This is a genomic window from Kutzneria sp. 744 (assembly GCF_000568255.1).
GTDB lineage: Bacteria > Actinomycetota > Actinomycetes > Mycobacteriales > Pseudonocardiaceae > Kutzneria.
In genome coordinates this window covers 5,753,674-5,800,188 of record NZ_KK037166.1, presented here as the reverse complement: position 1 = coordinate 5,800,188, position 46,515 = coordinate 5,753,674, and the positions used below count along the sequence as shown (strand labels likewise).

Below are 46,515 nucleotides of genomic sequence, written 5' to 3'. Positions count from 1 at the left end.
AGACCTCCGACCGGGAGCGGGCTACGGTGGCCGCGCTCTCCGCCGGGGCTCCGTTCGTGTGGGCGCCGCAGCTGCCGCGGGACCCGTCCGGCGGCCGTCGCGGCGGCATCGACCTGCTGGTCCGCGTGAGCACGGGCTACGTCCCGGTGCTGGTCGTCCGGCACAAGGTCACCGACCCCGGCACGGGCGCCCGCACGTCGCCGCTGAGCGAGCCGACGCCGATGGGCATCCGCTCCGACCCGCTGCGCAAGGTCCGCCCCCAGCCGCGCGACCAGCTTCGGCTGGCCCACGCCCAGCGCATGCTCCAGGCCAGCGGCTTCGCCGCGAGCGGCCGGTCCTACGGCGGCGTGGTCGGTATGGACGCCGACGTCGTCCTCTGGCACGACCTGGACGCGCCGACCTGGCCCGGCGCCCGGACCGCGCTGTCCGAGTACGACATGCGCTTCGCCGACCGGCTGGCCGTGGCCAACACCGCGGCTACCGGCGGCGAGCCGCTGGCCCAGCCCTCCCGCATCGTCGAATGCCGCAGCTGCCCGTGGTGGCCGGTCTGCGACGTGGCGCTGAACGAGGCCCGTGACGTGAGCCTGGTCGTTCGCGGCGAGGACGCGTTCGCGCTGCGCAAGCTGGGCGTCTCCACCGTCGACGAGCTGGCGGCGATGGACCCGGCGACCAAGCTGGCGACCCCGTTGGTGGGCATGCCGCTGTCGGACGCCGTGATCCTGGCCCGCGCCTGGCTGCGGGACCTGACCGTGGTCCGCCGGGTGCGCAAGGTCCGCGTGCCGCGGGCCGATGTCGAGGTCGACATCGACATGGAGAGCTTCGGCGACGCCGGGGCGTACATGTGGGGCTGCCTGCTCACCGGCAAGGACATCGGCGAGCGGCAGGGCTACCGGCCGTTCGTCACCTGGGAGCCGCTCCCGGACGACGACGAGGCCCGGTCCTTCGGCGAGTTCTGGACGTGGCTGATGCTGGTCCGCACCAAGGCGCTGGCCCACGGCTTCACCTTCCGGGCCTACTGCTACAACGAGCTGGCCGAGAACCGCTGGCTGCTGTTCTCGGCCGAGCGCTTCGCCGGCAAGCCCGGTGTGCCCACCGTGGCCCAGGTCAACGCCTTCATCCGCGATCCCGCCTGGGTCGACGTCTTCGGCAGCGTCCGCGACCAGTTCCTGTGCGCCCACGGCAAGGGCCTGAAGATCATCGCCCCCGTCGCCGGCTTCCACTGGCGCGACCCCGAGGCCGGCGGCGAGAACTCCATGCGCTGGTACCGCGACGCCGTCGGCATGGACGGCGCCCCCGCCGAGGTCTCCCAGCGGCAGCGCCTCCTGGAGTACAACGAGGACGACGTCCACGCCACGCTGGCCCTGCGGGAGTGGATGAGCTCGCCGGCGATGGCCGAACTGCCCTTCGCCGGCGACCTCTGAGCGGGAGCTAGCGGGGGGCCATGCGCAGCGAGCCGTCCATGCGGATGACCTCGCCGTTGAGGTAGTCTTGCTCGACGATGGCCACCGCGAGCTGGGCGTACTCGTCGGGGCGGCCGAGGCGCTTGGGGAAGGGCACGCCGGCGGCGAGGCCCGCGCGGAACTCGTCGGAGACGCCGGCCAGCATGGGGGTGTCGATGATGCCGGGGGCGATGGTCATCACGCGGATGCCGGAGGAGGCCAGCTCGCGGGCGGCCGGCAGGGTCAGGCCGACGACGCCGCCCTTGGACGAGGAGTAGGCGGCCTGCCCGATCTGGCCGTCGAAGGCGGCCACGGAGGCGGTGTTGATCACGACGCCCCGCTGGTTGTCGGCCAGGGCGGGGGTCTTGGCGATGGCCTCGGCGGCCAGCCGCAGCACGTTGAACGTGCCGATCAGGTTGACCTCGATGACCTTCCGGTACGTGTCCAGGTCGTGCGGGCCGTTCTTGCCCACGATCCGGCCCGCGGTGCCCACGCCCGCGCAGTTGACGGTGATGCGCAGCGGCGCCCCGGCGGCGACCACGGTGTCCACCGCGGCCTGCACCTGCTCGGGGCTGGTGACGTCCGCCTCGACGTAGGTCACGCCGTCGACGGCCTCGGCGTTGGCGACGGCCTTGGGCAGGTCCAGGGCGAACACCCTGGCGCCACGGGCGGCCAGCGCCCGAGCGGTCGCCCCGCCCAGCCCGGAAGCCCCACCGGTCACGATCGCCGCGTTGTCAGAGATCTGCATTCGGCGAGGCTAACCTGCTGGATCGATCAGACGTCGTGTCGGTCGGCGGGCCCCTGCAACAGCCGCAGCATCGCCAACAGCGGCAGGGCCACCACCAGCGAGCCACCCACGAACAGTCCCGCGAACTGAAGAAGTTCCATGTCAAACAGGGTGCGCGACGACAGGCGGATCCCGCGTCGGCCGCAGGTGCCGTTCCGGCGTCCTACCGGGGGATGACGAGCATCACACTCAGCGACGACCCGGGGGACATATTTCGTCCAGCTGGTCCAGGTCGGAGGGGGTGAGCGTGAACTCGCCGGCGCGGGCGTTGGTCCGCACCTGCTCGGGGCTCGTCGCGCCGCAGATCACCGAGGCGACCGCCGGCTGCGCGGCCAGCCAGCCGATGGCCAGCCGCACCATCGGCGCGTCCCGCTCCTCGGCGAAGGCCCGCAGCTTCTCGATCCGGTCCCACGGCGCCTCGGCCAGCAGCCGTTCCCGACCGGACAGGCGGCTGCCGACCGGCGGCTCGCCGTCCTGCCGGTACTTGCCGGTGAGCAGGCCGTTGGCCAGCGGGAAGTACGGCAGCAGCCCGAGCCCGAACCGGCCGCAGGCCGGCACGACCTCGCGCTCGACCTCGCGCTCCAGCAGCGAGTAGTGGTTCTGCGCGGACACCGGGGCGGCGACGTGCTCGGTCTGCGCGGTCCATGAGGCGTCGGCGATCTGCCAGCCGGCGAGGTTGCAGTGGCCGACGTAGCGGATCTTGCCCTCGTGCACGAGGTCGTCCAGCACGGACAGCGTCTCGGCCAGCGGCGTGCGCGGATCCGGCCGGTGCAGCTGGTACAGGTCGATCCAGTCGGTGTTCAGCCGCCGCAGCGAGGACTCGACGGCCCGTCGCACGTAGCGGCGCGAACCGCGGGCACCGAAGTCGGGACCGTTGAGGCCCTGCATGTCCACGCCGAACTTGGTCGCGATGACGGCGTGCTCGCGGCGGCCGGAGAGCGCTTGCCCCAGCAGTTCCTCGCTGCGGCCGCGGGGCGCGCCGTAGACGTCGGCGACGTCGAAGAACGTGATCCCGTTGTCCAGCGCGGATTCCACCACGGCACGGGCGCCGGCCAGCGTCTCCGTGGATGTCCCTGGGCGGCCCAGGTTGTTGCAGCCGAGGCCGACCGCGCTGACGACAAGACCGGAATCACCCAGGCGACGTTGCTCCACGGGCGGTCACCCTAAACCTCGGGTAGCGCCACCGGGTGTTCACCACCTGTACGGCCTAAGCCAGCGGGCCCGTCAACTCGGCCTGCGAACGTCGGCTGCGGAGACTCCTGCGACCAGGTCGGGGTGGTGCGAGGTGTTCGCTCGTCGAATCGCGGTGATCGGGACCGGGTACGTCGGTCTCACCACGGGGGCCTGTCTGGCTTCGCTCGGGCACCACGTGGTGTGCGCGGACGTGGACGTGGCCAAGGTGCAGCGGCTGCGGGCCGGCAAGGTGACGATCCTCGAACCGGGGCTGGCGGAGCTGGTCGCGGAGGAGCAGGCCGGTGGGCGGCTGGAGTTCGTGGTGGGCGCGTCGGCCGCGGTCGGCGACGCCGAGGTGGTTTTCCTGTGCGTGCCGACGCCGATGGGCCAGGGCGGGGCCGCCGACCTCGCCGCCGTCGAGTCGGTGATCTCCGAGGTGCGGACCATGCTGCCGGTGGGCAGCATCGTGGTGAACAAGTCGACGGTGCCGGTGGGCACCGCGGCCCGGGTGTCCGGCCTGCTCAAGCGCAAGGACGTGCCAGTGGTGTCCAACCCGGAGTTCCTGCGTGAGGGCACGGCGGTGCACGACTTCCTCAACCCGGACCGCATCGTCGTCGGCTGCGACATCCAGGACGCGGCCGAGCGGGTCGCCGCCCTGTACGCGCGGCTGGGCGCGCCGACGGTGCTGACCGACGCGGCCAGCGCCGAGATGGTCAAGTACGCCGCCAACTGCTTCCTGGCCATGAAGCTCTCGTACGTCAACGCGATCGCCGAGCTGTGCGAACGGCTGGGCGCCGATGTCGCCGACGTGACCGAGGGCATGGGCTACGACCGCCGCATCGGCCAGTCCTTCCTGCAGCCGGGCCCGGGCTGGGGCGGCTCGTGCCTGCCCAAGGACACACAGGCGCTGCTCCAGGTCGCGGCGGCGGTCGGCTACGACTTCTCGCTGCTGCAGGCCACCATCGACACCAACACCCACCAGCGCCAGCTGATCGTGGCCAAGATCCGCGAGGCGGCCGGCGGACGGCTGCGCGGCCACCGGATCGGCCTGCTGGGCTTGGCTTTCAAGGCCGGCACCAACGATCTGCGGGACTCGCCGGCGCTGGCCGTGGCCGCCCTGCTGCGGGCCGAGGGCGCCGAGCTCACCGGCTACGACCCGGGCATCGACCACGAGGTCGACGGCATCCGGGTGGTGTCGGACGCGTACGAGGCGGCCAAGGACGCCGACACCGTGGTGGTGCTGACCGAATGGCCGGAGTTCCGTGGCCTGGACTGGTCCCGGATCGGCGATCTGGCCAGCGGCTCCGTCGTCGTCGACACGCGCAACCACCTGGACCCGGACGCGCTGCGGCGCTGCGGGCTGACCTGGTGGGGCGTCGGCCGTGGTCACCTGGACGTGGGAAATTCGCTGGCCGCCGTGATCTGATGGGGTCATGTTCACGACTCGCCCGGAGCTGACCGGCACGGTCGGCATGGTCGCCTCCACCCACTGGCTCGCCTCCACCGCCGGCATGGCGGTGCTGGAGTCCGGCGGCAACGCGTTCGACGCCGCGGTCGCCGCCGGCTTCGTGTTGCAGGTGGTGGAGCCGCATCTGGTCGGCCCGGGTGGCGACATGCCGGCGATCTTCGCGACGGCCGCGGACCCGGCGCCCCGGGTGTTGTGCGCGCAGGGCGTCGCCCCGCAGGGCGCGACGATCGAGCACTACCGGGACCAGGGCCTGGACCTGGTCCCCGGCAGCGGCCTGCTGGCGGCGGTCGTGCCGGGCTCCTGGGACGGCTGGCTGACGCTGCTGCGGGATCACGGCACCAAGTCGCTGCGGGACGTGCTGGACTACGCCATCGGCTACGCGCGCGGCGGATTCCCTTTGGTGGAGCGGATTCCGGCCACGATCGAGGGCGTGCGGCAGTTGTTCACGGAGCACTGGCCGTCCTCGGCCGAGCTGTGGATGCCCGGCGGCGAGGTGCCCAAGGCCGGCACGCTGTTCCGCAACCCGATGCTGGCCGACACCTGGGAGCGGCTGCTTCGTGAGGCGGAATCCGTTGGCGGAGACCGGGAAGCGCAGATCGAGGCGGCGCGGAGGGCCTGGTACCAGGGGTTCGTCGCCGCGGAGATCGAGGCGTTCAGCCGCAAGCCGCACCGTGACGACTCCGGCCGCGACCACGCCGGCGTGCTCACCGGGCAGGACATGGCCACCTGGTCGGCGACCTACGAGGACCCGGTGACCGTGCGGGTCGGGGACCGGACGCTGGCCAAGTGCGGGCCGTGGAGCCAGGGTCCGGCGCTGGCGCAGCAGGTGTTGATGCTGCACGAGCTGCGGGACCGGCTGGCCTACGTCGACGGTGTGCCGACCGCGGAGACCGTGCACCTGGCCATCGAGGCGGCCAAGTTGGCCTTCGCCGACCGGGAGGCCTGGTATGGCGACAGCGCCGACGTGCCGATGGACGACCTGCTGTCCGCCGAGTACACCGCCTCCCGCGTGGCGCTGATCGACGACCGCGCGTCGCTGGAGCTGCGGCCGGGCTCGCCGGGCGGGCGTGCACCGCGGCTGCCGGAGTTCATCGCCTCGGGCCGGGGCATCGGCGGCGGTGACTCGCCCATGAACGCGGCGGTCGGCGAGCCGACGGTGACCCCCGAGGGCCAGATGCGCGGCGACACCGTGCACATCGACGTGGTGGACCGCTGGGGCAACGTCATCTCGGTGACGCCGTCCGGCGGCTGGCTCCAGTCCTCGCCGACGATCCCGTCGCTCGGCTTCGCGCTCGGCAGCCGGGCCCAGATGTTCTGGCTGGAGGAGGGCCTGCCGGCCTCGCTCGTGCCCGGTCGTCGCCCGCGCACGACGCTGAGCCCCTCGCTGGCCCTGCGCGACGGCGCGCCGCTGGCCTTCGGCACGCCCGGCGGCGACCAGCAGGACCAGTGGCAGCTGTGCTTCTGGCTGGCCCACACCGTGGGCGGGCTGAACCTCCAGGCCTCGATCGACGCGCCGATGTGGCACTCGGCCGCGTTCCCGCTCTCGTTCTATCCGCGCAGCTGGCAGCCCGGCGAGCTGGTGGCGGAGTCGCGACTCGGCGCTGAGGCCTTCGAGCAGCTTCGGGCCCATGGGCACCGCGTCGTGGACGCCGGCGAGTGGGCGCTGGGGCGGCTGTCCGCGGTGTCCCGCGACCCGGCGACCGGGCTCCTGCACGGCGCGGCCAACGCCCGTGGCATGCAGGGCTACGCCGTCGGGCGCTGATCAAGGTTCCACGTGGAACGTAGATCGCATTGCCGCTTCGTGACGTACGCGCGGCGGCGGGCGATGTCGTAGCGTCGGCGGCGTGCCACACGGTCGGGCGAGGAAGGCCGCGCTGCTTCCCATACCGCTCGCGATCGGCTGCCTGCTGATCGCCGGCTTCACGTCGCGCTGGCACGAGCAGACCGTGCACTTCACGGTGCTCGGCGTGGCCTGGATGCTGTCCGGCGCGGTGCCGCTGTTCTGGCGCGACCGCTGGCCGTACACGGTGTACGCGCTCTCGACCGTGCTGGCGTTCAGCTACCTCTACTCCGACAACCAGGGCGCGCCGACGCCGATCTTCCCGGCGTTGGCCCTGTACGCGCTGGCCAAGCGGGTGGGGCCGGTCCGGTCCAGCATCGCCGGGCTGGTGTTGCTCATCGGCTTCGGGGCGGCGCAGCTCGCCACCGGCGGGGACGCCACGGACGTGCGGTACGTGGGCTTCGTGCCCGTGGCGATCTCCATCGGCACCGCGGCTCGCAACGTGCGGGCCAGCCGGCGGTCGCAGCACGAGGTGTTCGAGGAGCGGGCCCGCCGGATCGCCGAGGAGGAGCGGCTGCGCATCGCCCGCGAGGTGCACGACGTTGTCGCGCACAGCCTGGCCATGATCAACGTGCAGGCCGGGGTGGGCGCGCATGTCGCCGACCGGCGACCCGAGGAGGCCAAACAGGCGCTGCTGGCGATCAAGGAGGCGTCGCGGGCGGCGCTCGTCGACCTGCGGGCCACCCTCGGCGTGCTGCGTTCGGGCGAGGACCGCGCGCCGGCGCCGAGCCTGGCCCGTATCGACGAACTGCTCGGTTCGGCCCGGGGCGCGGGGCTGTCGGTCGAGGTCAGCGGCGATCCCGGGGAGCTGCCGGCCCCCGTCGACTCGACGGCGTACCGGATCGTGCAGGAGGCGCTCACCAACACCGTCCGGCACGCGGTGGAGGCGCGTAGCGTCAGCGTGCGGTTCTCCCGCGACGACGGAAGTCTGGTCGTCGAGGTGCAGGACGACGGTCGTCCGGTGGAAACCGAACCCGGCAACGGTGTTCGCGGCATGCGGGAACGGGCGCTGGCGCTCGGCGGCACGCTGCTGGCGCGGTCGCGGGACGAGGGGGGATTCGTGGTTCGGGCGGAGCTGCCGCTATGACGGTCCGGGTGGTGCTGGCCGACGACCAGGCGCTGGTGCGGGCCGGTTTCCGGCTGCTGCTGGAGACCGAGGACGGGTTCGAGGTGTGCGGCGAGGCCGGCGACGGCGCGCGGGCCGTCGAGCTGGCTCGGGTGCACCGGCCGGACGTGGTCGTGATGGACATCCGGATGCCCGGCGTCGACGGTCTCGTGGCGACCCGGCAGATCACCGCGGACCCTTCGCTGGCCGGCGTGAAGGTGTTGGTGCTGACCACTTTCGACGTCGACGAGTACGTGTTCGAGGCCCTGCGCTCCGGGGCGTCGGGCTTCCTGCTGAAGGACACCGAGCCGGTGGATCTGTTGCACGCCATCAGGGTCATCGCCGCCGGCGAGGCGCTGCTCGCGCCGACCGTGACCCGCCGGCTGATCTCCGAGTTCGCCAACCGGCCCGAGCACCGCCGCCCCGACCCGTCGGCCCTGCGTGAGCTGACCGACCGCGAGCGTGAGGTGTTGGCGCTGGTTGCGGGCGGGTTGTCCAACGAGGAGATCGCCGAGCACCTGGTGATCAGCCCGGCGACCTCGCGTACGCACGTCAGCCGGGTGATGACCAAACTCGGCGCGCGGGACCGGGCGCAGCTGGTCGTCCTGGCGTACGAGTCGAAGCTCGTGCGACCACGCGAGTAGTACGCCGCGGTGCCGCCTGTGAGCGGACGCCGCTACGGCTTTCCGTGGTGAGCATTGTGCGTCGTGTATGTGATCGCACTTATCGCGGAATTCCTGACTTCCTTGCTGCTCATCGTCGCGCTGGCCCTTCGCCGCTGGCGCAAGTGGACCGTGGGCACCCTGCTCGTGCTCAAGGTCGCCGTGGCGGCGGTGATGCTGGCCTACGGCTTCGAGTTCGCCCTCCGGCCGTTGCGGGACCTGGCGTTGCTGGCCGTGGCCTTTGCTTTCCCGCAACGGCAGAAGTTGCTCGTCGTCGCCGCGGCGGCCGCTTTCGTGCTGGATCTGCTGCTGCCCCAAGCGATTCCACAGTGGACCACCGTTGCGCTGTTCGCGGTGGTGGGGCTGCTGACCGTGCTGCCGGTGCGACGCTGGATCGCCCCGGTGGCGCTGGTTGTGTTGGCGGGCCTCGGTGTCGCGGTCTGGATTCCCGCCTTGGCCGCGCCGACGACCATGAACATGGGCATGACGGCGATGCCCGGCATGGCCATGCGCAGCGTCACCCAGCTGACCGGGCCGCCGACCACCGGGCCGGTCAAGAAGATCACCATCACCGCTGTTCAGAACGGCGACCGATACTCCTTCAACCCCAGCGAGATCCATCTCCGGCAGGGCGACGTGCTGGACGCGACCCTGGTCAACCGGACACCTTCGACGCCGGTGACCATCCACTGGCACGGCCTGGACGTGCCCAACGCCTACGACGGCGTCGCCGGCATCACCCAGGACGCCGTGAAACCCGGCGGCAGCTTCGAGTACAAGTTCCAGGTCAACCAGGTCGGCACCTACTGGTACCACTCGCACGAGGACACCAAGGACGAGGTGGTCCGGGGCATGTTCGGGCTGCTGGTCGTGGAGCCTCGGACCGGGCCGGTGGCCGACGTCGACCAGGCGCTGTCGATCCACACCTGGGGCGACAAGCTGTCCTTCGGCGACAACCCCGGCGTGCAGGTCCGCCCGGTCAAGGCCGGTTCCTCGGTGCGGGTGCGGGTCGTGAACACCGACTCCGAGGTGGACAGTGTGCACGTCACCGGCTCGCCGTGGCAGCTGGCCGCCGTCGACGGCAACGACCTGCACGAGCCGGGGGAGCTGACCGATCAGACGGTCCCGATCGGCGGCGGCGGGCGGGCCGACATCCACCTGACCATGCCGAACCATCCCGTCCGGGTGTCGCTGGTCGGCGAGGACTCGCCGGCGTACGTGCTCAGTCCCGACGACCGTTCCACTGTTGACGCCTCGGCGCCCGGGCCCGAGATCGACCTGATGCACTACGGCACGCCGGCGCCGGTTTCCCTTGGCACGAACTACAACCGTGACTACACGGTCGACCTGGACCAGGGCATCGGGGCGTCGGGATTCAAGTGGACGATGAACGGCGGGGTGTTCCCCGACGCCCCGATGCTGATGGTCAGCGAGGGTGACACCGTGCGGGTGACGTTCCGCAACCTCAGCCTCGGCGAGCATCCGATGCACCTGCACGGACACGAAGTGCTGGTGCTGTCCCGGGACGGTGTCGCGTCAGCGGGCAGTCCGGTGTGGCTGGACACGGTGTCGGTGCAACCCGGGGAGACGGTCACGGTGGCGTTCAAGGCCGACAATCCCGGGATCTGGATGGATCACTGCCACAACCTCGGCCACGCCAAGATCGGCATGGTGATGCACCTGGCCTACACCGACGTCACGACGCCGTTCGTGGTGGGCGACGGCAACAACCCGGAGTGAAACAGCTGCCGCTCCAGGGCGGCCTTGGGCTTCGCGCCGACGATCGTCGCGATCACCTCGCCGCCCTGGAACAGCAGCATCGTCGGCGCGGCCATCACCTGGTGGGCGCGGGCCGTGGCCTGGTTGGCGTCCAGGTCCATCTTCACGATCGTCAGTTCCGGATGCTCGTCGGCGATGCGCTCCAGCACCGGTCCCACCATGCGGCACGGGCCGCACCACGTCGCCCAGAACTCCACCAGCACCGGCTTGTCGCTGGTCAGCACCCGGTCCGCGAAGTCCGCGTCGGTGACCTCTTGCAGCATGAGTCCTCCCCTTGGTTCCGCTCGACCGCGGCGGCGACCTGCGCCCGCACCGCCTGCAGCCGGGCGATGCAGTCGTCCAGTTCGTCGAGCTTGCGGCGGTACACCGCCACCGAGGCCGGGCACACGTCGCCCGTCGGATTGCCCGCCCGCAGGCACTCCACGAACGGCCTCGTGTCCTCCAGCGCGAAGCCGATGGCCAGCAGCGAGCGGATCTCGTTCACCGCCCGCAGGTCGTCCTCGTCGTACTCGCGGTAGCCGTTGGCCGTGCGGCGGGCCGGCAGCAGGCCCTGCTCCTCGTAGTAGCGGAGCGAGCGGGTCGTGGTTCCGGCCCGGTCCGCCAGCTCGCCGATGCGCATGCTGACGACGGTAAACCTTGACGCCGATGTGAAGGCCAGCGTTCATACTCTGGACTTGATGGACACCCAGATCGCTTCTTACCTGCGCGCCGGCCGCCGCGACCCGGTCCGTGTCGGCCCTTTCACCGTCGGATTCTCCGAGACCAGCGACAATCCCTACCGCAACTACGCCGTGCCCGACGACAACGCCCGGCCCACCGCCGAGGACGTCGCCGCGCTGATCGCCGCCTTCGAGGCACGGGGCCGCACACCGCGGCTGGAGTACCTGCCCAGCGCCTGCCCGTCGGTGCAGCCCGCGTTGGAGCGGGCCGGATTCGTCGAAGAGGGCCTGCTGCCCGTGATGACCGTGCCGACCCTGATCGAGCCGCCGGCCGTGGCCGGTGTGGAGCTGGTCGCCGCCGACTCCGACGACACCATTCTGGCCATGGCCACCGCTTTGAACCTGGCCTACGACGAGCCGCCGCCCACCGAGGCGGATCTGACCAGCCACAAGGGATCCCGCGACCGCGGCGGCTACACCCTGCTGGCCCGCTCCACGGACGGAGAACCCGTCGGCGGCGGGCTCATCACCGTGCCCATCGACGGCGTCGCCGAGCTAGCCGGCATCGGCGTCGTCCCTTCGTGGCGGCGGCGGGGCATCGCCGCCCTGATCACCCACCGGCTCGTCCAGGTCGCCCACGACCTCGGCGCGCGGCACCCGTTCCTGATGGCCGCCGACGACAACGCCACCCGCGTCTACACCCGTGTCGGCTTCGAGATCACCGGGCGCGTCCTGCACATCTCCCGCTGACGGCTTTCCCGCCCCCAGCAGGGCCTCCGCGTCCAGGCCCAGGTCCTCGCGCATGGCCCGGCGCATGACCTTGTACTCCCGCTGGGCCTCCCGCCACAGCGTCCGCTCCTCCTCGCCGTGCCGGTTGACCAGCAGCTTCGTCGCCAGTGTCGACCGGCGTACCAGTGATTCCCGCAGCATCGCCCTGATCCGCTCCGGCGCGTGCACGTTCACCGCCCCCAGCGAGCTCCGCGCCTGCGCCGCCACCTTCCGCAGATCAGCCGCCGCCGCTTCGTCCACCGTGCCGCCCTCGCGGAGCGTCCGCCGGGCGTCGTACAGCACCCAGTCGAACGCCTCCACCGCCCCGATCACCTCGGCGTACGCGTTGGCCCGGCCCTCGTAGCTACGGTTCTCCCGGTCCTTCTCCCGCTCCCGGCGCCACCGCAGCTCTTCCCGCTCGGTCTCCCGGCGCCACCGCCGGTCCTCCCGCCAGCCCGCGATCAGCTGCGCCCCCAGCACACCCCCGAGCCCCAGCAACGCCACCACCACCGGCACCCACAGCGGCACCTGCCCAGAAGACATGCCGCAGAACCTAGCGTCAGGCGATGCCCTCCTGGGCCGTCCAGATGCGGAAGGGGTTGACCCTGGCGGGCACGAGGTCCGGCGCGGCGGACGGGCCGGCCAGGGTGGGCGCGGACGGGGTGCCGGGGGCGGGGAGCTCCAGGAGGCGGTCGATGGCCTCGGCCAGGCTGCCCTCGAAGAGCCAGACGGCCTTGCCGGGCTGAGCGGAGTCGTGCACGGCGGGCATGCGGCCGGCCTTGGCGTCGTCCTCGGAGCGGAACAGGATTGTGTCGACGAAGCCGCGGAGCTGGCGGTAGCCCATGATGCGGTCGAGGTGGCCGTCCTCGTCGGGGATGTTCATGAACTGGAAGCCACGGTCGCGCAGCTCGGCGAGCTTGCCCAGGACGCCGTCCATGCTCGACTACCGGTCGGACGGGTTGGACGGGCGGTCGTAACTCGCGACCACGACGCGGACCAACAGCACGAGACCGACCGCAACCAACGCCGCCACCTGCAACGCCACAGCTGCCTCCAAGGTGTCCTGCCCCCACCTTCGCCGGCCCCTTGGCCCCGGCGAACCTGCGTTATCAAGGTGACAGGGATTCACCCGTTTGGGGAATACAGTCGTCCTTAACAGATTCACAGTTAAATACTGTGAGTAACACGTCCGCATCGTCTTGAACGTGTCCTGTCACGCTGGGCTGCTGAACCCATTCTGAAGTGATCGAGATCACATATTTGTGAGAAATACGTGACCTTCGACAAGGGGCCGCAGCGGTGTCATCTGCACGGGAGAACGCCCCGTGCGGCGGGTCACCGCAGACGGCCACGGCGGCGACGGCCACTGGGTTAGTGTGCAGGCCGTGGGGGACCTGGGCGAGGACACGCAGCCGATCGGACGACATGAGTCCTGGCTGCCGGATGATCACCCGCTCTACCGCCCCCGACACGGTAAGCAGCGGTTCGCCCTGGTCTGTGCGGTGGTCTTCTTCGTGACCCCGCTGTTCGGCCTGACCCTGTTCGGCACGCCGCCGTCGATCGAGAACCGAGCGCTGCACCCGTTCCCCGGCGCGGGCGACGGCTGGTCCTTCTTCACCGAGCTCGGCCCCTGGGCCACCGACCACCTGTCCTTCCGCGAACAGGCGATCAAGCTGACCGACGGCATCAGCCGTTCGATCTTCGGCGAGCCGCCGAACCAGGACAGCGGGGACCCGTCGCAGCCGTCCAGCGGGCCGATCGCCGGGGGGCCGCCGCCGACGGTCACCCCGCCGGTGCCGGGCTCGTCGCCGCTGGACAACGAGCCGCCGCCGATCGCGGGCTATCCCCGGGTGATCGAAGGCAAGAACAACTGGCTGTACTTCGGCTACGACACGCAGGGCAAGTGCCAGCCGCAGCAGCCGCTCGACACCGTCATCTCCAGCCTGGTCAAGCTGCGCAAGGCGGTCGAGCAGTCCGGCCGCAGGTTCGTGCTGCTGGTCCCGCCGGACAAGTCGACGGCGGTGCCGGAGAACCTGCCCGACCAGTACCCGGGCAAGTCCTGCGCGCTGGCCTTCAGCGCGAAGTTCTGGCCCCAGGTGACGGCCGAGGCCGGCGCCGTGGACCTGCGGCCGGCCCTGGCCCGCCTGGGCTCCTCGGTCTACTACCCGCAGGACACCCACTGGACCTACGCCGGCGGCCTGATCATGACCCGGGCCCTGGCCGGCGCCATCAGTCCCGGCATCGACGTGCCGTGGCGGGTCACCGAGGGGGCCAAGGTGGACGGCTCGGCGGACCTGCCGCCGATGCTGGCCCGCACCGGCACGGAGAGCAGCCACACCTACCGGCTGGCCCCGGACGGCGGCGTCGACCGCACCCAGCAGGGGCCGTTCGACACCCATAACGTCCTGGCCTTCCGCACCGACAACCCGGTCAACGGCATGGTCGCCGGCAAGACCACGATGGTCACGGACTCGTTCACCAACTACGCGGCGCCCTTCCTGGCCGCCACCTTCGCCGACGTCACCCTCGCGCCGAGCGCCGTCGTGCAGCAGGACCCGAACGCCGAGGCGCAGCGCATGGTGGACAGCGACACCGTGGTGCTGGAGGTGGTCGAGCGCAACCTGGCGTCCGGCATCAGTCCGCTGACCCAGCCCTCGGTGCTCGACCCGATCCTCCAGCAGTTGGCCGCGCATCCCAAACGCTGAAAGGCCACTCGGTACAGTGCCCGACGTGCGTGCAGAGTCCCGACCGACCACCGTCGGCGCCATCGCCCTGTGGGGCAGCAGCGACCTACCGGGGCTCGGTGACCAGGTGGTGCCCCGGGTGCTGGAACGCGAGCTGCTGACGCGGTCTGCCCGGCTGGCGCGTCACGCACTACGCCCCGCTCGGCTGGAGCCGGCCCTCGGTGTCGGACGGCGGCCTGATCGCGGAGCCGCTGGGCGAGCCCACGCCCGAGCGCCTGCGGCAGATCGACGACGCCGCGCACCTGAGCATCCTGTGCGCGACCTTCACCCGTGACACCAACCTGACCGCGTTGTACGGAACCGCGCGGGCCGAGGCGTTCTTCGCCATGGACCGGCCGACCGTCACGACCAATCTCGCGGTGCTGGCCGACGGCCTGGTGCCGGCGGAAGTCCTCAAGGCCCGGACGCTTCAGCTGCGCCAGCTCGGGGAGCTGCCCGAGGACGACTACGTCATCGGCCCGGACGGCATCGAGCTGCCGGCGGACGTGGTCTTCGAGGACAAGCTGGCGGCGATCGCCTCGGCGCGCAAGGTCGTCACCGAAGACCCGTACGTCGCCGCAGCGGCCGCCGCGCTGGGCACGGCGGTGACGGGCCCGATCATCGACGTCCGTGTGCTGGCCCGGGAAGCGCGGGCGCAGATCGACGACTTCGCCGAGGCGGCCGAGCAGGCGCTGGTCGAGCGCGGCGGCGACCTCAAGCGGCGGATCGCCGACCTGGCCGCCGAAAACGCGGCACTGCGACACGCCCACGCCCGGCAGCGCCACCGCATGCTGCACGAGCGACAGATCCTTGTGGACAAGCTGATGGCGGCCGACGACTCCGAGGCGGTCGAGCGGCTGCGGGCCGAGCTGGAGCACGAGCGCCACCTGCACCGCGAGGCGCTGGCCCGCGCGGCCGAGGACCACCGCGAGCTGAACGCGTTGCGGCAGACCAAGTTGCTGCGCTGGTCGCAGCCGCTGCGTGAGACCTACGGGAAGATCAGGCGGGCATGAGGATCACGTTCGTCCTGGTTTCGTACGGGGGCCGCCAGCTGGTCGTGGACTGCTTGAAGAAGCTGGCCGAGCACACCCCGCAGCCGTACGAGGTGATCGTCGCGGACAGCGCGTCGCCGGACGGCACGGGCGAGTGGCTGGCCGCGCACCTCACCGGTGCGACCGTGCTGCGCATGGACCGCAACCTCGGCTTCGGCGCCGGCTGCAACCTGGCCGTGCGGCACGCCAAGACCGAACTGGTGTGCTTCCTCAACGCCGACGTCGAGGTCACCGAGGGCTGGCTGGAACCGTTGCTGGAGGTGCTCGACGCGCGCCCGGAGGTCGCCGCGGTCGCGCCCGTCATGCTCAACACCGACGGCACCGTGCAGGAAGCCGGCAGCGTCATCGGCGGCGACGGCTGGTGCCGGGCCTGGGACGGCCCCGAGCAGGAGATGTTCGCGCGCCAGGTGGACTACGCCTCGGCGGCCTGCCTGCTGATGCGTCGCAGCGCCTTCCACCAGGCCGGCGGCTTCAGCGCCGACTACGAGATCGCCTACTTCGAGGACGTCGACCTCCAGGTCCAGCTCAAGTCGCTGGGCTGGACGGTGTGGCTGGACCCGCGGTCGCGGGTGGTGCACGCCCGCCACGGCAGCAGCACCACCGACCGGGCCATGGAGCTGATGCGGCTCAACCACAAGGTGTTCACGCGCCGCTGGCCGCAGGAGCTGGCCGACCGGCCGGACGTCGTCGGCCTGGACGAGCCGGAGCGCGAGCACCACAAGTACTGGCTGCGTGACCGCAATGCCGGCTATCGGGTGCTGCTGATCGACGACCGCGTGCCGCAGGCCGACCGCGGCCGCGGGGACCCCCGCACGATGGCGGTCGTCGACGCGTGGCGGCTGGCCGACCCGAACGCCCGCGTCACCTTCTACGCGCACTCGCCCGAACGGGCCGAGGAGTACGCCCCGGCCTTGCAGGCCAAGGGAATCGAGGTCGTCTGGGGCGTCACCGACGCACGGCGCTGGTCGGCCGAGCGGGCCGGCCTGTACGACGTCGTCGTGGTGTTCCGGCCGCACAACTTCGCCCAGGCCGGTCTGACGATCTCCAAGTCGCAGCCGCAGGCGGTCAAGGTCTACGACTCCGAGGCGCTGTTCTACCGCCGCCCCGGCCAGTACTTCGAGACGGCGCTGACCTCGGCCGAGCGCCGACGCCTGGCGATCGAGGCGCGGCACCTACGTGACCAGGAGGAACACGCCTTCAACTGGGCCGATGTGGCGGTCTGCGTGAGCGAGGAGGAGGCGCGCTGGGCCCGTGGCATCGCGCCCGACACCTCCGTGCACGTCGCCTGCTACCCGGCCAACCTGCCCGGCGACGTCCCCGGTCTCGACGGCCGGCAGGGGTTGGCGTTCTTCGGCGGCTTCGACAACACGCCGCGCACGCCCAACGAGTTCGCCGTGCTGGAGCTGGTCGACGACGTGCTGCCGGAGCTGTCCCGGCGGCATCCCGGCCTGCTGCTGCGGGTCATCGGCGCCGACCCGTCGCCGGCGGTGCGGGCGTTGGCGCGCAACGACATCGAGGTGCTGGGCAAGGTCCCGGACCCGGGTGTCTGGCTGTCCAAGGCCCGTCTGCACGTGGTGCCGATGCGCTACGGCGCCGGCGTGAAGATCAAGTTTGTCGACTCGATGGCCGCCGGCCTGCCGTTCGTCACCACGCCGGTCGGCGGCGAGGGCCTGCACCTGGGCTGGATGGCCCGGCACCTGGTCGGCGAGTCGCCGGCCGAGATCGTCGAGCTGTGCGACCGCATGCTCACCGACGACGTGCTGTGGACCGAGATCCAGCAGGCGCTGGTCGAGGTGTGCCGGACCAAGTTCTCCGCCGCGGCGTTCCGCGCCGAGATGGAGGGCGTGATCGTCGACTGCGGGGCGCTGCCGAGCGCGGTTGGTTAGTCGATGCTCGGCAGCGCCAGCGGCGGGATCTTCGCCCGTGACTTGCGCAGCGCGTGCCAGCGCAGCGCCGCGCTGAGCAGGAACCGTTCCGCGCCAGCCGTTTCCTCACGGGAGCGGGTGGCCAGCTTCAGCAGCGGCGCGCGGCGGTGCTCGACCTCGCTCAGCTCGGTCAGCCGCTCGCGGTCCTCGGCCGTCATGCTGTCCACGCGCAGCAGCAGCGTCGAAGCGAACTGGGCGACCCGGCGCAGCTCGTACTCGGCCACGGCTTCCAGCTGATTCTCCTGCTCGGCGGTCAGCACCTCGTTGCGCCCCAAGGCCAGTAGGGCCAGGCCGAGGCGACCGGGCAGGCCCTTGTCCAGCCGTTCCTGGCGGTGGCCGGTCACGGCCTGCCCATGCTGCCGGTACGAATACAGGGCACGGTCCACGAAGGCCAGCTTGCTGTCGGCCAGCGCCGTGGCCGCGATCCACTGGTCGTGGAACGCCGACGGCGTGCCCGGCGGGAACGGCAGCACCAGTTCCCGCAGCGTCCGGCCGTCCACCAGGCTCGACGCGCCGGTGACGGTGTTGAGCAGCAGCAACGCCTCCAGGTCCGTCCACTGGTTGCGGCGGTCCTGCCAGAACGAGCCGGCGACGACGGTGTCGTGCTCGTCCACCAGGCGCATGTCCGAGTAGACGAGCCCGTGGTTGCCCAGCGCGGACAGCAGCGTGGCCAGCTTGTCCCGATCCCACACGTCGTCCTGGTCGGCGAGCGCGACCGCGTCGGCATCGGACGGCGCGGCGGCCAGCGCGCGCTCGAAGTTGGCGTAGAAGCCGACGTTGTCCTCGTGCTCCACCAGCACGAACCGGTCGTCGCCGGTGATCAGCCGGCGGATCACCGCGACCGACTCCGGGCCCGAGTTGTCGTCGCTGAGCACGCACACCCAGTTGTCATGGGTCTGCGCCCGGATCGAATCCAGTTGTGCGGCCAGGAAAGCCGGATCCGGCCGGTAGGTCGCCATGCACACCGCGACCTTCGGGCCCTTGCCGGGCCACGACACCGCCACTGGGTCCACAGTGGACGGCACCAGCCGCAGCGGCGGAAGTTCGCGCCGCAGCAGGGTTCCGTCCACCAGCAGCACGCCGAGCACCAGCGGCTTGTCCACCCGCGCATCGATCCGCGTCAGCGACAGCCGGACCCGGAAGCCGCAGCCCTCGGGCGTGCGGACGACCGAAGGCCCCAGCGCCGCGACAACATCCGGCCGCGCGTGGCCCAGGCTCGCCGCGTGCCAGGCGCCCTCGAACAGCACCCGGACGTCCTTCACCGCGATGCCGGCGTTGACCACCCAGCCGTCCAGGTCCACGACCTGCCCGCGACCGACCGCGACCGGCTTCTCCGGCACGTTCACCAGGTAGTGCAGCTCCGCCTCACGCTTCGGCCGCGCCGACTCACGCATGCGCGCCCCGAACACGCCGGCCAGCGGACCCGACCGCCGCAGCACGGCATCGCCTTCGTCCCCGGCCCGCCCCAGCGCGATATCCCTTACGCCACGCGCAATCCGCGCCGACGGCCACAGATACCGGTGCGCCGCCCGCACGATCTTGGCGCCCTCCAACGCATCCAGCCGCGCCCGCGTCTTCGTCAGCCGGTCGGCCACGGCCGCCGCCTGCTGCTCCAGCTCCCCGGCCCGCGCCTGCGACCACTCGGCCTCCAGCGCCGCGTCCGCCAGCTCCGCGAACACCATGCCCAGCCGCCGATCCAACCGCGCCGACTCGGCCCGCGCGACGGACAGCTCCTGCTCGGAGACGCCGAGGCGGCCGGTCAGTTGCTCGGCGTGCGCCTGCTTGTCATCCAGCGCCTGCCGGTGCCGGTCGAGATCGGCATTGACGTCGTCGAGGCCCTGCTGCAATGCCTTGATGTGGTTTTCGAGCGCCTGGCGGTAGTCGAGATCGGCGACGATCCGGTCGAGGCCGCCCTCGATCGCCCACAGCGGCGATCGAGGGGGTTGACTCGCCCGCTCGTGCAGCGACCTGACCGTCGCCTCGGCCGGCGTGCCGGCGACCAGGCACTGGAGTTCGCCCTCGGCGTCGACCAGTTCCGTCCAGCGCTCGTCGGCGGCCGCCACGAGGCCGACCAGATCGGCGAGGCCCCGCACGAGATCGCGGACGGTGGCCTCGTGGCCCCAGACGTGCGGCGAGCCGGTGTCGTAGAGATCGTTGGCCAGCTCCAGCAGCGACCGCAGCTGCGCGAGCTCCGCGTCCACGCCCGTGCCGGCCAGCCACTCGCGGTCGACGCGTCCGACGCTGCCGTCCGGCGCGAGGATCAAGTTGCCCGGGTGCACGTCCAGGTGATCCGGCGGCAGAACCACCACACCGGCCCGGCCCGGCAGATACGGATGCCGGTCGTCGTCCGCGGTCAGCGGTCGCGCCTCGGCCAGCACGGTTTGCTGCCACAGCAAGGCCAACCGGCGGAGTTCGGCCAGCTCGCCCGTGCGCATGGCATCGAGCATCGCCGCGTCGAGCGGGCGGCCGGGCAGCCACGACTCAGTGGCGGCCTTCTGCTGCCGAAGCCAGTCGCGCCGCACGCTGCCGGCGGTGTTCGACGTCAGCACAAGATCGCGGCCGAGCGCCCGGGTGCGCCGCCACTCCGGCCGGCGGCCGGCGTTGACCAGCCAGGCCAGGCTCGGGTCCAGCAGTTCGTCCAGCGGTTCCTCGGACGCCGACGCCAGCACCAGGAACGACGGGGCGACCTCGATCCCAAAGCCCTCGGCCACCGCCGCACTGTGCAGCTCGCGGGCCGGGGAGACCATAAGGCCGCCGCCGAACGCGCCGCGCAGCGGATCGCGGACCAGCTTCTCCACCAGCTCTTCGGCGTCCGGCCGATCGAACAACGCCGTGTTCAGCACGACGCGCGGCAGCTTGTAGTCCGGGTACGGCAGCAGCCAGCGCTGAGCCGTCAGCCCAGCGTCGGCCAGCAGCGACGCCAGCTTCCGCCGGGTCCAGGTGCGAGCCTGCGGCTGACTGCCCGGGTAGTCGGCGATACCCACCCAGGACTTGCTGTGGTGATCCTCCGGCCGGCCCAGCAGATAGCCGACGCCGAGCCGGTTCTCGATGGCCAGCGCGACAACGCCCCGCTCGGACAGCGCCCGCCGGACGCCGTCGAGCAGACGCTCCGGGCCGGCGCCGAAGCGGGTGCTGTACTCCAGCACACCGCACAGCACCGCCAGATCCACGCCGCTGGTCGCCGCCAGCTGGCTCTCGATCTCGCCGCGCACGATCCGCACGTTCGGCAGGTCACGGCAGCGCTCCCGCGCCGCCGCCGCACGGTCCTCCGTGCCCTCGATGCCGAGCACGTCCAGGCCGGCTTCGCCGAGGGCACGGGTCAGCACGCCCGTGCCACAGCCCAGGTCCACCGCGCGCAGGTCCGGCCGCAGCCGCAGCGGCGCCAACAGGGCCAGCCGCTGCGGCGAGAAGTGGTAGGCCGTCTCCCAGGAGTCGACCTTGGCCGCCAGCTCCGTCGAACCCGCGCTGATGTCCTCGGCGGCCTTCAGCGCGAGCAGGACCTCGGACTCCGCGCCGTCGGCGTAGCCGACCTCGTCCGACATCACGGCGTCGGCGCGAACTTCTGCGTCTCGGTCTTGAGCAGGTCCCGGAACGCCTTCTCGGCGGCCGCCGCGTCGGGACCGTAGGCCTCGACCCGGACGATGTAGCCGTTGGTGATGTAGTGCGCGCGGAACGCCGTCTGGCCGTCCGGACCGCTGGCCGGCAGCGTCCGGGCGGTGACGCCGGTCGGGATGCCGGTGGTCACCTGCTGGTACTTGGACTGGGCGTAGAAGTTGTCGATCGCGTTGAGGATCGCCTTCGGGTCGGCGCCGGTGCCGGCCTGGAACGCCCAGATGCCCTCGTGCATGGCGTCGTTCTGGGTCACCACGCCGGCCACCTGGATGGCGCCGTTCTGCTTGAGGATGGCGACTTCCTGCTCCGTCGGCGCGTGGTTGGTCACCGCGTCGGCGATGGAGTAGTTGACGTTGTAGACCTGCTTGCCCGGCACCTGGACGAACGGGCCCGTCGGCAGCGGCGGCGGGGCCGAGGTGGTGGTCGTCGGCTTCGCGCTGGTCGACGTCGTGGTGGTGGCGTCGGTCTTCGAGCCGGCCGTGAAGAAGTAGATGCCGGCCGCGAGGCCGAGCACCAGCACGATGGCCACCGAGATCGCGATGATCTTGCCGGTCTTGTTGCCGCGCTTGCCGCTGTCGAACACCTCGGGACCCTGCAACGGCCAGCTGGCCTTGCCGAAGTCCGGCGGCAGCTCGTTGCTCCACGGCGCCGCGCCGTACTCCTGCGGCTGGCCGCCGCCCATGCTCGGCTGCTGGGGCATGGCCTGCCACGGCGGCGGGGTCTGCGGGCCCGGGGCGAAGCCGCCGGCGTTGGGCACCACCTGGGTGCGCTCGGCGTGGTCACCGCCGGTGTTGCGCACCACCTGCGTGCGCTCCGCGTTGTCGCCGGCCGGCTGGTCGGTGATGGGCCGCAGCACCTGGGTGCTTTCCGACGGCGTCTCCGGCGGCGTCTGGCCCTGCTGCTGGTTGGACGGCGGCTGCCAGCGGAACGGCTGGCCGAACGGGCTGCTCTGCGGCTGCTGCGGCTCGGCCGGCTGCTGGGGCTGACCGCCCGGCGGCGTCTGCGGCGGCTGACCCTGGGCCACGCCGAGCAACTGGTCGCGGCGTAGACGGTAATCCTCTGGAGTCACCCGGCCCTGGGCCAGCTCGCTGTCGAGCTGTTGCAGCTCCTCTTGCCAGGACATCCCCAAACCTCCGGATCACGTCTCGCGTCTGGGGGCCATTGTGCCGAAGGCCCCGCGGCCGCCGTACTCGACTGGGTCGTTGAGAGATCGGGTTGTGACCCGGCCTCCGTGCTCACTGCTTCGGGGCCACCGGCAGGCGGTACGCCTTGCCCCCGGCCATGGCCACGACCTGCGGGTTCGTCGCGTTCGCCGCGGCGACGGCGTGCCAGCCGGCGTCGGCGGCGGTGGTGTGCGTCGCCGCGGCGACGTCCGGCCGCGGCAGGCCGACGTAACCGCCGCCGACCACATTGTTCTGGTCGTCCACGACCAGCACGCAGTCGGGACTCCTACCGTCCACCACAGCCCACCCGGACAACATGGTGTCGCCGACCACCTTGCCCGACTCCACGTAGCCGCCGCTGGTCCCGTTGGGCGTGAGCAGCGGCGCGGCGGAGACGTCCAGCTTGGCACCGAGTTCGGGGCCGCCGCAGCCGAGGGTGAAGTCGCTGGTGAACGGGTACGCGCCGAGGCCCTTGGCCGCCGGCAGGATGCTGTCCTTCACGCGCAGCGACGCCATCGTGTTCTTGGCGTCCAGCCGCATCGCGACCGCCAGCACCGTCTGACCCGGGTACTGGTTGCGCACGTTGGTGGCCTGCGCGCTGCCCAGGGTGAAGGTGACCAGCCCGATCGTCACCGCGATGACAACGGCCGGCGCCACGGCGAGCTGGCGCCACAGGAGCACAGTCATCGCCAGCACGGCGCTGGCGGCGAGGCCGCTGATCACCGCGTACCGGCCGGACTCGCCGACGCTGTCGGCGACGCCGGCTCGGGACAGGCCGACCATGATCGCCACCAGCACGATGTGCGCGGACAGGCCGGTCCAGCCGGCGTTGTCCGACGACTCGACGTCCGACCCAGGCTCCGGCGACCGACGAACCCGAGACACCACCAGCACGACCGCCACCACCAGCGCGATCAGGCTGATCACGCCGAAGAGCACGGCCAGCTCGGGGGTCTGGGTGGACCAGAGCACGCCGAGCACGCCGGAGGTCACCGCGAGCAGCCGGTCGAGGGCGAAGGTCGCCGTCGGGATCGAGGAGGTGTTCGGCAGCGTGGCGTAGGCGATCGCCGCGCCGACCACACCGAGGACCGCGATCACGATGGGCGCGATGACCTGCCACCGCCGGTCGCCGCGCAGCCAGGCGATTAGCGCGAGCGCCACCCACACCGGGAAGGCCGCGCCGTGGCCGAAGCAGGCGATGACGCCGAGGATCAGTGCCGGCACGGTTCGGCCGCGGTGGGCCAGCGCGATCGCCACAATGGCCGGGGCCAGGCCCGACAGCCAGTGCGTGCCGCTCATCCCCTCGCCGAAGTTCTCCAGGTTGCCCGGGGAGAAGACGAGGAAGGCGAAGCCGGCGACCAGGGCCGCGCGCACCGCCGCGCCCAGCCGGCGCGGCAGCATGGACGCCATGCCCGCGACCACGACCAGGCTGAGGACCACGACCAGCAGGCCGAGCGCCTGGTTGGAGCCGCCGAGGAACTTCGCGTCCAGCCAGAACAGCGTGCCGGCGATGACCACCGGGTGGCCGTTGTAGAGCACGAACAGGCCGGCCAGGTGGAACTGGCCGCTCGGATGGCTGGCCAGGCCGAGCACCGGCCAGTAGTCGAGGAAGTTGAGCCCGGGCGAGCGCAGTACCTCGACGATCATCGAGACCACCGGCACGGCGGCCAGCGCCATCAGCAACGCGACCGGCCAGTTCCAGCGCGAACGGGCAGGCTCGTCCGACAGGTCGCCCGACAACCGCGGGATTTCTGTGGTGGTCATCCGAGCTCCGGTTCCCCTCGCCGGCTCAGCTCACCGGCGCCTTCGTCAACAGTGCGGCGACGGCCTCGTTCAGCGCCTTGGCGACGGCGGCCTCGTCGACCGGCTGCGCCTGCGCGACGGCCACCATCACCGCGTTCAGCCCGGAAGCGTAGATGGCGCGGTACTGGACCTGGTCGCCGGTAACCAGCTTGACCACCTTCACCTGGCCGGGCAGGCCGCTGGCGTCGACCGGGTGCAGTCCGCCGAGGTCCTGGTACTCCAGCAGGTCGCCGCTGGTTTTCTTGGCCGCGGCGGTGCTGTCGGTGACGAAGGCGAACTCGACGTAGTTGAGCTTGCCGTCAGCTGATCCGGTGAAGGTGACCTGGCTCACCTTGTCGGCCTGGAGGAAGTCGCCCTCGCGGGCGTCGAACAGACCGCGGTTCTGGCCCTCGAACACGGACAGCTCGGCGCGGTCGAGGCGGGCGGAGCCGGGCAGCGGGGGCAGGTCCTCAAGGTGCAGGGCCTTGGGCACGGGCGGCGGGGAGGCGGCCTCGATCTGGGGGCGGACCCCGAACCACCAGCCGCCGGCCAGCAGCAGGACGAGCACCACGACGATCACGACGAGCAGCGCGGCCCGGGAACTTCTTCTGGGTCGCACGGGTCCGGGAAGACCTCCCTCGTCCCTGGGCGGGCGGGGCGCGTACTGGGGCGCGGGGGCCTGCTGGTCGCCGAGCGGCTGGTACATCGGCAGCTCGGTCACGGCGGACCACGGCGGCACCACGGCGTTGCCCGGCGGCGGGGTCTGCGCGGACGGCATGGGCTGGATCGCCGGACCACCGCCGAACTGGCCGGACGGCGGCGGCGACTGTGGCGTCATGGACTGATAGGGCTGGCCGGCCGGGAAGGGCTGAGCCGGCGTCATCGGCGGGGCCTGCTGGGGAATCGGCCGGCTGGGCGGCTGCTGCTGGGGAATCGGCTGGCTCGTCGGCTGCTGGACCTGCGGCTGCGGCGGTTGGGCCTGCGGCTGCTGCTCAGGCTGCGGAGCCGGCGGCTGGACGGTCTGAGCCGGCGTTTCGGCCGGTGTGGGGCGCTGGGGCGCGACCTGTCCGGCCGGCGGGAAGCCGCCCGACGCCGCCGCCAGCAGGTTGTCGCGCCGACGCCGGTATTCGGCGGGCGTGATGCCCTTGTCCGCCAGCTCGGCATCGAGTGCGCGCAGTTCCTCCTGCCAGGTCACGATCATCCTCCGTGGTCCGCGGCATGTGTCCGGCCTTGCTACCAGGAGTGTCCGCTCGTCACAACATAGTGAACCGGAACGACCCCGACCCGCCTTTCGGCCGTCACGCCTTGAACACAAATTCCGTGGGTAGGATCGTTAGCCGTGGATAGGGTCGTGTCATGGCCACGCTGACCGTGCATCTGCCGGAGGAACTGGACGTCGAACTGCGCGCCGCGGCCAAGGCCGCCGGGTCGACGGAGGCGGAATTCGCGGCATCGGCGATCGCGGAAGCGCTGGACGCGAGGCGGCACGCGGAGGTCATGGCGCTGGCCGAGCGGGTGCTGGTCCGGGACGAGGCGATCGTGTATCGGCTGGGCACGGCATGACCAGGTACCTGACGACGGCGGATCTGACGGCGATCGCGCACGCCACGATGGGCGGCAAGGCGCTGATCCGGGACGCGGGCCTGATCGACTCGGCGGCGGCCCGGCCGATGACGACGATGTTCGGCGCCGAGGCATATCCGGAGCTGCACGAGAAGGCGGCCGCGCTGATGCATTCGGTGCTGCGCAATCATCCGCTCATCGACGGCAACAAACGACTCGCGTGGGTCGGGGCCCGGGTGTTCCTGGCGTTGAACGGGTTCGATTTCGAGCCGGACGAGGAGGCGGCGGTCGAATTCATGCTGGCGGCCGCTTCCGGCGAATCGGACGATGTGGATACGGTGGTGGCGACGCTGCGGGAATGGTCGCGACGCGCCGCGTGACCGGGGGATCACCGGCTGCACCTAGGGGCGAGAACCCTTGCCCCGATTGCGGCCCCTTGTGCCCGAAACGGCAGGGGCGGACCGGGCCGGTCGGCGGCTAAGGTCCGTTCGTGCCTGGAATGGTTCCGTTCACCGACAACGTCCGCGATCTCTCGAATACCGAGGGATACCAGTTCGAGTTCCACTGTGAGCGCTGTGGCAACGGCTATCGCTCCGCGTTCCTGCGGGACAAGGTGGAAATGGGCCGCGGCCTGCTGCGCGTGGTCGGGTCGCTGTTCGGCGGGGCCGCTGAGGACATCAGCCGCTCCGCCGAGCAGTGGCGCTACGACCGGGCCACCAACTCGCCGGCCAAGGACCGGGCGATGACCGCCGCGGTCCAGGAGATCAGCCCGAGCTTCTCGCAGTGCCGCGGCTGTTCGGACTGGATGTGCAAGCAGCAGTGCTGGAACGACGAGGTCGGCCAGTGCCTGCGCTGCTCGCCGTCGGTGGCCGAGGAGGTGGCCCGCGCCCAGTCGGCGGCGCAGCGCGACCAGATCTGGGAGAAGGCCCGGGAGAAGGACTGGACCGCGGACGTCGACGTGGCCACCCGCGCCAAGCTGAACTGCCCGAGCTGCGGGACGAAGGTCGACGGCGGCAAGTTCTGCTCGGCCTGCGGCTCGTCGCTGGCCGTGCCGGTGACATGCGGCGGCTGCGGTTCGACGGCCAACAAGGTGGGCGCGGTGTTCTGCTCGGACTGCGGCGGCAAGCTGTAGCGACGGTCCCTTTCGGGTCGAGCGGCGGCGCGAGCGGACCGGGCCGGTCGACGCGCGGGCCCTTGCCGGTCCACTGATGGCAGACTGGATTTGTGGCCATCCTTGGCCTGCAAGTTCTTCCGGCGTGAAGGGATCAGGACACTCGATGCCGCAACTGACCGCGAACGGGATCTCGTTGGAGTACGACACCTTCGGCAACCCCGCGAACCCCGCCCTGCTGCTGGTGATGGGCCTCGGCGCGCAGATGATCGCCTGGGACGTGCGACTGTGTCAGCTGTTGGTGGACAAGGGATTCCACGTCATCCGGTTCGACAACCGGGACTGCGGCCTTTCGCAGTCCTTCGACGGCGCGCCGTTCGACGTGGCCGCGGCGATGGCCGGCGACCCGTCGACCGCGCCGTACCGCCTGTGGGACATGGCCGACGACGCCGCGGCGTTGCTGACCGAGCTGGGCATCGACCGGGCGCACGTGGTCGGCGCGTCGATGGGCGGCATGATCGTCCAGGAGCTGCTGATCAAGCACGGCGACCGGCTGCTGTCGGCCTGCTCGATCATGTCCACCACCGGTGACCCGGCGGTCGGCCACTCCACGCCGGAGGCGACGGCCGCGCTGCAGGCCCCGCCGCCGCAGACCGCCGCAGAGGCGGGCGAGGCCGCGGTCCGGGCCAGCAAGGTCATCGGCTCGACCGGCATCCCGGTCGACGTGGACACCATCCGCGCCGGCGGCGAGGCCGCGTTCGCGCGGGCCCGCAATCCGCTGGGCTTCGTGCGCCAGCTGGCCGCGATCATGGCGTCCGGCGACCGCACCGAGGGTCTGCGCTCGGTGAAGGTGCCGACGCTCGTCATTCACGGCGAGGTCGACACGCTGCTCAACGTCTCCGGCGGCAAGGCCACCGCTGCGGCCATCCCGGACTCGCGGCTGCTGCTCATCCCCGGCATGGGGCACGACCTGCCGAAGGCGATCTGGCCGCAGGTCGTGGACGCGATCGCCGACAACGCCGCTCGCGCCGTCTGATCTGACTCGGCCGGCGGCGCTGCGCCGCCGGCCGACCTCCTCAACCAGCGTTTTCGCCCGGCATGCCACCGGTTTTGGTCTAGACCTTGACACGGAAAATGTGGTCTAGTCCACTTTCGGGCACCGCGGATCGCACCCTGTGGAGGCACGCATGACCCGCAGATCCCTGCTTCACGCTTTAGCCGGTCTCACCGCAACTGGTCGCGCTGGCCATCGTGGCCCAGCCCGCGACCGGCGCCACCGCCAACCTGGCGGCCAACCCCGGCTTCGAGTCCGGGTTGTCCGGCTGGACCTGCTCGGCCGTCGCCGCGGTCGCCTCGCCGACGCACTCCGGCTCCGGGGCCGCCGCCGGCACGCCCGCCGGCCAGAACTTCGCCCAGTGCAGCCAGCAGATCAGCGTGCAGCCGAACTCCCAGTACACGCTGACCGCCTGGGTCCAGGGCAGCTACGTCTATCTCGGCGCCACCGGCACCGGCACGACCGATCCGCAGACGTGGACCTCCAGTTCCGGCTGGCAGCAGCTGTCCACGTCGTTCACCACCGGCGCGTCCACCACCACCGTGACGATCTACGTGCACGGCTGGTACGGGCAGCCCACCTACTACCTGGACGACGTGGCGTTGACCGGCCCCGCCGGCAACCAGCCGCCGCCCACCACCACAACGACGACCACGACGACCACCACCACGACCACAACCGGGCCGACCACGCCGCCGCCGTCGGGCCTGCCGACCCACGCCCTCGTCGGCTACCTGCACTCCAGCTTCGCCAACGGCTCCGGCTACGAGCCGATCGCCAGCGTGCCGGCCGCGTGGACCGTGATCGACCTGGCCTTCGCCGACTCCGCCGGCAACGGCAACGTCGTGTTCAACCGCTGCTCGGCCAGCGAGTGCGCGGGCGTGGAGAGCGACGCCGACTTCCTGGCCGGCATCAAGGCCCAGCAGGCCAAGGGCAAGAAGGTGGTCATCTCCATCGGCGGCGCCGCCGGCGAGGTGAAGCTGACCTCGGCCGCCCAGGCGACCAACTTCGTCACCTCGGTCAGCGCCATCATCGACCGCTGGGGCCTGGACGGCGTCGACATCGACTTCGAGAACCAGTCCCTGTCCCTGCAGGCCGGCGACTCCGACTTCCGCAGCCCGACCACCCCGGTCGTGGTCAACCTGATCTCGGCGCTCAAGCAGCTGAAGGCCCGTTACGGCGCGAAGTTCGTGCTGACGATGGCCCCCGAGACCTTCTTCGTGCAGCTGGGCTACCAGTTCTACGGCCCCGGCCCCAACAACGCCCAGGACCCGCGGGCCGGCGCCTTCCTGCCCGTCATCTACGCGCTGCGGGACTCGCTGACGCTGCTCACCGTCCAGGACTACAACTCCGGCCCGATCATGGGCCTGGACAACCAATACCACCAGATGGGCGGGGCCGATTTCCACATCGCCATGACCGACATGCTGCTGACCGGTTTCCCGGTGGCCGGCAACACCTCGCGGATGTTCCCGGCGCTGAGCCCCGGCCAGGTCGCCATCGGCGTGCCGGCCAACCAGAACGCCGGCAACGGTTGGATTCCCACCGGCGCCCTCGACCAGGCCCTGGACTGCCTGACCAAGGGCTCCAACTGCGGCGGCTACGCCGTGCACGGCCGCCATCCCGATCTTCGCGGCCTGATGACCTGGTCCGTCAACTGGGATAAGTTCAACAACTGGGAGTTCGCCACCAACTTCACCTCGTACTTCGGCGGCTGACGGCACCCTCCAGGGGTGGGCCGCGGCGCCGGCCCACCCCTGGAGGCCGTGATCAGCAGAATGAAGGGCGAGCTGCTCGCCGAGGGCTGGATCCTCGCCCAGAACGCCAAGGCCTTCGTGGAGGTGGCCAGCACGTTCGCCGGTCAGCAGCTGGAGGACGGCGACTGGCGCAACGTCGACCTGGGCCTGATGACCTCCGACTCGACCGCCAAGGACGGCTGGTTCGAGTTCCCCCTTGAGGGCGACTCCGACGTCACCATCGCCTTCGCCACCAGCCCCGGCACCGAGGTCCTCTCCGTCCGCGTCTGGGGCTCCGGCTTCAGCGACCTGGCCATCCGCTTCGAAACCGCCTTCATGATCTTCGGCATGTACCGAATAGAAGTCTGAAGCCGGAAAAGAAGTGAGGGGGGAGAGAACGACGGGACCTGAGGAGGAGAAGGCCGGCAGACGGAGGCCTCCGCCAACGCCCCGCACCATGTTCGCCCCCAGCACCACCTGAGTCAGTCCGTGGGGGGCTTGGGGGGCTCGGCCCCCCAAAACAAACGGCGAGGGGCGTATATCCGCGCTTTCCAGCGGATATACGCCCCTCAGACCCGAGCGGACGACGAGACTCGAACTCGCGACCCTCACCTTGGCAAGGTGATGCGCTACCAACTGCGCTACGTCCGCAACGCCGTGCTGCGCACAGCATATCCCATGGGCGGTAGGGGTTTTCAAGCGGGGTGGTCCGCTACCCCCAGCAGCCGGTCGACCTCGGCTAACTTGTCGGCGGGCAGGCGCCACTCCCAGAGCGGGCGGACCTGGGCCATGACCTCGGTGGGCAGCCGGCGGGCGACGTCGTGGCGGAGGTCCCAGTCGTCGAAGACGTGTTCGTAGAAGCTGACGACGGCGGCGTTGGACAGGAACCGGCCGGGCTGTTCGAAGCACCAGCGGGCGAAGCCGTACGACCTCGCGAGCAGCTCCTGGTCGCCGGCGCGGTGGGCTTCGAGGGCGAGTTGCAGCACCTCGAACAGGAAGACGTGGCAGGACCAGGAGTCGCGTTCGAGGTAGGGACGCAGTTCGGGGAACCGCGCCGACGCTTCTCCACGCCATTCCACCACGGGTGAAGGCTACTGGAGTCCGGTGGCCGCGTGGACCGGGCCGTGACCAGCTGACGCCGAGCCGTGACCGGTCCGACACCAGGCGTTATTACGGCTGGCTGAGGCCAATCGGCGGTATCGACGGCGGTCGGCGACCTTGTAAGAACGACTCAGGTTGTCCTGATCCTGTTACGTTTGGTTACACCTGTTCGTGGGATTATCGTCACCCACTCGGTGGCGTCGGCTGGGGAGGGGGCGGGGGATGGCAGAGTTCAGCCGCCCGGTGTCGGCGGGCGCCGATGACGACCAAGCCCTGCTCGACAGACTTCGTGCCGGTGACGACAGCGCCTTCGGCCAGCTGTTCTCGCGGCACGCGGACGCCGTCCGCCGGTTCGCGATGCAGCAGGTGCGGGACGCGGCGGAGGCGGACGACCTCACCGCGGAGGCCTTCTTCCGGGTGTTGCAGGCGGTGCGCCGAGGCAACGGCCCGACCGACCACGTTCGGACCTACCTGCTGACGGTGGCCCGCCGGGTGTCGTGGGAGTGGAGCGCCCGTCGCCGTGACGTGCCGGTGGAGGACGCGGAGCTGGACCGCCGGGCGGAGCCGTACGCGGACAACTCGTCGCGGCTGGCCGAGAGCACGCTGATCACGCAGGCGTTCACCAGCCTGCCGGAGCGCTGGCGGACGGTCCTGTGGCAGGTCGAGGTGGAGGGCGAGCGGCCGGCGGTGGTCGCGCCGCATTTCGGCCTGAGCGCCAACGCCACCGCAGCCCTGGCCCGACGCGCCCGTGACGGCCTGCGTGCGGCCTACCTCCAGGCCCACCTGACCCAGGATCTCGGCGCGACGGCCTGCCAGTCGGTGCGGGAGAAGCTCGGCGGTTACACCGCGGGCACCGTGAAGGGCCTCGAAGGCCGCCGGATCAAGGCGCACCTGCGCGGCTGTGTTCAGTGCAAGACGTTGCAGGGCGAGCTGCGCGAGGTGTGCTCCGCGCTGCGTGCGCACGCCGGCCTGCTGGTGCCGACGGTCGGCCTCGGCGCGACGGCCGCGTTCGCCGCCCACACCGCTACGGGAAGCGGTTTCGGTGCGGCCCTGGCCGGCAAGGGCGCCTTGCTGGCGACGCGCGTCAAGCTCGCGCTGACCGCCAGCTCCGTTGCCGCCGTCGGTGTCTTCGGCATCGCCATCGGCCCGTGGCTGTCGCACGTGCACGAGGCGCTGCCCAACCCCAGCGACCACCAGGTCGTCTCGACCTACTGCGCGCCGTCGCCGGGCCAGCCGAGCGCCGCCAACGGCCAGAGCGGCACGGCGCCCATCCCGACCAGCACTTTCGCCAGCGGCCAGCCCACAGGCGGCAAGTTCCAGGCGGCCGAGGGCGCGAAGACGGCGTTCTTCGGCAAGCGGCCCGACCACAACGGCGTCGGCCGGCCGGCGCCGCCGTCGCAGACCGGCGCCCCCGACCCGATCGAGGCCAGCGCCACGTCGACCGCGCCGGTCGACACCAGCGGCCGCGTGCTGGACGACCCGGTGGCCAGCAGCACCGAAAACGGGCCGACGATCGCGCTGCAGAGCTCGACCCCGTCCGACCCCAGCGCGCCGATCAAGACCTCGCCGTCCACCACCACGGCGCCGAAGAAGCCGCCGCAGTCCTCGGGCCCGGTCACGCCGACCACCACCACCACCACCACCACGACCAAACCCGCCGTGACCAGCGCCCCGGCCGACACCGCGGCCGGCCCGACCACGTCGCGAAAGCCCCGCTGAGCGGGGACGGTTCCGAACCGTCACAATTGCCGGGTGCACAGGTTCACCCGCCGGGTCCAGTCCCGCCGCGATACCGTGAACAGACGCTTCGGTGACCGGTTCGCGATCGCGAGGAGGCGGTGATGACGCGGTTGGTGCGTGGCGCCGACGGCAGGATGTGGACCGTGCGGGGTCGCATGTCGTGGGCGAACATGGATGGCGCCGACGACTTCGAGCACGACGTGGCCGGCGGCCACGGGCCAGGCATCGGCATGATCTCGATCCTGGTCATCCTCACCATCGTGCTGCTGGTCTGGCGGCCGACGGGTGTGGTCGTGCCGGGGTGGCTGATCCTCGCGCTGGTGCTGCTGTTCCTGTTCTTCCCGGCCCGGTGGGCGCTGCGTCGCCCGTGGACGATCGTCGCCGAGACGCCGGGTGACCTGGACGAACACCCGCCGGAGCGCTGGGTCGGCACCGTGCGCGGCGTGTTCAACGTGCGCCAGGAGACCAGCAAGGTCGCGCGTAACATCGAGGTGTACTCCCTGCCCAACGTGGACGGGCCGCTGCAACCAGTGGACTAGCACTTGCCTGAACTGCCGGAGGTCGAAGCGCTCGCGCACCACCTGCGCGAGCACGCTGTCGGCCGCACGGTGGCGCGGGTCGACGTGGCGTCCCTGTCGGTGCTCAAGACCGCCAGCCCGCCCTGGACCGACCTGCACGGCCGCGAGGTCACCGGCGCGGGTCGGCACGGCAAGCACCTGGACCTGGACTGCGACGGGCTGCACCTGATCGTGCACCTGGCCCGCGCCGGCTGGCTGCGCTGGGCCAACACGCTGTCCGCCGCCCCGCCCAAGCCCGGCAAGGGGCCGCTGGCCCTGCGCGTGCACCTCGGACCGCCGGGACAGGGGCCGGGCTTCGATCTCACGGAGGCCGGCACCAAGAAGGGCCTGGCCGTCTGGATCGTCAAGGATCCGGCCGAGGTGCCCAGCATCGCCCGCCTCGGCCCGGACGCCCTGTCGCTGGACCGGGACACGCTCGCCGCCCTGCTCAAGGGCCGCACCGAGCGGTTGAAGACGGCCCTGACCGACCAGACCCTGCTGGCTGGCGTGGGCAACGCCTACTCCGACGAGATCATGCACACCGCGCAGCTCTCGCCCTACGCCACCGCCGGCAAGCTCGACGCCAACGCGCTGGACCGCCTGCACGCCGCGTTGCACAGCGTGCTCACCGACGCCGTCACCCGCTCCGTCGGGCAGGGCTCGGCCACCCTCAAGGGCGAGAAGCGCTCCGGGCTGCGGGTCCACGCCCGCACCGGTCTGCCCTGCCCGGTCTGCGGCGACACCGTCCGCGAGGTCTCCTTCGCCGACAAGTCGTTCCAGTACTGCCCGACCTGCCAGACCGGCGGCAAGCCCCTGGCCGACCGCCGGTTGTCGAGGCTGATCAAGTAACGGCGATGATCACGTGCAGGGTCCTCGGACCGTGCACGCCTTCCACCCGGTCCAGCTCGATGTCGCTGGTCGCGGAGGGTCCGCTGATGAAGGTCAGCGGCCGCGTCGGCTCCAGCCGGGCCAGCGCCTCGGGCACGATGCCGACGATCTGGTCGGTCCGCACCACGCACAGGTGGTAGTCCGGCACGAGGGTCAGCGCCCGCCGGCCCTGGGCCTCGCCGCCGTCCAGAACGAGGGTGCCGGTCTCGGCGATGGCCACCGCGCAACCGGTCAGCACACCGTCGGCGCCGTCCAATTGATCGATCGACAGTGACGGTGAGTCGATGAGCCATTCCGCGCCGTCAACCCGCCAGCTCGACGGCAGGTCGACAGGTCCGACCATTCGGGTCGCGCCCCGGGCCGCCAGCAACGAAGCGATTTTCGCCGGCACGTCGGCCGACGCCACCTGGTGCACCTCGGCGCGGTAGTCGGCGATCCGCTCGGCCGCCAGCTCCACCAGGTCGCCGAGGGGCCGGCTCAGGTCGTAGTCGCGGGGGATCGCCTCGACCGAGGGCCGGTCCGCCAGGGCGCGGCGGATGCGGCCGAGAACCACCGAACGAGTGTCAGCCACGGTTCTTCCTCCACCACGTCCGGAACGACTCGGCCGGCGGCGTCGGCACGTCACGGGCGGACGTCCACTTCGAGCCGGGCCACGGCAGGCTGCTGATCCGCCCGGACGGAGCCAGGTGCCGGGCCAGCGAACCGACCTTCTGGGCGTTCTCGTACCGCCGAGCGTCGTTGAAGATCCAGCCCAGGGCGGCCATGCCGACCGACTCCGGGGTGCGGCCCTTGGCCTCGACGGCCTCGGCCCGCAGGTGCACCAGCACCTCCGGGATGTTGATCCGCACCGGGCACACCTCGTAGCAGGCGCCGCACAGCGAGGACGCGTACGGCAGCGACGCCGCCTGCTTGTCGTGCATGTCGTTGACCAGTTGCGGCGACAGGATCGCGCCGATCGGCCCGGGATACACCGAGCCGTAGGCCTGGCCGCCGGTCCGCTCGTACACCGGGCAGACGTTCAGGCAGGCCGAGCACCGGATGCAGCGCAGCGCCTGCCGCCCGACCCGGTCGGCCAGCGCGTCGGTGCGGCCGTTGTCCAGCAGCACCAGGTGGAACTGCTGCGGGCCGTCGCCGGGCGTGACGCCGGTCCAGACCGAGGTGTACGGGTTCATCCGCTCCGCGGTCGAGGACCGGGGCAGCAGCTGGAGGAACACCTCGAGGTCCCGCCAGGTCGGCACCAGCTTCTCGATGCCCATCACGGTGATCAGCACTTCCGGCAGGGTCAGGCACATCCGTCCGTTGCCCTCGGACTCCACCACCACGATCGAGCCGGTGTCGGCGACGCCGAAGTTCGCCCCCGACACGGCCACGCGGGCCAACAGGAACTTGCGCCGGAGGTGCCGCCGGGCCGCCTCGGCCAGGTCGCGAGGCTCGTCGGAGGCGGGCTTCTCGGCCATCTCCCGCTGGAAGATCTCCTTGATCTCCGAACGGTTCCGGTGGATGGCCGGCACCAGGATGTGCGACGGCCGGTCGTTGCCCAGCTGGACGATCAGCTCGGCGAGGTCGGTCTCCACGGCCCGAATGCCGCCGGCCTCCAGTGCCTCGTTGAGCCCGATCTCGGCGGTGGCCATGGACTTGACCTTGACCACCTCGTCGGTGCCGGCCTCGCGGGCCAGCCGCAGCACGATTTCGTTGGCCTCATGGGCATCCAGCGCCCAGTGCACGATCCCGCCGCGGGCCGTGACGGCGGCCTCGATCCGTTCCAGGTAAGTGTCCAAATTGGACAGAACGTCGTCCTTGATCGCCTCGCCGGCCCGCCGAAGCTGTTCCCAGTCGGGCAGTTCGGCCACGGCCTTGGCGCGCTTGTCCCGGATGGTGTGGGTGGCCTTGCGCAGGTTGCGGCGCAGCTGGGTGTCGGCCAGCGCTGCCTTGGCGGCCTTGGGGAAAACCGGGCTGCCCAGCCAGGTCACGGGGTTGCTGCCCACGGCTCCTCCTCGGTGCTGGCCAGGATTTCCGCCAGGTGGACGGTCCGCACGCCGGTGCGCAGCCGGGACAGGCCGCCGCCGATGTGCATCAGGCACGAGTTGTCGCCGGCGCACAGCACTTCGGCGCCGGTGTTGAGCACACAGCGCATCTTGTCGCCGAGCATGGCCGTCGAGGTGTCGGCGTTCTTCACGGCAAAGGTGCCGCCGAAGCCGCAGCACGTCTCCGCCTCCGGCAGTTCCACCAGGTCCAGGCCCCGCACGGAGCGCAGCAGTTGCAGCGGCTTGTCGCCGACGCCCAGCATCCGCAGCGAGTGGCAGGTGGGGTGATAGGTCACCCGGTGCGGGAAGTAGGCGCCGACATCCGTCACACCGAGCACGTCGACCAGGAATTCCGACAACTCGTACGTGCGGGCGAAGGCATCGGATGACCCGTGCAGCTCGGGATGGATCTCCCGCACCATGCCGCCGCACGACCCGGACGGCGCCACGATCGCGTCGTAGCCGGCGAACACGCCGGCGTACTTCGACGCCAGTGAGCGCGCCTCTTCGCGGTATCCGGTGTTGTAGTGCATCTGGCCGCAACAGGTTTGGTCCATCGGGAAGTCGACGTCGCAGCCGAGTCGCTCCAGCAGCCGGAGCACCGCGCGGGCCGTCGACGGATAGAACGTGTCGGTCAGGCAGGTGGCGAACAGGCCTACACGTGGAGCTGGCACGCGACCACCCTGCCTGGTGATTCATCGGATGTCTACTCGTCGCTGCCGGTAGTGGACCGTTCACCGACGAGCCCGGCCGTCAGCCTGACGAGAGCTTGCCCATCGGCCCTGTTCGGCGGAGCATTGCGGGGTGGTCGAGCTCCTGACCGAGCAAACAGTGCTCGGCATCATCGCGACGCTCGCCGTGCTCGGGCTGTTCGTTCTGCTGTGCCGGGCGCGTCGGGTCAGCACGTCGGTCGACGAAGCCGTCGCCGACGCGCTGCACCGCATGTCCAAGGCCGCGCCGGACCTGCGGGACGGGTTGACCCCCGACGCCGCCGACAAGGCGTGCAAGAACCTGGTCGAGCTGCTCAAGTGCGTCGCGGTCGGCATGACCGACGAGCGGGGCGCGCTGCTGTCCTGGGACGGCGACGCCAACGAGCACTACGTCGACCTCCAGGACGCGATCGTCAAGGCGATCAGCGGCGAGCGCAAGGAGTTCGTCGAGCACGACGAGCTGGAGTGCGTCGACAAGGGCAACTGCAAGATGCGCCAGGCGGTGATCGTGCCGCTGATCGTGGAGTCCCGGACCCGCGGCGCGCTGATCATCGTGGGCGGCGTCGGCAGCAAGCGGCTCTACCGGATGTCCCAGGAGGTGGCCCGCTTCGTCTGCACCGAGCTTGAGCTGGGCGAGCTCCAGGAGTCCCGGCAGCGGCTGGCCCAGGCCGAGGTCAAGGCCCTGCGCGCGCAGATCTCCCCGCACTTCGTCTACAACGCCCTCAACGCCATCAGCTCGCTGGTGCGGACCGACCCGGAGCACGCCCGCGAGCTGCTCCAGGAGTTCGCCGAGTTCACCCGCTACTCCTTCCGGGCCAACGGGCTGTTCACCACGCTGGCCGAGGAGCTGCGCAACATCGACCGGTACCTGACCATCCAGCGGGCCCGCTACAACGAGCGGCTGTCCGTGCGGCTGCGCATCTCGCCCGAGGTGCTCAACGTGGTCGTGCCGTTCCTGGTGCTCCAGCCGCTGGTCGAGAACGCCGTGCAGCACGGCCTGGCCAACAAGCCCGGCGGCGGCACCGTCACCATCATCGCCCAGGACAACGGCAGCGAGGCGCTGATCAGCGTCGAGGACGACGGCGTCGGGATGGACGCCGACCTGCTGCTCGACGACCTCAAGGACGCCCACAAGTCCGGCGCGCACGTCGGCATCGGCAACATCAACAACCGCATGCGCACGGTGTTCGGCGAGGACTACGCCCTGATGGTCGAGACGGCCCCGGACGCCGGCATGAAGGTCACCATGCGGGTGCCCAAGTTCAGCCCCGGCGTGCGGCCGGTGCTGGCCGTGGTGCCGGACGACCCCGCCGACGAGGGCCCCGGCCCGGACGACCGGCGGGTCCGGCTGAGCCCGGTTCGCTGACGGCGCACAGCCGCCCGTTGAACACTGTTCACGCGTAGGGTCTCCGACCATGAACGTCCCGGAGAAGCTGGCCGACAAGCTGGCCGCCAGGTTGCCCCTTCTCGGCGATCGGGTCGACCGGTCGCCGGTGGTCGCCGTGGTGCGGCTGCACGGCGTGATCACGCCGACCCCGCAGCCGCTGGGCCGGGGCGCGATCAATCTCAACGCCATCGAGCCGGCGTTGGCCAAGGCGTTCGCCCACGACCGGCTGCAGGCGGTCGCGCTGGCGATCAACTCCCCGGGCGGCTCGCCCACCCAGTCCGCGCTGGTCGGCGAGCGGATCCGGGAGCTGGCGGCCAAGAAGAAGGTGCCGGTGCTGGCCTTCTGCGAGGACGTGGCCGCCTCCGGTGGCTACTGGCTGGCCTGTGCCGCCGACGAGATCTACGCCCACCGCACCTCCATGGTCGGCTCCATCGGCGTCATCACCGCCGGCTTCGGCCTGACCGGCCTGCTGGAGCGCTTCGGCGTGGAGCGCCGGGTCTACACCGCCGGCGAGCACAAGCACCGGCTCGACCCGTTCAGTCCGGTCAAGGACGAGGACATCGCCTGGCTCAAGGGGCTGCAGGGCGAGCTGCACACCGAGTTCACCGATTGGGTGAAACAGCGCCGCGGCGACAAGCTGGCCGACAACCCGGAGCTGTTCACCGGCGAGGTGTGGACCGGGGCCAAGGCGCTGGAGCTGGGCCTGGTCGACGGGCTGGGCTCGCTGCGCGAGGTCGTGGCCAAGAAGTTCCCCGGCGCGGAGATCGCGGTGGCCGAGGCCCGCAAGCCGCTGCTGGCCCGGCTGGGCATCGCCGGCGGGAGCTCGGTGTTCGGCGGCGCCGGCGAGAAGGTGCTGGCCGCCATCGAGGCCGTTGAGCAGCGCGCCACCTGGTCCCGCTTCGGGCTCTGAACCGTTTCCGCGGCCCGCCACGTAGATCAGCCTGCGTGGTCAGGGCCGGCCTTGCGACGGGGCCGGCTTCACCCCGATCGAACGGTGGTCGAAGATGGACACAACCACCGGTCGATCGGCAAGATTGCGCGGCACAGTGAGCATTCAGGACACCACGCCAGGTCTCCTCGTGTTGGCCGTCGATGACGAGGCCCACGGGCTCGACGAGCTGACCTACCTGCTCGGCCAGAATTCGCAGGTCGGCAGGGTGATCGGTGCGTACGACGCGGCGGAGGCGCTGCGCGTCATCCGCGGCGCGGACCCCGAGACCAAGCAGCGGCTGGACCGCGGCCTGTGCCCCGTCGACGCCGTGTTCGCCGACATCTCCATGCCCGGGCTGTCCGGGCTGGAGCTGGCCCAGGTCATCAACGCGTTCCGGGACAAGCCGCAGCTGGTTTTTGTCACCGGGCTGTCCGAGGAGGCCGTCACCGCCTTCGAGCTCGGCGCGCTGGACTACATCGTGAAGCCGCCGCAGCAGGCCCGGGTGGACATGGCCATCGACCGGGTGGCCAAGTTCCGGCTGCTGACCGCGGCCCCGCCGACCCCGGTCGGCGGCGTGGTCGAGCAGGCCGGCGACGACGAGGTGATCCCCGTCGAGCTGGCCGGCACCACCAAGCTGGTGCCCCGCTCCACCGTGCGGTACGTGGAGGCCCAGGGAGACTACGCCCGGCTGCACACCGCGGAGGGCAGCCACTTGGTCCGCATCCCGCTGGCCCAGCTGGAAGAGCGCTGGGCCGATGCCGGCTTCATTCGCATCCACCGGTCGTTCCTGGTGTCGCTGCCGCTGGTCACCGAGCTGCGCATGGGCTCGTCCGGCTACACCGTGGTGGTCGGCGCCGGCTCCGACGAGAAGGAGCTGCCGGTCAGCCGCCGGCACACCCGTGAGCTCAAGGACCGGCTGGTCCGCCAGCCCAAGCACGGCTGGGGCGCCGGCACATGACGGGCGACCGGGAGCCCGCCAAGCCCTCGACCGAGCTGGTGCCGGTCGAGCCGGCGCAGCCGCAGCGCAAGCCGCCGCGACGCAAGAAGGTCGTGCTGGCCGAGGCCAAGGGCTCGCGCACGGTCGCCCGCACCATCGTCGAGTTGGAGGAGCAGACCAGCGTCGGCGAGCACCTGGTGCGCAGCCTGGTGTGGGCCCAGTTCCGCACCTCGTTCTGGATGGCGATCCTGCTCATCTTCACCATCGCCAGCCTGCCGCTGCTGTTCTTCCTGTTCCCGTCCTTCGGCGACCTGACGATCTTCGGCATCCGGCTGCCGTGGGTGCTGCTCGGCGCGCTGCCGTATCCGCTGCTCTACGGCCTGGGCGTCTGGTACGTGCGGCGCGCGGAACGGCACGAGCGCGACTTCGTGAGCATGGTCGACCACTGACATGGGGATCAACGCGCTGGCGTGCGTGAGCATCGCGATCATCGTGATCGGCACGTTCTACCTGGGCTATCACGGCTCCCGCACGGCCAACACCACCCGCGACTTCCTGGTCGCCCGGCGGCGGGTCTCGGCCCACCAGAACGCGGCCGCCATCGCCGGCGAGTTCCTGTCGGCGGCGTCGTTCATCGGCATCGTCGGCCTCGTCCTCAAGAACGGGCCCGACGAGCTCTGGTACGCCATCGGCTTCACCGCCGGCTACCTGGCGCTGCTGCTGTTCGTGGCCGCCCCGCTGCGCCGCTCCGGGGCCTACACGCTGCCCGACTTCGTCGAGGCCCGGCTCGGCTCCCGCGGGCTGCGCGGCGTCGCCGCCGTGATCACCGTGGCCATCGGCTACATCTACCTGATCCCGCAGCTCCAAGGGGCCGGCCTCACGCTGAACAGTGTGCTGCCGTGGGCCCCGGACTGGCTCGGCATCGTGGTCGTGGCCGTCGTGGTCGTGATCAACGTGCTCAGCGGCGGCATGCGGGCCATCACCCTGGTCCAGGCGTTCCAGTACTGGGTGAAGCTGTTCGCGATCAGCGTGCCGGCGTTCGTGCTGTGCATCGTGTTCGCCGGCAGCGGGCCGCCGGACGGGCAGCAGAGCCTGGCCGCCGACGGGCCGCCGATGTTCACCAAGGACACCACCGTGACACTGGAGCAGCCGGTCCGGCTGCGCGTCGAGCACCCGCTGCGCCTACCCGAGGTGCACGGCTGGGTCAACGGGCAGCGGGTCGACGGCTCGGCCGTGTGGGGCGTGAGCCAGCAGAACATCGGGGCCAAGACGCAGCTGTCGTTCAGCGCCGGCAGCGCCGTGCCGATGGTCGACGGCGCCGTGCAGAGCAACGCCGACTGGCTGCGGCCGCAGTCCGGCGGGCTGCCCGAGCTGTTCGACAGCTACTCGCTGATCTTCGCCACGTTCCTGGGCATCCTCGGTCTGCCGCACGTGCTGGCCCGCTTCTACACCAACCCCGACGGCCGCTCGGCCCGCCGCACCACGCTGCACGTGCTGCTGCTGCTCGGCATGTTCTACCTGTTCCCGGCCTTACTGGGCGCGCTGTCCCGCATCTACGAGCCGCAGCTGCTGGTCACCGGCAAGACCGACGCGGCGGTGCTGCTGCTGCCGCAGGCGATGCTGCCCGGCATCCTGGGCCAGGTGCTGGGCGCGATCGTCGCCGCCGGTGCCTTCGCCGCGTTCATGTCCACCTCGTCCGGGCTGCTGGTCAGCCTGGCCGGCGTGGTCTCCACCGACGTCTCCCGCGGCCGCGTCCGGGACTTCCGCTGGTCGACCGTGCTGGTCGTGCTCGCGCCGCTGGTCGGGGCGCTACTGCTGCACAACAACGACGTGTCGCTGGGCGTGGGCATGGCGCTGGCGATGGCCGCGTCCACCTTCTGCCCGGTGCTCATGCTCGGCATCTGGTGGCGGGGCCTGACCTGGGTCGGCGCCGGCGTCGGCATGGTGCTCGGCGGCAGCCTGGTCGCGCTGGCGCTGATCGGCAACATCGTCAGCAGCTACACCGGCAACTGGTCGCCGGCCGTGCTCCAGCAGCCCGCGCTGATCACCGTGCCGGTCGCGTTCATCACCATGATCATCGTCAGCAAGGCCACCCACCGGCGGCGGCCCGAGGACGTCAACCGGATCATGCTGCGGCTGCACGCCCCCGACCCGCTCGGCTTCACCCGCGACCGGGACGTGCTGCGGTTCGGCGAGGGGCAGACCGACGGCCGGCACCGTCGGCTGGCCATCCGGCCGCGGCTGCGGTCACGGCGGTCGTCCTCCACGGCCTGACATCGGTGCGCAACCCATTCGGGGGACAAGACGTCCACTCAGACGTGGCACTGCGCGACGACGGCTTCGCCGACTTCTTCACCAGCCGCTTCGACGGCGCGCGGCGGATGGCGCACGCGCTGTGCGGCAACTGGCTGGAGGCCGAGGAGATCGCCCAGACCGCGTTCGTGAGCATGTACGGGCGCTGGAACAAGGTCCGCATCGAGAGCGCCGACGCCTACCTGCACACCGTGCTGACCAGGGCCTTCCTCGACACCAAGCGGCGCGGCCGCAAGCGTGAGCAGGTCATGGCCGACCCGCCGGAGGTCATGGTCGAGCAGAACACCTCCAGCGTGGAGGACCGGCCGTCGCTGCTCAAAGCCCTCCAGGAGGTGCCGGCGCGGCAGCGGGCGGTGCTGGTGCTGCGGTTCGTCGAGGACCTGTCCGTGGAGGAGGTCGCTGACGCCCTCGGCTGCACCACCGGCACGGTCAAGAGCCAGACCGCCCGTGGTCTGACCACCCTGCGCAAGGCGTACGGTGCCGTGACCGGCTTGCTTCAGGCGGCGAGGTGATCAGCGTGGACACCGAGGACGAGGAGCTGCTGGCCCTGCTGCGCGCCGAGGTCTCCGAGCAGCTGCCGCCGCCCGTGCACACCGCCTTGGACGATGTCGTGCGGCGCGGCCGCCGTCGGTTGCGTACCCGTCGCCTGGGGGCCGCCCTCGGCGTTGTGGCGGTGGTGGCCGGCGTCGGCGTGACCACGTCGGTGCTGCGGTCCAGCCTGCCCGGCGGGATGCCCTCCAACCAGCTGGCCGCCGCGTCCACCTCCAGCGTCGTGACCACGACGTCCGGCTGGACCTCGTCGGCCAGGTCCGACACCAGGGACTGCTCCAACGGGATCAGCGTGCCCGGCGAGCCCAAGGTCGACCCCGTCAACCTGGACGCGGTCAACAAATCGCTGCTCGCGGCGTTGCAGAAGGTCGCGCCCAAGGCATCGTCCAAGATCACCCGCTCGACCATGCTGCCCAAGCCGACCAGCAGCGACTCCGTGCTGGCCAGCACCTGGGCCGACGTCGTCGACAGCGGGGGCGGGGGCAGCGTGTACATCGAGGTCCACGGCTTCAGCGGCACCCCCACCCAGGCCGCCGACAGCGAGCGGTTCGTGAACGGCGAATGCACCCCGCCGCGACGGCAGGCGCTGCCCGACGGCACCGTGATGCAGCTGTACGCCCCGCTGAGCTACGACCCCGGGCACCCGTCGCAGGCGCTGCGCGTCTACACGCCCACGCACCGGCTGTATGTGATCACCGCCGAGGGCTTCGCGAGCCCCGACTGGACCCAGGTCGCCAACGCCGAGCCCGGCACCCTGGCCGTGCCCCCCGGCGCCGGCCGACACTCACTGCCACTGACCGAGGACCAGCTCACGGCCGTCGCGGAGAGCCTCGCAGCCGGGGGTTAACGCCTGCCCCACGCCGTCACGTGGCAGCATTCGGGGCATGATGCCGCAGGAGGTGCCGACCACGTCGGTCGACCAGGTGCCCGTCGAAGCCGTGCTGCTCGATGTCCGTGAGGACGACGAGTGGGCCGCCGGGCACGCGCCGCAGGCCATCCACATCCCCCTCGGCGAGCTGGCCGAGCGCATCGGCGAGGTCCCCCAGGACAGCGGCGAGGTGTATGTGGTGTGCCGTATGGGCGGCCGTTCGGCCCGGGCCACCATGTACCTCAACCAGAGCGGCTGGGACGCCGTCAACGTCGCCGGCGGCATGCAGGTATGGCACCAGCAGGGCTTCCCGCTGGTCGCCGCCGAGGGCGTCGTTCCCGAGGTGATCTGAGCATGGCCGGGCGGTGGCAGTGGGTGGCGACCCCGCCACCGCAGTCCGGCGCGTCGCGGTCCGTGCCCCGGCGATCCCTGCCCTACACCGGGCCGCCCTCGTACCCCGTGCCGCCTCGGTGGGGGTTTCCGCAGCTCAGCTGGCGTTGGCCGGTGGCCTTCGGGCGCAAGGCCAGGCCCAAGCCCCTCGACCAGCTGCGCATGCTCTCGCGCAACCTCGTCGCCACGCTGTGGATCATCACCGCCGCCCTCGGTATCGCCGTTGTCGGCGAGGGCTGGCGCTACGTCCTGCTGATCCTCAGCCGCAGCGGCGCCCTGTCCCGCACCGTCGTGGCCTTCTCCGACGCCCTCGTCGTCACCGCGGGGGTCGTCTCCGGCCTCGCCGCCTTGGCCTCGCTGACCCTCGGCGTCCTGTGGGTCCTGCGCGCCCGTGACGTCGCCGCCGAGGTCTCCGGCCAGCGCCCCGCCCGCTCCCTGCGCGACGTCCTCATCGGCCTTCTCGTGCCGGTGCTCAACATGGCCGTCGCCGGCTCCATCCTCGCCGAGCTGGAGCACGCCGCCGCCCGCAAGCCCGCCGCCGAGCGCCCGCGTCCCTCCCGCCTGCTGCTCATGTGGTGGGCCGCCTGGGCCGTGGGCGAGCTCCTGTTCGTCCTCGTCTGGCTCGTCACCCTCTTCGGCTCCAGCGTCCAGTCCCTGGCCAACGGCGTCGAACTCCACCTCCTCGCCGACCTGGTCGCCGGCTTCGTCGCCGCCACCGGTGCGCTGTTCGTCAGCCGCATCACCCAGCTCCTGGAGCCCATCGACCCGGCCACCGTGCACCGCCTGCGCCTGGTCAAGGTCACCGACGCCCCCGAGCCGCCGCTGCGCACCTTCCGCGCCGCCGGCACCCCGCGCTAGCCCATCAGCTGGTCAGGCTCAGCGAACTGAGGCCGCGGATGACGAACTCCGCTCGGCGCTCGGGTTGAGCGGCGAGCTGGAGGCCGGGCAGGCGGCGGGCGAGGGCCTCCAACGTCGCCGAGACCTCGATGCGGGCCAGGGGTGCGCCGACGCAGTAGTGGATGCCGGCCCCGAAGCCCAGGTGGGGGTTGGGGGAGCGGCCGATGTCGAGGACGTCGGGTTGGGCGAAGACGAGGGGATCCCGCGCGGCGGAGCCGAGCAGGGCGGCGATCTTGTCGCCGGGACGGAGGGTGAGACCGGCGACCTCGACCTCGGCGGTGGCGGTTCTCTCGAAGAGCTGGAGCGGCGAGTCGTAGCGGATGAGCTCCTCGACGGCCGTGGGGAGCAGGCCGGGGTCAGCCACGAGCCGCTGCCACTGGTCGCGGTGCCGCATGAGGGCGAAGACGCCGTTGCCGATGACGTTGACGGTGGCCTCGTGCCCGGCCATGAGCAGCAGCACGGCGGTGGCGACGAGCTCGTCCTCGGTGAGCTTGGCCCCGTCGGCGTCGGTCTCGGCGACCAGGTCGCTGACCAGGTCGGTGCCGGGCGTCTTGCGGCGCAGGGCGATGAGCTCCCGCAGGTACGCGACGAACTCGCCGGCGGCGTTCTCGGCCTGCGCCCGCTGGGTGTCGGGCAGACCGAACTCGTACATCTTGACGATGGTGTTGGACCACGGCTGCAGCAGTGCCCGGTCGGAGCCGGGAACGCCGAGTAGTTCGGCGATGACCTCGACCGGCAACGGGGCGGCGACGAGTTCGAGCAGGTCGGCGTGGCCGTCGGCGTCGATGCGCGCGGCGACGTCGTCGACCAGACGGGTGGCCAGCTCGCCGACCCAGGGCCGCAGCCGCTCGATGTGGCCGCGGCCGAAGGCGGTGGAGATCAGCCGCCGCAGCCGGGTGTGGGTGGGCGGCTCGTTCTCCAGCAGCGAGTTGCGATGCAGCAGGTTGAACGCGGCGAAGGCGTCCACCGGCTTGGCGTCCGACCAGATGCGGCCGAGGCCGCGGTGGCGGAGCACGGCGGCGGACGCGGCGTGCGAGAGGGTGACGGGCAGCCCGAAGTCGGCGTGCTGGTGCACCTCGCCCTCGGCGCGCATCTGCGCGAACACGGGGTACGGATCCGCGATGAACGCCGGGTCCTTCGGGTCGAACGTCGTCATGGTGACCGACGGTAATTCGCTCACCCATCCGTGGTCCAGCGTTGGCCCGGTCACCCATCGTTCACCCGAATGCCTCAGAATGCGCGCGTGAGACCCGAGATCGTGGCGCACCGGGGCGCCTCAGAGCACCGCGCCGAACACACGAGAGCGGCCTACGAGCTAGCCCTCCAACAGGGCGCGGACGGCCTTGAATGCGATATTCGCCTGACCAGGGACGGCCATCTGGTGTGCGTGCACGACCGCAAGGTCGACCGCACGTCCACGGGCCGGGGCGTGGTGAGCACCCTGACCCTGGACCGGCTCAATCAGCTGGATTTCGGCCAGTGGCACCACGAGCTGCCCGAGTCGGCCGACGACCTCATCCATGAGCCGCTCGCCCAACCCTCGGCCGAGCAGCACGAACGCGGCCTGCTCACGCTTGAGGACCTGCTCGGGCTGCTGAAGGACACGCCGCGACCGGTGAAGCTGTTCGTCGAGACCAAGCACCCGGTCCGCTACACGGGGCTCGTCGAGGCGAAGCTGATCGCCCAGCTGCGCCGGCACGGCCTGAGCGCGCCGGCCAGCAAGGAGGAGTCACGGGTGGTCGTGATGTCCTTCTCTCGCCTGGCCGTCCGCCGCGTCCGCCAGCACGCGCCCCAGCTGCCGACCGTGCTGCTGCTCGACCGG

At 71.2% G+C, this 46,515-nt stretch carries 43 protein-coding genes and 1 tRNA gene; 29 read left to right on the top strand and 15 right to left on the bottom strand.

Annotation, left to right across the window (positions count from 1 at the left end; translation table 11 throughout):
• On the top strand, nt 1–1,421 hold a 1,421-nt coding region (locus KUTG_RS26155), incomplete at its 5' end, for a TM0106 family RecB-like putative nuclease (RefSeq protein WP_052395424.1).
• A 7-nt stretch (nt 1,422–1,428) separates the two neighbouring features.
• Here the strand turns inward: KUTG_RS26155 and KUTG_RS26150 are convergent.
• Together KUTG_RS26150 and KUTG_RS26145 are read right to left on the bottom strand one after the other, a co-directional pair.
• On the bottom strand, nt 1,429–2,187 hold the full coding sequence (locus KUTG_RS26150; protein WP_043720420.1) for an SDR family NAD(P)-dependent oxidoreductase: 759 nt from the start codon (nt 2,185–2,187) through the stop codon (nt 1,429–1,431).
• Nucleotides 2,188–2,415: 228 nt separating this feature from the next.
• The gene (locus KUTG_RS26145) at nt 2,416–3,378 is read right to left on the bottom strand and encodes an aldo/keto reductase (protein ID WP_043720418.1); all 963 of its coding nucleotides are present in this window, start codon (nt 3,376–3,378) and stop codon (nt 2,416–2,418) included.
• A 133-nt stretch (nt 3,379–3,511) separates the two neighbouring features.
• On the opposite strand from KUTG_RS26145, the gene KUTG_RS26140 reads away from it, so the two are divergent.
• The 5 genes from KUTG_RS26140 (at nt 3,512) to KUTG_RS26120 (ending at nt 10,214) form a co-directional block, all read left to right on the top strand.
• A complete protein-coding gene (locus KUTG_RS26140; protein WP_043720417.1) occupies nt 3,512–4,825 on the top strand; it encodes a UDP-glucose dehydrogenase family protein in 1,314 nt (437 codons plus the stop codon).
• 7 nt (nt 4,826–4,832) lie between these two features.
• The gene (locus KUTG_RS26135) at nt 4,833–6,629 is read left to right on the top strand and encodes a gamma-glutamyltransferase family protein (protein ID WP_043720415.1); all 1,797 of its coding nucleotides are present in this window, start codon (nt 4,833–4,835) and stop codon (nt 6,627–6,629) included.
• Between the two features lie 82 nt (nt 6,630–6,711).
• Nucleotides 6,712–7,794, top strand: coding sequence for a sensor histidine kinase (locus tag KUTG_RS26130; RefSeq protein WP_043720414.1), 1,083 nt, complete (start codon nt 6,712–6,714; stop codon nt 7,792–7,794).
• A complete protein-coding gene (locus KUTG_RS26125; RefSeq protein ID WP_043720412.1) occupies nt 7,791–8,456 on the top strand; it encodes a response regulator in 666 nt (221 codons plus the stop codon). Before KUTG_RS26130 ends, KUTG_RS26125 begins: the two co-directional genes overlap by 4 nt.
• 69 nt (nt 8,457–8,525) lie before the next feature.
• A complete protein-coding gene (locus tag KUTG_RS26120; protein ID WP_157494778.1) occupies nt 8,526–10,214 on the top strand; it encodes a multicopper oxidase family protein in 1,689 nt (562 codons plus the stop codon).
• On the opposite strand, the gene trxA is transcribed toward KUTG_RS26120, so the two are convergent.
• Nucleotides 10,160–10,516 carry a thioredoxin gene (gene trxA / locus KUTG_RS26115; protein WP_052395422.1) on the bottom strand — a complete coding sequence of 119 codons (357 nt, stop codon included), beginning with the start codon at nt 10,514–10,516 and terminating at the stop codon, nt 10,160–10,162. The two genes, KUTG_RS26120 and trxA, sit on opposite strands and share 55 nt — an antisense overlap.
• The gene (locus KUTG_RS26110) at nt 10,471–10,872 is read right to left on the bottom strand and encodes a MerR family transcriptional regulator (protein WP_052395421.1); all 402 of its coding nucleotides are present in this window, start codon (nt 10,870–10,872) and stop codon (nt 10,471–10,473) included. Before KUTG_RS26110 ends, trxA begins: the two co-directional genes overlap by 46 nt.
• Nucleotides 10,873–10,930: 58 nt before the next feature.
• Between KUTG_RS26110 and KUTG_RS26105 the strand changes: the two genes are divergently transcribed.
• The gene (locus KUTG_RS26105; RefSeq protein WP_052395420.1) at nt 10,931–11,662 is read left to right on the top strand and encodes a GNAT family N-acetyltransferase; all 732 of its coding nucleotides are present in this window, start codon (nt 10,931–10,933) and stop codon (nt 11,660–11,662) included.
• Nucleotides 11,663–12,239: 577 nt separating this feature from the next.
• Here the strand turns inward: KUTG_RS26105 and KUTG_RS26100 are convergent.
• The gene (locus KUTG_RS26100) at nt 12,240–12,617 is read right to left on the bottom strand and encodes a hypothetical protein (protein ID WP_043720411.1); all 378 of its coding nucleotides are present in this window, start codon (nt 12,615–12,617) and stop codon (nt 12,240–12,242) included.
• A 448-nt stretch (nt 12,618–13,065) separates the two neighbouring features.
• Between KUTG_RS26100 and KUTG_RS26095 the strand changes: the two genes are divergently transcribed.
• From KUTG_RS26095 to KUTG_RS26085, 3 genes are all read left to right on the top strand, one after another.
• Nucleotides 13,066–14,385, top strand: a complete 1,320-nt coding sequence (locus KUTG_RS26095) for an alginate O-acetyltransferase AlgX-related protein (RefSeq protein ID WP_198047315.1) — start codon at nt 13,066–13,068, stop codon at nt 14,383–14,385.
• 200 nt (nt 14,386–14,585) lie between these two features.
• Nucleotides 14,586–15,416, top strand: a complete 831-nt coding sequence (locus KUTG_RS26090; RefSeq protein ID WP_043720408.1) for a hypothetical protein — start codon at nt 14,586–14,588, stop codon at nt 15,414–15,416.
• Nucleotides 15,413–17,341, top strand: coding sequence for a glycosyltransferase (locus KUTG_RS26085; RefSeq protein WP_043720405.1), 1,929 nt, complete (start codon nt 15,413–15,415; stop codon nt 17,339–17,341). The genes KUTG_RS26090 and KUTG_RS26085 overlap by 4 nt, the downstream gene beginning before the upstream one ends.
• Here the strand turns inward: KUTG_RS26085 and KUTG_RS26080 are convergent.
• From KUTG_RS26080 to KUTG_RS26065, 4 genes are all read right to left on the bottom strand, one after another.
• Nucleotides 17,338–20,922, bottom strand: coding sequence for a glycosyltransferase (locus KUTG_RS26080; protein ID WP_043720401.1), 3,585 nt, complete (start codon nt 20,920–20,922; stop codon nt 17,338–17,340). The genes KUTG_RS26085 and KUTG_RS26080 overlap by 4 nt on opposite strands.
• Nucleotides 20,922–22,115 (bottom strand): hypothetical protein, encoded by a 1,194-nt coding sequence (locus KUTG_RS61650; RefSeq protein WP_052395417.1) that lies wholly within the window; start codon nt 22,113–22,115, stop codon nt 20,922–20,924. Before KUTG_RS61650 ends, KUTG_RS26080 begins: the two co-directional genes overlap by 1 nt.
• 112 nt (nt 22,116–22,227) lie before the next feature.
• Nucleotides 22,228–23,919 (bottom strand): hypothetical protein, encoded by a 1,692-nt coding sequence (locus KUTG_RS26070; protein ID WP_157494777.1) that lies wholly within the window; start codon nt 23,917–23,919, stop codon nt 22,228–22,230.
• Between the two features lie 25 nt (nt 23,920–23,944).
• On the bottom strand, nt 23,945–25,132 hold the full coding sequence (locus KUTG_RS26065; protein ID WP_157494776.1) for a hypothetical protein: 1,188 nt from the start codon (nt 25,130–25,132) through the stop codon (nt 23,945–23,947).
• A gap of 161 nt (nt 25,133–25,293) precedes the next feature.
• Between KUTG_RS26065 and KUTG_RS26060 the strand changes: the two genes are divergently transcribed.
• From KUTG_RS26060 to KUTG_RS26035, 6 genes are all read left to right on the top strand, one after another.
• Complete coding sequence (locus KUTG_RS26060) at nt 25,294–25,500, top strand: hypothetical protein (protein WP_043720394.1); 207 nt, start codon at nt 25,294–25,296, stop codon at nt 25,498–25,500.
• The gene (locus KUTG_RS26055; protein WP_043720392.1) at nt 25,497–25,880 is read left to right on the top strand and encodes a type II toxin-antitoxin system death-on-curing family toxin; all 384 of its coding nucleotides are present in this window, start codon (nt 25,497–25,499) and stop codon (nt 25,878–25,880) included. Before KUTG_RS26060 ends, KUTG_RS26055 begins: the two co-directional genes overlap by 4 nt.
• A 119-nt stretch (nt 25,881–25,999) precedes the next feature.
• A complete protein-coding gene (locus tag KUTG_RS26050) occupies nt 26,000–26,632 on the top strand; it encodes a zinc ribbon domain-containing protein (protein WP_043720389.1) in 633 nt (210 codons plus the stop codon).
• A 145-nt stretch (nt 26,633–26,777) separates the two neighbouring features.
• Nucleotides 26,778–27,647 (top strand): alpha/beta fold hydrolase, encoded by an 870-nt coding sequence (locus KUTG_RS26045; RefSeq protein WP_043720386.1) that lies wholly within the window; start codon nt 26,778–26,780, stop codon nt 27,645–27,647.
• 215 nt (nt 27,648–27,862) lie between these two features.
• Nucleotides 27,863–29,383 carry a chitinase gene (locus KUTG_RS26040; RefSeq protein WP_369794509.1) on the top strand — a complete coding sequence of 507 codons (1,521 nt, stop codon included), beginning with the start codon at nt 27,863–27,865 and terminating at the stop codon, nt 29,381–29,383.
• Between the two features lie 48 nt (nt 29,384–29,431).
• Nucleotides 29,432–29,770, top strand: a complete 339-nt coding sequence (locus tag KUTG_RS26035; protein ID WP_157494775.1) for a hypothetical protein — start codon at nt 29,432–29,434, stop codon at nt 29,768–29,770.
• Nucleotides 29,771–29,979: 209 nt separating this feature from the next.
• Here KUTG_RS26035 and KUTG_RS26030 read toward each other — a convergent pair.
• Together KUTG_RS26030 and KUTG_RS26025 are read right to left on the bottom strand one after the other, a co-directional pair.
• A tRNA-Gly gene (locus KUTG_RS26030) sits at nt 29,980–30,052 on the bottom strand.
• Between the two features lie 44 nt (nt 30,053–30,096).
• Entirely contained in the window at nt 30,097–30,483 is a 387-nt protein-coding gene (locus KUTG_RS26025) for a DUF7674 family protein (RefSeq protein ID WP_043720380.1), read from the bottom strand.
• A gap of 241 nt (nt 30,484–30,724) precedes the next feature.
• On the opposite strand from KUTG_RS26025, the gene KUTG_RS26020 reads away from it, so the two are divergent.
• The 3 genes from KUTG_RS26020 (at nt 30,725) to KUTG_RS26010 (ending at nt 33,648) form a co-directional block, all read left to right on the top strand.
• The gene (locus tag KUTG_RS26020; protein ID WP_043720379.1) at nt 30,725–32,221 is read left to right on the top strand and encodes a sigma-70 family RNA polymerase sigma factor; all 1,497 of its coding nucleotides are present in this window, start codon (nt 30,725–30,727) and stop codon (nt 32,219–32,221) included.
• Between the two features lie 122 nt (nt 32,222–32,343).
• Entirely contained in the window at nt 32,344–32,781 is a 438-nt protein-coding gene (locus KUTG_RS26015) for a hypothetical protein (protein WP_043720376.1), read from the top strand.
• Nucleotides 32,782–32,784: 3 nt separating this feature from the next.
• Nucleotides 32,785–33,648 (top strand): Fpg/Nei family DNA glycosylase, encoded by an 864-nt coding sequence (locus tag KUTG_RS26010; RefSeq protein WP_043720373.1) that lies wholly within the window; start codon nt 32,785–32,787, stop codon nt 33,646–33,648.
• On the opposite strand, the gene KUTG_RS26005 is transcribed toward KUTG_RS26010, so the two are convergent.
• Genes KUTG_RS26005 through KUTG_RS25995 form a run of 3 tightly spaced genes read right to left on the bottom strand, consistent with a single transcriptional unit; the run spans nt 33,641 to nt 36,385 of the window.
• Entirely contained in the window at nt 33,641–34,258 is a 618-nt protein-coding gene (locus KUTG_RS26005) for a LutC/YkgG family protein (protein WP_043720371.1), read from the bottom strand. The genes KUTG_RS26010 and KUTG_RS26005 overlap by 8 nt on opposite strands.
• Nucleotides 34,251–35,672 carry a LutB/LldF family L-lactate oxidation iron-sulfur protein gene (locus KUTG_RS26000; protein WP_043720368.1) on the bottom strand — a complete coding sequence of 474 codons (1,422 nt, stop codon included), beginning with the start codon at nt 35,670–35,672 and terminating at the stop codon, nt 34,251–34,253. Before KUTG_RS26000 ends, KUTG_RS26005 begins: the two co-directional genes overlap by 8 nt.
• The gene (locus tag KUTG_RS25995; protein WP_043720367.1) at nt 35,654–36,385 is read right to left on the bottom strand and encodes a (Fe-S)-binding protein; all 732 of its coding nucleotides are present in this window, start codon (nt 36,383–36,385) and stop codon (nt 35,654–35,656) included. Before KUTG_RS25995 ends, KUTG_RS26000 begins: the two co-directional genes overlap by 19 nt.
• A gap of 130 nt (nt 36,386–36,515) precedes the next feature.
• Between KUTG_RS25995 and KUTG_RS25990 the strand changes: the two genes are divergently transcribed.
• The 9 genes from KUTG_RS25990 (at nt 36,516) to KUTG_RS25950 (ending at nt 44,654) form a co-directional block, all read left to right on the top strand.
• Complete coding sequence (locus KUTG_RS25990) at nt 36,516–37,787, top strand: sensor histidine kinase (protein WP_043720365.1); 1,272 nt, start codon at nt 36,516–36,518, stop codon at nt 37,785–37,787.
• Between the two features lie 49 nt (nt 37,788–37,836).
• Nucleotides 37,837–38,718, top strand: coding sequence for a S49 family peptidase (locus KUTG_RS25985; RefSeq protein WP_043720362.1), 882 nt, complete (start codon nt 37,837–37,839; stop codon nt 38,716–38,718).
• A gap of 124 nt (nt 38,719–38,842) precedes the next feature.
• The gene (locus KUTG_RS25980; RefSeq protein ID WP_084579794.1) at nt 38,843–39,697 is read left to right on the top strand and encodes a LytR/AlgR family response regulator transcription factor; all 855 of its coding nucleotides are present in this window, start codon (nt 38,843–38,845) and stop codon (nt 39,695–39,697) included.
• On the top strand, nt 39,694–40,125 hold the full coding sequence (locus KUTG_RS25975; protein WP_232240943.1) for a hypothetical protein: 432 nt from the start codon (nt 39,694–39,696) through the stop codon (nt 40,123–40,125). Before KUTG_RS25980 ends, KUTG_RS25975 begins: the two co-directional genes overlap by 4 nt.
• A gap of 1 nt (nt 40,126) precedes the next feature.
• Entirely contained in the window at nt 40,127–41,950 is a 1,824-nt protein-coding gene (locus tag KUTG_RS25970; protein WP_052395414.1) for a sodium/solute symporter, read from the top strand.
• A 44-nt stretch (nt 41,951–41,994) separates the two neighbouring features.
• Nucleotides 41,995–42,501, top strand: coding sequence for a SigE family RNA polymerase sigma factor (locus KUTG_RS25965; RefSeq protein WP_043720361.1), 507 nt, complete (start codon nt 41,995–41,997; stop codon nt 42,499–42,501).
• A gap of 5 nt (nt 42,502–42,506) precedes the next feature.
• The gene (locus tag KUTG_RS25960) at nt 42,507–43,385 is read left to right on the top strand and encodes a hypothetical protein (protein ID WP_157494773.1); all 879 of its coding nucleotides are present in this window, start codon (nt 42,507–42,509) and stop codon (nt 43,383–43,385) included.
• Between the two features lie 37 nt (nt 43,386–43,422).
• Complete coding sequence (locus KUTG_RS25955) at nt 43,423–43,758, top strand: rhodanese-like domain-containing protein (protein WP_043720356.1); 336 nt, start codon at nt 43,423–43,425, stop codon at nt 43,756–43,758.
• Between the two features lie 2 nt (nt 43,759–43,760).
• Complete coding sequence (locus KUTG_RS25950) at nt 43,761–44,654, top strand: DUF4328 domain-containing protein (RefSeq protein WP_043720355.1); 894 nt, start codon at nt 43,761–43,763, stop codon at nt 44,652–44,654.
• Nucleotides 44,655–44,658: 4 nt separating this feature from the next.
• Here KUTG_RS25950 and KUTG_RS25945 read toward each other — a convergent pair whose 3' ends face one another.
• The gene (locus KUTG_RS25945) at nt 44,659–45,849 is read right to left on the bottom strand and encodes a cytochrome P450 (RefSeq protein WP_043720352.1); all 1,191 of its coding nucleotides are present in this window, start codon (nt 45,847–45,849) and stop codon (nt 44,659–44,661) included.
• A gap of 87 nt (nt 45,850–45,936) precedes the next feature.
• Here KUTG_RS25945 and KUTG_RS25940 point away from each other — a divergent pair.
• The coding region (locus KUTG_RS25940; protein ID WP_232240942.1) for a glycerophosphodiester phosphodiesterase family protein at nt 45,937–46,515 on the top strand (579 nt) is incomplete at its 3' end.

What these genes read in the sequence shown, in the direction of transcription:
- KUTG_RS26150 (WP_043720420.1), bottom strand. Translation starts at nt 2,187, where the DNA reads ATGCAGATCTCTGACAACGCGGCGATCGTGACCGGTGGGGCTTCCGGG.
- KUTG_RS26135 (WP_043720415.1), top strand. Translation starts at nt 4,833, where the DNA reads ATGTTCACGACTCGCCCGGAGCTGACCGGCACGGTCGGCATGGTCGCC.
- KUTG_RS26125 (WP_043720412.1), top strand. Translation starts at nt 7,791, where the DNA reads ATGACGGTCCGGGTGGTGCTGGCCGACGACCAGGCGCTGGTGCGGGCC.
- trxA (WP_052395422.1), bottom strand. Translation starts at nt 10,516, where the DNA reads ATGCTGCAAGAGGTCACCGACGCGGACTTCGCGGACCGGGTGCTGACC.
- KUTG_RS26110 (WP_052395421.1), bottom strand. Translation starts at nt 10,872, where the DNA reads ATGCGCATCGGCGAGCTGGCGGACCGGGCCGGAACCACGACCCGCTCG.
- KUTG_RS26105 (WP_052395420.1), top strand. Translation starts at nt 10,931, where the DNA reads ATGGACACCCAGATCGCTTCTTACCTGCGCGCCGGCCGCCGCGACCCG.
- KUTG_RS26100 (WP_043720411.1), bottom strand. Translation starts at nt 12,617, where the DNA reads ATGGACGGCGTCCTGGGCAAGCTCGCCGAGCTGCGCGACCGTGGCTTC.
- KUTG_RS26085 (WP_043720405.1), top strand. Translation starts at nt 15,413, where the DNA reads ATGAGGATCACGTTCGTCCTGGTTTCGTACGGGGGCCGCCAGCTGGTC.
- KUTG_RS26080 (WP_043720401.1), bottom strand. Translation starts at nt 20,922, where the DNA reads ATGTCGGACGAGGTCGGCTACGCCGACGGCGCGGAGTCCGAGGTCCTG.
- KUTG_RS61650 (WP_052395417.1), bottom strand. Translation starts at nt 22,115, where the DNA reads ATGTCCTGGCAAGAGGAGCTGCAACAGCTCGACAGCGAGCTGGCCCAG.
- KUTG_RS26070 (WP_157494777.1), bottom strand. Translation starts at nt 23,919, where the DNA reads ATGACCACCACAGAAATCCCGCGGTTGTCGGGCGACCTGTCGGACGAG.
- KUTG_RS26060 (WP_043720394.1), top strand. Translation starts at nt 25,294, where the DNA reads ATGGCCACGCTGACCGTGCATCTGCCGGAGGAACTGGACGTCGAACTG.
- KUTG_RS26055 (WP_043720392.1), top strand. Translation starts at nt 25,497, where the DNA reads ATGACCAGGTACCTGACGACGGCGGATCTGACGGCGATCGCGCACGCC.
- KUTG_RS26050 (WP_043720389.1), top strand. Translation starts at nt 26,000, where the DNA reads ATGGTTCCGTTCACCGACAACGTCCGCGATCTCTCGAATACCGAGGGA.
- KUTG_RS26045 (WP_043720386.1), top strand. Translation starts at nt 26,778, where the DNA reads ATGCCGCAACTGACCGCGAACGGGATCTCGTTGGAGTACGACACCTTC.
- KUTG_RS26020 (WP_043720379.1), top strand. Translation starts at nt 30,725, where the DNA reads ATGGCAGAGTTCAGCCGCCCGGTGTCGGCGGGCGCCGATGACGACCAA.
- KUTG_RS26015 (WP_043720376.1), top strand. Translation starts at nt 32,344, where the DNA reads ATGACGCGGTTGGTGCGTGGCGCCGACGGCAGGATGTGGACCGTGCGG.
- KUTG_RS25985 (WP_043720362.1), top strand. Translation starts at nt 37,837, where the DNA reads ATGAACGTCCCGGAGAAGCTGGCCGACAAGCTGGCCGCCAGGTTGCCC.
- KUTG_RS25975 (WP_232240943.1), top strand. Translation starts at nt 39,694, where the DNA reads ATGACGGGCGACCGGGAGCCCGCCAAGCCCTCGACCGAGCTGGTGCCG.
- KUTG_RS25970 (WP_052395414.1), top strand. Translation starts at nt 40,127, where the DNA reads ATGGGGATCAACGCGCTGGCGTGCGTGAGCATCGCGATCATCGTGATC.
- KUTG_RS25955 (WP_043720356.1), top strand. Translation starts at nt 43,423, where the DNA reads ATGATGCCGCAGGAGGTGCCGACCACGTCGGTCGACCAGGTGCCCGTC.
- KUTG_RS25950 (WP_043720355.1), top strand. Translation starts at nt 43,761, where the DNA reads ATGGCCGGGCGGTGGCAGTGGGTGGCGACCCCGCCACCGCAGTCCGGC.
- KUTG_RS25945 (WP_043720352.1), bottom strand. Translation starts at nt 45,849, where the DNA reads ATGACGACGTTCGACCCGAAGGACCCGGCGTTCATCGCGGATCCGTAC.